This is a genomic window from Aquibium sp. ELW1220 (genome assembly GCF_030398385.1).
Classification (GTDB): Bacteria; Pseudomonadota; Alphaproteobacteria; order Rhizobiales; family Rhizobiaceae; genus Aquibium.
This window is the reverse complement of the sequence record NZ_JAOAOQ010000047.1, coordinates 1-43,258: the sequence shown is the minus strand read 5'-3', so window position 1 is coordinate 43,258 and position 43,258 is coordinate 1. Positions and strand designations below refer to the sequence as shown.

The window sequence follows — 43,258 nt, the reverse complement described above, 5'->3', positions numbered from 1 at the left end:
GACGAAAATCCGAACCTGAGACGGGAGCCCGCCGGCGCCAGCGCCCGTCTGGCCAGACGGGCGCTGGCGAACCAGCTTCCCCGACAGTTAAGCACATCGACGACAGACAATCCTGAGGTGCGAGCCCGCACAGCGCTTGCTACCCAGGGGTACTCGCTGGTGGGCGAGCCTCGAAGGACGCACCTCGGCGGAATCCCACCATGCCACCTCACCCCGCCCTTCAGATCGCCCAGGCCTCTGCCGCATAGGCGAGCGGTTCCGCCGGCCGAATCTCGGCACCCAGGCCATGCCGGAAGCGGCTGGCGTGGAAGGCGAGCGGGGCGCCGTCCCGGTGACGGCACCAGGCCACCTCGCCGATGAACAGCGTGTGGTCGGCCACCTCGACCGCCCGCACCACCTCGCAGGCGAACGCGGCCAGCGCCTGCGGCAGCACGAAAAACCGGTCCCGCTCGACGAAGTCCGGTGCGTCGCGCGCCGTAGGACGTCCGGCGAAATGGCCGCACAACGCCAGATCCTGCGCCGCCAGCACGCTGACGGCATAGCGCCCGGTCGCCGCCACCGCCTGGAAGGTGCGGCCGGGCATCAGCGAGACGAGCACCGTCGGCGGGCGGGTCGAGACGGTGGTGAAGCTGTTGGCCGTCATCGCGACGGGCGCGCCATCCGGCCCGCGGCTCGCGACAACCGTCACGCCGGTGGCAAAGCGCCCCGCGGCGGCGCGGAAGGCCGCCGGGTCGACATGGCCTTCCATCAGCCGGCATCCACGGGAAAGTGGCAGAGCGTGGCGCCGCGCGGAGAATAGTTCGGCACGTCGGCCGCCACCATCCGCCCCGCTTCGGAGCCGAGCGCGGCCGCCATCGCCGCGGCATCGGCGAAATAGGCCTGGAAGATGCAGAAGGGCGCCTCCCCCGGCCCCATCGGCTCGGGAAAGTCGTGGTGGTGGCGCACGAGGCCGGGCAGGCCGGCGGCCAGCGGCAGGTGCGTCCCTTCGTAATACGTCTTGAAGGCCTGCGGGTCGGCCGGTGCGGGGTAGAGGACGGTCAGGCAATGCATGGGCGCTTCCTCGGGATGCGGGATGGGCCGTCGCCAGGGGCGGCGGCCGCTGCGGTGCGCGACGGGTGTCGATTCAGGCGGCGATGCGGCTGCGCTCGTCGATCCAGGCGTGGATGCGCCGGTCGCTCGCCAGCCGGTCCCACTGCCGCTCCGGATAGTTGAAGTTGTCGGTGAACTCGTCGCAGAGCGCGCGGTCCTGCGCCATGGAGAAGATCAGCCGGCCCATCGCCTCGGAGGGCGGCCGCAGCATCAGGTTGGTCCAGCACGAGGCGGCGAGCACCCGGTTCTCGCGGGCGCGGTCCACCGCCTCCACGAAGCGGGCGTCGAAGGCCACCGCATCGACGATCGCGTTGCCGAGTTCGAAGGCGGCGAATGAGGCCATGTTGGCGCCCTGCCCCATCAGCGGGTCGACCACGGCGTGCACGTCGCCGAGCGCGATGGCGAAGCGGTCGCCGTCGAAGGCGACGGCGCTCTTCCGCACCGTCGGCACCACCGCGCCCTGCAGCAGGTCGAGCGGCTGCGCCAGCCCGAAGCGGTGCGTGTCGACACGGTCATAGGTGTGCGGATGGTGCCGTTCCAGCTTGTCGAGGATGGTCTGGCGGAAGGCGGCCGGGTCGGCGTCATGGTTCAGCGAGGCGAGGCCGGCCATGTCGCCGCCGGGGATGTTCTCCATCAGGAGCGCCGTCTTCATGCCGCCGAAGGAGAGCGTCGGGATGACGATCATCTCGCCATGGCCGGGCGAGACCGACAGCGTCACGCCGCGCGGGTCGCCGCCGTCCGGGCTGCCATGGTCGACGCCGTCGTAGAGCCCCACGCAGAGCAGCCGCTGCGGCTGGCTGTAGGGCGACATCTCCGGCCGGTGCTCGAACATCCGCCCGAGCGCGCCCTTGCCGGTCGAGACCACCGTGAGATCGAAGCGCGACACCAGCGCCGGCACGTCGTCGTCCTGGATGCTGACATACTCGATGCGGCCGCCACGATCCTCGAAATCCTTCATCAGCGCCGGCAGATAGAGGCGGTAGTCGACCGCACGGCTCGGCCGCTCGAAGGCGCCGCGAAACAAGAGCCCGCCGTCCGGAAAATTGAAGAAATGGTCGTGGTGGTGGTAGATCACCGCCGGGTCGTCCCAGTGGTTGACGCCGAGCTCGTCCTCGCGCGCGATGGTCACCGCATGGTGCGCCACCGTGTTCATCAACCGCGAAGCGGCATACTGCTCGGGCGCGCGGTCGGTCAGCACCGTGGCGTCAATGCCGTGCTGTTGCAGATACAGTGCCAAATGCAGGCCGCCGATGCCGGCGCCGACGATGCCGATCGATTTGTCCATGTCCGTTCCTCCTCCCAGAGCATGCGCAGGCTAGACCGGCCGCGGCAGCTCGTATACGGAATGAACGGAATATGACCCATTCCCGAGAGGAATGATGGACCGGATCGACGCGCTGCAGACCTTCATCCGCGTCATGGAGGCGGGCTCCTTCACCCAGGCCGCCGACGACATGGGGCTTGGCCAGCCGGCCATCAGCAAGCGTATCGCGCTGCTGGAGGCCGAGTTCGGCTGCCGCCTCTTCGTGCGCACCACGCGCAAGGTCCGCCCGACCGCCGATGCCGACCGCGTGCTGAAGCTCGCCAAGGAGGTCGTCGCCCTGTACCAGAGCGCCGGCGCCGGGCCGGACCGCGTCGGCAAGCCGTCCGGAACGCTGAAGATGTCGGTGCCCACTTCCTTCGGCCGCCACTTCTTCGCACCGATCTTCGCCGAATATGTCCGCCGTTATCCCGGCGTGCGGCTCGACGTGAGCTATACCGAGCAATACGCCGATCTCGTCGAGAGCGGCATGGAACTCGCCATCCGCATCGGCGTACTGAGCTCGAGCTCGCTGGTGGCGCGCCGCGTTGGTACCACGCGCCGGCTGCTCGTCGCCGCGCCGTCGCTTTTGTCGCGCCATGCGCCACCGCTCCTGCCCGACGACCTGCGCCGTCTGCCCTGCATCACCTATTCGCGCCTGTCGCAGAAGAACCAGTGGACATTCGAGGCCGAGACCGGCCGCCACGTCGTCGACCTTGTGCCGGCCATGACCTGCGACGACGCCGACGTCATGACGCTGGCGGCGCTGGAGGGCCTTGGCGCAGCCGTCCTGCCCGACTGGTGCGCCGCCGCTCCCCTGGCCGAGGGCCGTCTCGTACGCCTGCTGCCCGACCACCCGGTGCCGTCGCTGCCCATTCACGTGGTCTACCCCGACGCCCGCTGGCTCTCCTGGCGCGCCCAGCTCTTCCGCGATCTCCTCGTGGAGCGGGCCGACATCTTCGCCCTGCCCTGAGCGGTCGCTGTTGTCATCGGCGGCGTCATCCCGGGGCCGCGCAGCGGAACCCTGAAATCAGAGTGGCGCCAAGGCCGGGGGCCGGCGAACCGAAGCCCTGCAGCGTCATTCCCGACCGGATGCCGGGCGAAGCGGAGGCATTCGGATCCGGAATGACGCGGCGCGTGGAGCCAAACGCTGAGGCGGGATCTGGTCGAACGCCTCCCTCCGCCGGTCAGCGGGCCGGTGTCCGTGGCAAATACATCGCCGCCTGCGCGACGCCCCTCAGCCCAGCTTCGCCAGGAGCCGCATCAGCGTCGCCGCCTCGCGCGTGGTCAGCGGCGACAGCGTCTCCTCGGTCACCGCCCGTGCCTCCGGAACGAGCCGCGCAAGGGCGGTGCTGCCCGTCTGCGTCAGCGATACGACGATCCGGCGCCGGTCCTCCTCGTGATTGCGGACGTCGACCAGCCCCCGCCCCTTGAGCCGGTCGATCACGCCCTTGATCGTCGCGGCGTCCATGGCCACCAGCGAACCGAGCTGGTTCTGCGAGGTCTCGCCCACCTCGGCGAGCTTGGCGAGGGCCGCGAACTGCGGCGGCGTCAGGTCGCCGATATGGGCTGCGAAGATCGCCAGGTGCCGCTGGTTGGCCTTGCGCAGCAAGAAGCCGACCTGATCCTGCAGCCGGTATGCATCCGGGTCCGGCGCGACCAGTTTGAGGGGCTTTGCCATGGTCATCGCAGCCCGTCCTCGCCCTTGACCTCGAACGCCTCGAGCCCGCCCATCCGCGAATGCACCCGGCCGCCGCAGCTCATGGCGAGGCAGAACAGGATCTCGTCCGGGCGCGGCCCATCAGGCGCCGTCACCGTGATGGCGTCGAAATGGCTGCGCACATAGGCGGCGTTGACGTGGCCGAGCGGCACGTCGAGGCTCGCCCCGAAGGCGCCGACCTTCATCGCCGACGGCACGATCGCCTTCGACGGCTGGATGCGGCTGCGCATGGCATAGCCGCCCGGCACGTGCCAGAGCGCGCCGTGCTCGATCTCGCCGGCCGTGCCGACGATCGCGCCCTTGCCATAGGCGTCGATGCGACTCGCGTCGTCGCCGAAGGCGGCGATCAGCTTGTCCGTCAAGAGCAGGCCGAGCGGCTCCAGGTCCTTCATTGCCGGCTGCAGGTCCGGCTCGTGGCGGCCGGCGAAGGGGTTCTTCACCAGCGCCATCGCCGCCCCCCGCCGCCGCGGCTGCGGCGCTGCCGGCCCGCCGTCGTGGAAGACGTCCTCGATGGTGAGGATGATCTTGCGGATTGGGAATTCAGGCATGGTCGCTCCGAAAAAACACGCGCGATTGATGATCGCGTTTACTGCAGGTCAAGAGCTCCACGGCGCCCCCCCTCTGGCCTGCCGGCCATCTCCCCCACGGGGGGGGAGATCGGCAGCTTCGGCGCCACCGCGCTCCTTTCGACGTCGGCAAGCGGGCGAGGCGGCGGCGACAGCCGATCTCCCCACCCGTGGGGGAGATGGCCGGCAGGCCAGAGGGGGGCGCCACAGAGTGCCAAATTCGACGAACCGCGCCCGCACACCCGCCCTTCCCCCGTTAGAAACAGGGCCGCCGCCTCGATCCGCCCGCGCCGCATAAAATCCTCCGCCAGCGCCAGCCCCCGCCCTAGCGCCGCATCCACCTCGCCGGCCTCCAGCGCCCCGACGGCCACCGTCACCAGCCGATCGCCCAGATCGCTGTCCGGCGTAAGCTCCACCGCCGGCCTCCGCAGAACCGCCGGATGCCCCGGCAGGTCGACCGCATTGGCGATCAGCGTCGCCGCCACGTCGGCGCCGGCGGCATCGTGCGCCAGCACCGTCACGGCGTCGGCGATGCCGAGCGAATGGCTGCGGCCGCGCCAGCCGGATGTCGCGACACCGCGCACAGCATCTTCCGCGTGCACCGTCACGCGGTCGGCCATGGTCGCGTCCTTGCCGCCGATCGCCAGCCTGACCGACCGGCCCGGCGCAAGATGCAGCGCGATGTCGCCGCCGTCATTGACATAGGCGCGGCCGAGCGAGCGCCCGTTGACCATCGCCGCCAGCACCTCGTCGGCCACGGCGCCGGCCACCGCCGCCATCGGCGTCACGAAGACCGCGCCGTCCTCCGAGCAGCGGCAGGCTGCCGCCTCCATCCGCCGCGCGGTCGCGCCCACGAAGCTCCGCTCCTGCCCCCCCGCCGGCCGGCGCAAGGCGGGCAGTTCCGCCACCAGTTCCTCGAGGATCGTCGCGAACCGCGCCGCCGCCTGGAGATAGGCCGCCTGCCGCTCGGCCTCTTCCCCGAAGGCCTCGACGATCAGGTCGATCGGGCCGTGGTTCATGTGCAGCCGCCGGCCGTCAGGCAGCCAGGTGATGGCTGGTCCGGTCACGTCGTCACGTCCCGGCGCAGCTGCGCCAGCGGCGGCCAGGCATTGCCGGCGGGTGCGGCGGCCTGCTTGCGCGGGCTGCGGTATTCGCCGCCCTTCTCCAGCACGTCCGCGACAGTGCGGATCTCGTCCGCGTAGCCGCCGAGCCGCAGATAGTCGTCGCGGCGCAGCGTGAACTCGATCGGCGCGACCAGTGCCGGCGTCGGGACGGAGCCGAAGGCATTCTGCGGCGTGCGCGTCACGTCGACCATCAGCGTGATGCCGCCACCCGGCCAGACATAGACCGGCGCGCCGCCGCAGGTGACGTAGGTCGAAAGCCCCTGCACCGAACGTGTCAGGTTGACCGGGTTTTCCGTCACGCCGGCCCGCAGCGACCCGCCCGCCCCGGCCATGAAGAGCACGGTGCACAGCGCCGGTTCGCAATTTTCCTCAATCAGTTCGACGGATTTTCTCAACCGTTCCGGGAACGGTCTTTCCACCGGCTTCAGGCTTTCGTCCAGCTCGAAATAGGCGAACTGCTCGCCGGTGGTCGACACCATCAGCAGCGACAGTCCCGGCCGCGCGCCCTTCTTGGCGTTCCAGTCTCCGAGGATCTGCAGCGGGTCGGTGATCGTCGTCCCGCCCCAGCCGAGCCCGGGCTCCGACACCTTGAAGTAGCGTCCAGGCGTCGAGCGCCGGCCGATGATCCTGATGCCGGTGTCCTCCCAGCCCAGCACCTTGCCGGCCTGGTGCTCCGACACGACGCCGGTGATGTGGTCGTCGACCACCACCACCTCGTCGACCAGCCCGCGCCACTGCGTGGCGAACATGCCGATGGTGGCGGAGCCGCAGCCCACCCGCATGCGGTGCTCCGGCTTGCCGTCGATCACCGGCGCCTTGCCCGCCTCGACGATCACGGTCGCGCCGCCGTCGATGGTCAGTTCCACCGGCTTCCTGTTGCACAGGTCGAGCATGGCCTCGCAGGTCGCGCGCCCTTCCGCCTTGGAGCCGCCGGTCAGGTGGTGGACGCCGCCGAGCGACAGCATCTGCGAACCGTACTCCGCCGTCGTCACATGGCCGATCGCCTCGCCCCTGGCGCGCACGATCGCCGTCTCCGGTCCGACGTGACGGTCGGTGTCGATCTTCACCTTGACGCCGCAATAGGAGAAGATGCCCTCGGTCACGACCGTCACGAGATCGACGCCTTCGACCTCCTGGCTGACGATGAAGGGCGCCGGCTTGTAGTCGGGATAGGTGGTGCCCGCGCCGATCGCCGTCACGAAGGGCCGCGCGCCGTGGACGAGACTGCCGTCCCAGTCTTCCGCGTTCGCGGCGAAGGGAATCGCCCTGCCGCCGGTTTCCTCGGCATGGTGGAGGATCGTCACCGGATCGAGCCGCACGATATGGCCGTCGCGGTTGCCATAGCGGTCGCAGGCCCCGGTGCGACCATCGGCGATGTAGCACATCACCGGGCAGGCATCGCAGCGGATCTTCTCGCCGGCGGGCTTTGGCGTTTCGGCCGGGGTGAAGCGTTCCGAGAGCTCGTTCATGGCTGCGCTCCGCCGTCCGCAACGCCACGGCCGTGTCGCCATGCACGTCCACCAGGTCGGTGGGAGGTACCCCCACCCCTCACCCCTCCCCACAAGGGGGAGGGGGAGCGCCGCCGTCTCACGTCCCCCTCCCCCTTGTGGGGAGGGGTAAGGGGTGGGGGTAGCCTCGCGCCCACACCCGGCGGGAGCAGCCTCCTGCCGACATCTGCCAAGGTTTGCCTCGCACCAACCTCCGGCGGTGCCAGTCTCGCTCCACCATCTGCAGATACCAGCCTCGATCCAAGGCCAACGATCAACCGGTTCATCCCCGCCCCCTGATCGCCGCCAGCACCCGCGAGGGCGTCGCCGGCAGCCGCGTCACCAGCGCGCCGGTGGCGTCGCGGATGGCGTTGAGGATCGCCGGCGCGGTCGGGATCAGCACGTGCTCGCCAAGCCCCTTGGCGCCGAACGGGCCTTCCGGGTCCGGCACCTCGACCAGGATGGTGTCGATCGGCGGCACGTCGCCGATGGTCGGGATCAGGTAGTCGTGCAGGTTCTCGGTGCGGCCCGGCACGTAGTCCTCCATCAGCGCCATGCCGATCCCCTGGGCGATGCCGCCCTCGATCTGGCCCTCGGCGAGCAGCGGGTTGATGGCGCGGCCGACGTCGTGGGCGGCGGTGATGCGCACGAGCTTCACCGTCCCGAGCCTCGTGTCGACGTCGAGTTCGACGATCTGCGCGCCGTAGCCGTAGACCGCATAGGGCTTACCCTGTCCCCTGGGGCCCAGCGGCACGGTCGGCGGATCGTAGCTCTCCTCCGCCATCAGCACGTAGCCGTGCGCGTTTTCGGACAGCGTCGAAAGCTCGATGCGCCGCCGCGCCTCGCCCTCCGTCACCACGATGGCTCCGGCTTCGAGCGACAGGGTTGCGGCCTGCGAGACGTTGGCGGCGCGCAGGATCGTCTCGCGCAGCGCCCGGCCGGATTTCTCGGCCGCCTTGCCGGTGATGTAGGTCTGGCGCGAGCCGGACGTCTTGCCGGCGTCGGGCGTGACGCTCGTGTCGGCGCCTTCGATCCGGATCGCGGCCAGCGGCACGCCCAGCGCATCGGCGGCAATCTGCGTGATCACCGTGTTCGAGCCCTGGCCGATGTCGACCGCGCCCTGGTGCAGCACCAGTTCACCGGCCTGGGTGATGCCGAGCCTGATCGTCGAGGGATTGGGAATGCCGGTGTTGCCGCAGCCATACCAGCACGAGGCAACGCCGATCCCGCGCCGCACCGTGCGGTCATCGCGATTGATGCGGGCGGCCTCCGCCAGCGCCCGCTGCCAGACCGGCTTGAGCGCTTCCAGGCACGCGACGATGCCGACGCCGCTTTCCATTTCCTGGCCAGCGACCGTGGTCTGGCCGTCGCGCAGCGCGTTGACCAGCCGGAAGTCGAGCCGGTCCATGCCGAGCGTGACTGCCAGCTCGTCATAGAGCGTCTCCTGCATCACAGCCGCCTGCGGCACGCCGAAGCCACGGAAGGCGCCCGAGATCGGGCCGTTGCTGTGGATCGCGCGGCCCGTCGCCCGGTAATTCGGCGTGAAGTAGGGACCCGACGCATGGACGGGCACGCGCACCGCCACCGTCGGCCCCCAGCTCGCATAGGCGCCGGTGTTGAAATCGCCCTCGAACACCATGCCGGTGATGCGCCCGTCCGCATCCGCGCCGATCGACGCCCGCATCGAGCCCGGATGGCGCTTGGTGGTCGACATCATCGACTCGGCGCGGCTGTAGGTCAGCGCCGCCGGCCGGCCGGTCTTCAGCGCCACCAGCCCGATCAGCGGCTGCACCGACAGGTCGAGCTTCGAGCCGAAGCCGCCGCCGGTCGCCGTCGGCACGATCCGCACCTTCTCCGGCGCAAGTCCGAGCACCTTCGCCGTGTCGTCGCGGTCCATGAAGGGCGACTGCGTGCAGGCGGTGATCACCAGGGTGTCGCCGTCCATCGCCGCGAAACCCGCCTCGGGCTCGATATAGGCATGCTCGACATAGGCGGTCTCGATTTCGCCGGTGACGACCATGTGCGAGGCAGCGAGTGCTGCCTCCGCGTCGCCGCGCTCCACCACGCCCGCCACCAGCACGTTTCCGGGACGGCTGGCATGCACCGGCTTGGCTCCGAGCGCGGAGGCGACGTCCAGCGCATGCGACAGCTCGGTCCAGATGACGGGGAAATCGCGGATGTCGAGCGCCTCGACGGCCTGCCGCTCGCCCGCAACCACCGCCACCGCCTCGCCGCGGAAGCGCGCGATGCCGTCGGCGAGAGCCGGCTGGTCGGCATAGGCGGGGATCACGCCGAACCGGTTCTCGCCGGGGATGTCGCGTGACGTATAGACGGCGACGAGGCCCGGATGCGCGGCGACGTAGCCTTCGAGATCTCCGAAGGCGAAGGACGCATGCCAGTGCGGCGAGCGGATCACCGCGACCGACAGCGCATCGGCCGGCCGGACGTCGGCGCCGAAGCGCTCCTCGCCCGTCACCTTCGGCCTGCCGTCGAGCCGCGGCAGCGCCGCGCCGACAGCGTGGCCTGCGTCCGGCAGCAGCTGGTTGTGGTACCGGTCGGGCAGATGCGCGCTCATCACCGCCTCGACGATCTTCCTGTAGCCGGTGCAGCGGCACAGCACGCCGCCCAGCGCATCCTCCACCTCGGCCTCGCAGGGCGTCGGGTTTCGCTCCAGCAGCGCCGTCGCCGCCACCAGGAAGCCCGGCGTGCAGATGCCGCACTGCGCCGCGCCATGGCGCAGGAACGCTTCCTGCACGGCCGACAGCGAGCCGTTGGCGAGCCCCTCCACCGTCGTGATCTTCCGGCTGCCGACCTGGGCGACGGACATCAGGCAGGCGCAGACCGGCTCGCCGTCCACGAGCACGGTACAGGCGCCGCAGTCGCCGGCGTCGCAGCCCACCTTGGTGCCGGTCCAGCCGAGATCGTCGCGCAGCACGCTGGACAGCCGCGCCACCGGCGAGGTCGTCACCGAAACAGGCGCGCCATTGAGCTCGAAGGCGATCGGAACCGGCGTGAAGCTCATGCGGCTACTCCCTGCCCGGCCGTCGTCCCGAAGGCGTCGGCGAGCGCCCGGCCGACGATCTCGCGCGCCGCCTCCATCCGGTACACCGCGCTGGCGCGCACGTCGTCGATCGGCGCCAGCCCGTCGAAATGTCGCTCGCCGATGACACCGAGCGCAGCGGCATCGGCCGGCCGGCCGACGAGGTCGGCCTCCAGCCGCTCCAGCCGCCGCGCCACCGCCGAGCAGGCGCCGACGGCAATGGCGCAACGGGCGATCCGCCCCTGCAGGTCCGTCTCGACGCGAACCGCCGCCATGGCGATCGAGATCACCAGATAGCGCCGCGCGCCGAGCTTGAAGAAGCTCGAGCGTCCCGCCGCCGATGCCGTCGGCACGCGGATGGCGGTCACGAGTTCGTCGGCCGCACGTGCCGTCCTGCGGTTGCCGAGCACGAAATCCCGCAATGGCAGACGCCGGATGCCGCGCGTCGACGCGAGTTCCACCTCCGCGTCGAGCACCAGCAGCGCGGGGACGCCGTCGGCGGCCGGCGAAGCGTTGCAGAGGTTTCCGGCGATGGTCCCGGTGTTCTGGATCTGCACCGATCCGACTTCGCGTGCCGCCGCCTTCAGAGCGTCGAAGGCCATCGGTAAGCGCGCACGCACGATCTCGGTCCAACTCGTCGCGGCGCCGATGACGATGTCGCCCTTGTCCTCGCGGATGCCGCGCAGCGCCTCGATCGCTCCGATGTCGAGGATGTCGTCGCGAATCGGCCGCGCGCCCTGCGCCGGATAGAAATCCGTCCCGCCGGCCAGGATCGTCCAGCCACCTTCGGCCAGGAGGGCGATGGCTTCGTCAGGCGTCGAAGGCCTTGCGTAGCGTGGCATGCGTCGCTCCCCTCGCGCCGCCGGGTCGCGCCCGCCAGGATATCCCCGGCACGCGACCAGCCTCGCGAAATTCATTCGCATACAAATGATATCAGCATGTCGCCGCTTGTCAAAGCCGTGCCGCCTGCGCCACGATGGCAAATCAACCGGCTGCCGCGACGGGCGCAGCCCACCGCAGCGGAGTTCTCCCATGGCGCAGTCCGCCCTGATCGTCATCGACGTCCAGAACGATTTCTGTCCCGGCGGGGCGCTTGGCGTGGCCGATGGCGCCGCCATCCTGCCCGTCGTCAACCGCATGATCGCGCAGGCCGGGCACGTCGTGCTGACGCAGGACTGGCATCCATCCGGCCATTCCAGTTTCGCCTCCAGCCATGCCGGCAAGGCGCCCTTCGAGACCGTCGCCATGGCCTATGGCGACCAGACGCTGTGGCCCGACCACTGCATCCAGGGTACCCCCGGCGCCGCCTTCCACCCCGCGCTCGACTGGACCAGGGCCGAACTCGTCATCCGCAAGGGCTTCCGCCCGGCGATCGACAGCTACTCCGCCTTCTACGAAAACGACCATGCCACGCCGACCGGCCTTGCCGGCTACCTGCGCGAGCGCGGGATCACCGACCTGACGCTCTGCGGCCTCGCCACCGACTACTGCGTCGCCTTCTCCGCCCTCGACGCCGTCCGCGAAGGCTTCGCCGTCACGGTCGCGATGGACGCCTGCCGCGCCATCGACCTCGGCGGCTCCCTGGCGACGATGACGCAACGCATGCAGGACGCGGGGGTGCGGCTGGTGTGAAGGCAGGCTCCGGACGCGCCGCCCTCGACGCCCGTCCTCTCCCCCGGGCAGGGGGAGAGGTGTCGTCGCGCAGCGACGACGGAGAGGGGGTGCTGCCTCGCGCCGCGCAGCGGCGGGAGGATGCGACGCCGGTCATGGAACCCGACTTCGGACGAGCCGGCGGTGTCCGAAGCCCCCTCTTCATCCCGGGCTACGCTCGGTTCGCCGATCCCCGGCCCGGGGAAGAGGACGGGCGCCCGCCGCTCAATCCACCCCGACATAATGGCGCACGAGCGCCGGGTCGGCGCGCAGCTCGTCCACCGAGACGGTTCGGCGGTTCTGGCCGTTCTCGACGAAGGCGACGCGGTCTGCGACCGGCAGCACCGCGTCGACCCGCTGTTCCACGAGGATCGTCGAGACGCCGCGTGTCCGCAGCGCCGCCACCGTCTCGCGGATGCGGGCGATCATCGACGGCATCAGCCCCTCGGTCGGCTCGTCGAGCAGGAGTACCTGCGGCTCGATGCACAGTGCCCGCGCCATGGCCAGCATCTGCTGCTCGCCGCCCGACAGCGTGCCGGAGCGCTGCGACAGCCGCTCGCGCAGCACCGGGAACAGGTCGAGCACGGTCTCGCGCGTCGCCCGCCCCTTGCCGCGCGCCATCAGCCCGATCTCGAGGTTCTCGGCCACGGTGAGTTCGGCGAACAGCCGCCGGCCCTGCGGCACATAGGCGACGCCTGCCTTCGGCACCGCGTGCGCGGGCAGTTTGGACAGGTCGACGTCGCCCAGCATGATCGCGCCCGACCGCACCGGGACCAGCCCCATGATCGCCTTCAGCGCCGTCGTCTTACCTGCGCCGTTGCGGCCGAGAAGGCAGAGCACCTCGCCTGCCCGAAGGTCGAGCGAGAAGTCGCGCAGCACCTGAACGTCGCCATAGAAGCAGTTGATCGATTGGATCGCGAGCGCGTCAGACATCGGCAGTCGATCCCAGATAGGCCTGCTGCACTTCGGCATTGGCGCGGATTTCGGCGGGCGTTCCCTCTGCCAGCGGCGCACCGTTGCTCATCACCGTGATGCGGTCGGCGAGCGCCATCACCACCGGCATGTTGTGCTCGATCAGCAGCACGGTCGCCTCCCGCGCGATCTCGCGGACCAGCGCAATGAAGCTGTCGATCTCGGCATCCGACAGGCCTTGCGTCGGCTCGTCGAGGATCAGCAGCCTTGGCTTCAGCGCCAGGCCCATCGCCACCTCGAGCAGCCGCTGATGGCCGTAGGCGAGCTTGCCGGCCGTCATGTCGACGCGGTCGGTCAGGTGCACCCGCGCCAGAGCCTCGGCCACGCCGGCCTCCAGATCGCGCGCCGTCATCCGCCCGCCCTTGTCGATCAGCCTGCGCTGCACCGACAGCGCGACGTTGTCGAACACCGTCAGGTTCGGGAAGATCGAGGTGATCTGGAAGGTGTAGGCGATGCCGCGCTTCACCCGCTCGTGCGCCGGAAGCCCGGTGATATCGGCACCATCGAACAGGATCTGGCCCGACGACGGCTGGATGCGGCCGCAGACGAGGCTGACGAAGGTGGTCTTGCCGGCGCCGTTCGGGCCGATGATGGCGCGGATCTCGCCGGCGGGCAGCTCGAAGTCGACGTGGTCGACCGCGGTCAGGCCGCCGAACCGGCGCGTCAGATCCCTGGTGACGAGAAGCGGGCTCACGGCAGCCATTTCAGCCACCTCTCGCGGATCGTGCCGAACACGCCTTTCGGAAAGAACAGCACGAGCAGGATCAGGGCCACGCCGACGACCAGCAGCCAGGCCGAGGTGTAGCCCGAGGTCACGTCGACGACGTAGAACATGAACACCGTCCCGAACAGCGGACCGAGCGTCGTCGCCGCGCCGCCGAGCAGCACCCACAGGAGTGGCAGGATCGAGTACTGGATCGAGGCGAAGCTCGAGCCGACATAGCCGAACAGTAGCGCATAGGCCGCGCCGGCGGCGGCGCAGAACAGCCCCGACAGCACCATGGCCTTCAGCTTGGCCCGGTGGACGTCGTAGCCCAGCATTCGCATCCGCTCCTCGTTCTCGCGGATGGCGATCAGGATGCGGCCGAAGGGCGCCCGGGCGATCGCCATCGTGGCGAGGAAGACGACGGAGAACAGGCCGACCGCGACGAGGTAGCGCGTCGTCGGCTCCCACAGTTCGAGCGTGGCTGCGCCGAGCGAGACGGTGCGCAGGTCCGTGCCCAGCACCAGCCCCTCCTCGCCGCGCGTCCAGGTCGTGTAGTAGAGCGTCGTCAGGTAGAAGACCTGCGAGAACATCATGGTGACGATCATGAAGGCGACGCCCGTGGTCCTGAGCGCCAGGAATCCGACCACGAGCGCCAGCACGCCGCCGCAGGCGATGCCGAAGGCGAAGGACGGCAACACGCTCCAGCCGGGGTAGTAGGCCGCCAGCCCCGCCCCGTAGAGCCCGGCGGCGAAGAACATGGCATGGCCGAGGCTGAGCAGGCCGGCATAGCCGAAGGTCAGGTTGTAGCCCATGGCGAAGACCGAAAGCACCAGCACGCGGGCCATGACGCCGCGATGGTAGTCGGGCAGGATCCATAGCAGCGCCACCAGGACGGCGATGACGGCGAGATGCAGCGCGACGACGCGGCCGGTCGTGTCGGTCCTCATGCCTGCGTCCTCATCGCGGCGCGGTCCCGAACAGGCCCTGCGGCCGGAAGACCAGCACCATGGCAACCACCAGCGTGGCGATCATCTTGGCCAGCGTCGGGGAGAAGAAGACCGAGATGACGCCGTCGGACACGCCGATCAGCACGGCCGCGAGCACCGTTCCGCGCAGCGAGCCGAGGCCGCCGATGATGACGACGATGAAGGACAGGAGCAGCGGGTCGAGCCCCATCAGATAATGCGCCTGGCTGATCGGGACGACCAGCACCGCCGCCACCGCCGCGAGCATCGCGCCGAGCGCGAAGACCCCGGCATAGACCCTGTCGACCGGGATGCCGAAATTCTGCGCCGTCTCGCGGTCGTACTGCGTGGCGCGCATCACGAGGCCGGCCCGCGTGCGGGTGAGCACGAACCAGGTTGCGAGCATCATCGCCGCCGAGGCTGCGATGACGAAGAGCTTGTAGCCGGAGTAGCCGAACCAGGGCAGCGCGATGCGGATCGAGAACGGCGCCTGCACCGGCCGCGCCTCCGGGCCGTAGAAGGTGAGCGCCAGCTGCTGGATGATGTAGAGCAGGCCGATCGTCGCCACGATCGTCGCCTCCGGGTCGTAGTTCAGCCGCCGCAGCACCAGCCGCTCGGAGACCAGCGCCACCGCGCCCACGACCAGCGGCGACAGGACCAGCGCCAGCAGGAAGCCGATCGCCGGATGGCCGGTCACCAGCGTCGAGAAGAACCAGGCGAGCACGGCGCCGAGCATGAAGAACTCCCCATGCGCGACGTTGACGACGCGCATGACGCCGAACACCAGCGACAGCCCCAGCGCCATCAGCGCCAGCACCGCCGAGGTGACGAGGCCTTCCAGCGTGGCCAGCAGGAGATGAGGGCCAAAGCTCATTCAGGGGTCTCGTCGTCGTGAGGCGGCCACTGTCGCGCGGTGTGGACGAGCGCGAGGATGGTGAGGGCGTCCTCGCCGACCGCGTAGACCAGGCGGTAGCTCGGATGCGGCAGGAGTTCACGGGTGGCAGGCATCAGGCCCGGTCGGCCGGAGCGTGGAAACCGCGCCAGCCTCGTGGCAGCGCGATCGAACAATGCGTTCATCCGCCGCGCCGCTGTCGGACTATCGATCCAGATGTACCGCAGGATCGCCTCGCGATCCCTTGCGGCATCGGCGGACCAGCGAATCTCAAGCGGCGCCTCCACGCTCGGTCCGCCCCCATCTGTCGAACAGTTCTGTCATGGATTGGCGAACCTCCTCGTCGGTCCGGACCTCGCCCCGCTCGACCGAGGCGCGTGCTTTCTCGACCTTGCGCCTGAGAAACTCCCGATAGGCATCGTCCGGCTCGGCATGCTCCTCCACGAATTCACGCATCATCTCGCGCAACAGTTCCGATGCCGACCGGTCCGCCCGCTCAGCCGCCGCCGCGAAGGCGTCGCGCAGTTCAAGCTCCAGTTCCATCGTGAAAACGGCTTGCTTGGCCATGGCGCTGTCTCCGCACGCAATTTTGCCCGACTATATCCCGCCCCGCCCGCAAAGCCATATCCCGCCACACTCACGTCCCGTTCTCGCAGATCCCGACACGCGCACCGCCACGCCGTCCCCCTCCCCCTTGTGGGGAGGGGCTGGGGGTGGGGGTCGGCCCGCAAGGGCCCATCAAGAACTTCTCGCAACAAGCCGACACGACATCCCAGCGTCTCACGCAGGAACCCCCACCCTTACCCTACCCACAAGGGGGAGGGAGACGCCGGCGTTAGCGCCAGTCCTTCAATCGGGCAGCGGGCTCGGCTGCCCCGCCCCTCACAGCGGTTGCGTCGTATAGTCCGCCTCGACCTCGTAGAGCCCGTCATCGATCGAGGTCGTGTGCACGACCTTCAGCTTGCCGCCCTCGACGACAGAGATGTTCTGGTGGCCGTAGACCTGGTGGTTCTTGCCGTTGAACATCTTGTCGCCCTGCGGATGCTCGGCCCCGGCGGCAAAGGTCGTCAGGGCCTCCGTCGCTTCGACGAGCTTGCCGCGGTCCTGCGGCCCCTGGTAGCCTGCCGCTTCCATCGCCTGCTTGATGATGTAGAGCGTCTCCCAGCAGCCGAACATGTGCGCGGCGGTGGAGATGTCCTTCGGATCGGCCAGCGAGGCGCCGTTGTCGTCGACGCCGACGGCTGCGCGGTAGGCCTTGACGTAGTCCGGCGCGCCGTCCTGGAGATAGCGCGGCATGCCTTCCCAGAAATGCGTGCCGTCGAGGAATTCCAGGCCGGGGCTGGCGATGTCGACGGCTTCCAGCGAATCGATGAAGCCGAAGAGCTTCGGCCCCGAGCCGCCGTAGAACTCGCCGAGTTCCTTGACGAAGGTCAGCACGGCCGGCCCCACCATGACATGGTAGAGCACCTCTGTGTCGGACGGAATGTTGGGGAAGTAGCGGGTGAACGAACTCTCCATCGGCGGGATCGCCACCAGTCCGGCGATCTCGCCGCCGGCGTTCTTGATCGCGGCCGAGAAGTAGTCGCGGTGGTCGTGCCCGAAGGCATAGTCGGGGAACACCATCGTCACCTTCTTGCCGAGGTTCTGCGACACCCAGGGCGCCATCGCCGTCACCTGCGCGCGTACGTCGGTGATGCCGGGCTGGAAGACATAGCGGTTCATCTTGCCCGAGGCGACGTGGAAGCCCTCGCTGACCACGTAGTACGGGATCTTGAGCTCGCCCGCGACCGGCGCGGAGCCCGCCACGACATGGCTGAACAGCGTGCCGAACACCACATCGGTCTTGTGCTGGGTGGCGAATTTCTCCACCACCTCGGCGCCGCGCTTCGGGTCGGTGCCGTCGTCCTCGATGACGATCTCGACCGGGCGGCCATTGATTCCGCCGGCCTCGTTGATCAGCTTCACCGCCGCATTGGTGGTGCGCTCGTACCAGCGGCCATAGGCGGCGCCGATGCCGGTGCGATGGGCCTGGAAGCCGATGCGGATCGGCTCGGACGACTGCGCCTGCGCATAGCGGACGAAACCGGGAGCGGCGGCCATCCCTGCCGCCGCACCGATGCCGGCGAGGGCCGAACGGCGGTTGATCGACTTGCTCAAGAAGCTGTTCGGATTGCTCTTTCCAGTCATTCCAGTTCCCCGTTGTTGGCCGTCGTTGAACCCAAGGCGGCACGCGCAGCCGCGGTTAGGCGCCGCGGAAAATCGCATGTGTACAAATAACAACACCAATCCCGGCCCATGGCAACCGAAACTGCCCCAGCGGCAGGGCCGTGCAGGCGAGGCGCTGTCCGCGCCGCCTCAGTATCCGGTCGGCGTGGACATGAGCCACAGGCCGAACACGGTGTAGCCGACCATCAGCGCCGCCAGCGGCGCCTGGCTGATCACGCTGCGTCGCGCCGATCCGTGCAGCCGCCCCGCGATGGCGTGCGCTGCAAGCACCGCCATGACATGGCCGGCGACGATCGCCCCCGCCTGCAGGTTCCACAGGATCCAGGCCGATTCGGCGCCGAGCACCAGCCCGGCCGACACGTGCAGGCCGGCGGTGCCGAACAGGTTCCAGCCATCTGCCAGCGGGTCGGAGATCGCCGCCAGCGCATATTGGCCGTTGATCAGGAGCGCGGTCAAATAGTGCGAGAAGTGGTAGGCGAGCGCGATCGGCATCAGCGACCAGACGAGGGCGCCGGCCGCCGGCCAGACAGGACCCGACCTTCCGGCCAGCCGCTCGCCCGCCCACACCGCCAGGAGGAACGCTCCGCCAAGCAGGCCCGCCATGGCCGCGAGGCCGGCCGTGTTCTGCCAGACGACGGCGCTGCGGCCGGGAAACTCGAGCGGGTTGACGCCGGCGAGGCCGAGCCAGAAGAAGCTGCGCATCAGGCCGTCGAACGAAACCGAGGCCAGCGCCAGGATCAGGAACACGGTGCCGCCCGGAGGAAGCGGCTCCTGGTCGGCCAGCCGGCTCCCCGGCGAGGACAGGCCGATCCAGGCGTGCTCGTCCGCGCCCCGACTTTCGGCGTAGATCGCGCCGATCCGCCCCACCATCGTCAGGAAGACCGTCAGGAACTCGCCCTTGCGGCTCCAGTCGCGGTGGCCGAACAGCAGCATCATCGCGAAGGTGGCCAGCCAGTAGAGCCCGAGCACGACGGCAAGCCGCGCCGGATCTTCGGGCGCGTCGTAGACCAGTTCGAACCAGGCAAAACCCGCAAAGCCCGCAACCGCGGGCCAGTAGCCGAGCCAGGCCGGACAGGACAGAACCGCGCCCTCGCCTGTCCTCCCGGCCAGCCGGCGGGCGATCCGCACCGGGCCGTACCAGGGATCAAGCCAGTACCACGCATTGCCGGCCACGCCCTGCACGAGCACGAGCCCGATCCAGAACACCGTCCAGAACATCAGCGGCAGCGGATTGGAAAGCGGGTCACGGCTGCCGGACAGGCCGGCCGCAAGCAAAAGCGCCAGCGCCAGCCACGACAGCAGGCTTGTCGCCATGCGCACGCGCGGCAGGAACGGTGCCGTTGCAACCTTTCCGCCCTCCAACCGTTGCAGCGGGCTTGGATCGACGAAAGCCATCACGGCAAAGCTGGCTATGACCGCGAGGGCTCCACCGGCGAGGTAATGGCCTGTCGGGAGCAGCAGCACGTGCCCGCGCTCCGAGGCATGGCTCCATGCCACACCGGTACAACCAATGAGGCCAGCAACGAAGACAGGCGCGCCGATGACGACCAAAGGCCTAGAAGGCAGTTGCATAATCGAGACCTTCGCGCTCAAGATAGTGACAATCATGCATGTCCGAAGCACGAGCGAAAGCCCGGGCGTGATCCGTCTTTGATCCTGAGGGATGTCAATTGCCGCTTGCGAAAAGGCAGGTTCGTGGCTAACCTATTGATATAGAATGTTTTGAGGTGGCGATGTTGGTGAGTGAAGAGTCCGCGAACGCCGGTGCGCAGCCGCTCGACCAGGGCATCTTGCACGGGCTTCTCGGGAGACAGCTGCGCGTGACGCACCTCGCGGTGTTCCGCGCCATCGAGGATCAGCTGACTGGAATCGGCATCACGCCACAACAGTTCGGGCTGCTGGTCATCGTCGATCGCAACCCTGGCGCGCGGCAGACGCTCATCGCCAAGGCGCGCGGGCTGGACAAATCCACCCTGGTCCCGATGATCGACCGCCTCGAGCGCGACAATCTCCTCGAACGCCGGCCGCTCGCCACCGACCGCCGCATCCGGGCGATCTGGATCACCGACCGAGGACGCGAGGTGCTGCGCCAGGCCGAACCGATCGTCCAGAGGGGCGACGACCTGATCCGCGCGCAACTGAGCGACGATGAACTGTCCGAGCTGGTCCGGCTGATGGAGAAGGTCCGCAAGGGTCTCGGCGCCGCCGACTGACGCGCACGGCTTTGGCGCGCAAGCCTGTGGATAGTCGCCGCCGGCGAAGATGCGCGGTTGGCCGGCGACCGGCGCGGCGATAGGCTCGACCATGCTTCCCGCCAAGGACATTTCCCGCCTCATCGAGATCATGGCCGCCCTGCGCACCCCCGTCACGGGATGCCCCTGGGATCTCGAGCAGGATTTCGCCAGCATCGCGCCCTACACGCTGGAGGAGGCCTACGAGGTCGCCGACGCGATCGAGCGCGGCGACATGGACGATCTGCGTGACGAACTGGGCGACCTCCTGCTCCTGGTCGTCTACCATGCCCGCATGGCAGAGGAGGCCGGCGACTTCGCCTTCGGCGACGTCGTCGAGGCTATCACGAAGAAGATGATCCGCCGCCACCCGCACGTCTTCGGGGATGCCGAGGCGCGCGCCGCCGGTTCCGCGAAGGGCATGTGGGACGCGATCAAGGCCGAGGAGAAGGCGCAGAAGCGCGCTGCCCGCACCGCCCGCGGCCTGCCCGCCGAGGACCACGGCCACGGCTTCCTGGACAGCGTCCCCGTCGCCCTCCCCGCGCTCGTGCGCGCCCGCAAGCTGCAGGACCGGGCGGCCAAGGTCGGCTTCGACTGGAAGGAGGCAGCACCCATCCTCGACAAGATCGAGGAGGAGATCGCCGAACTGCGCCAGGCCATCGCCGAAGGCGACAAGGCGGCCATGTCCGACGAGTTCGGCGACGTCCTCTTCGCGCTCGTCAATTTCGGCCGCCACGTCGACGTCGAGGCGGAGACCGCGCTCCAGGGCACCAACGCCAAGTTCCGCAGGCGCTTCCACTTCATCGAACGGGAACTCGCGGCCAGCGGCAGGAGGCTCGGCGAGGTGACGCTGGAGGAGATGGAAGCGCTGTGGCAGCGGGCGAAGGGGGTGGAGGGATAGGGAGAGATCCCGGTGAAGCCACCAGAACCGGTTCTTTGCGCCGCGGCGGGACTTTGTGTGGGAACCGGAGTCGCGGGTTGGGTGGCTACCCTATCAAAGCGGCCTTCCATCTGCTTCACGAGCTTCGACGGCAACGCCCACCGGTCCGGACGTCTCCTCGTGATCGAAGATCGTCCAAAACCCGACGTTCGTGAAAGTTCAACTCATGTGTCTTGCGACGCCGTCGGACCGGGTATGCGAATGGTCGCCGTGAAGCCGTTCGGCGAGCGGGCAAAGCGGAGCGATCCGCCGTGGGCCCTTGCCACCTGATCGGCGATGGCGAGGCCGAGGCCGGCGCCGTCTCCGGTGCGGGCCGAATTTCCCCGCGCGAAAGGGCGCACCAGCGCTTCGGCATCCGCAGGATCCATGCCGGATCCGCCATCGCTCACCGCGAGGACGAGGTCACCACCGTCGATGTCCGCCGACACGCGGACCGGCAGTGCGCCGTGGACGAAAGCGTTGCCCAGGAGGTTTCCGATCGCCCGGACCAGCGCATCCTTCTTGACGGTGACCTCCAGATCCTCGCGGAACGATGTTTCCACGCGGCCCGTCGCACCGGCCATGTCCAGAGCGGACCGTAAGATTTCTCCGATGCGCGCGAGCCGCTCCGGCTCGTCCTCGAAGCCGCGCGCGTGATCGAAGAACTGCACGAGCATGGCTTCGATCCGGTCCACCTGCCGCCGGGCGCCCCCGACCAGATCCGGATCGACGTCGTCCAGCATGGCCAGCGACAGGCGAAGCTTGGTCAGGGGAGTCCGGAGGTCGTGGCTGACGCCTGCGAGCATGATTGCCCTGTCCGCTTCAGCCTGGCGGATGCGCTGCGTCATCCTGTTGAGCGCACGAGACACGGCGGCGATCTCCCGCGGCCCGGTTTCTTCGAGGACCGGAAGGTTTTCCACGTTCTCCATCCGGTCGACCTGCTGCTCGAGAAGTGTGAGGGGTCTCGCCACGCGACGCTGCAGCGCGATGCCACCCACGACAGCCGCCAGCACGGCGACCGCGAATATGGCCAGAAGGCCCCGGACCGGATCGGCGATACGACGCGTGCGGATCGAGACCCAGACGGGAGGATCGTTGGTGGGCAGCCGCATCCAGAAGCGATCCTGATCGTCCAGCCGCCATTCGGGGACGGCGGAGGCTCCGGGCTGCTGCATCAAAGCCTGCAGGAAGAAGCGGCCGAACAGGCTGGGCGCGCTGTCGACATTCTCGGGCGGGGTGCTGGCAACCTTGACGCTCAGATACTCCCGTTCGTCGAGGATCTGAAGGACCATCACCTGTTCGGTGGAATCGAGGCGATCGAGCGAGCGCGCAAGCGCGTTCAGGATGTCTGCGGTGATGTTGGCGCCGATCTCGGCAGCGGGCCGGAGGACGATGACGCTGACCAGCACGAGGGAAAGCAGAAGCGCGGCGATGTTGGTTCCCAGCATGACCGCCAGGGTCTGCATGTGGAAGGTCTTAATCATGACGGACCGCGAGGACATAGCCCACACCCCATACAGTCTTGATCAGCTCCGGATTGTCGCCTGGATCGCCGATGGCCTTGCGCAGCCGCGCGATCTGGACATCGATCGCCCGGTCATTGACGTCGGCATCCCGGCCAAAGGCCCTCTCGATGAGCTGCACGCGGCTGAGAGGGCGGCCGCCGCCCCGCGCGAGAGCCGCCAGCAGCGCGAACTCGCGGCTCGTCAGTCTCAGAGCCAGTCCGTCGCGCGTCACCGTCATGGCAGACAGGTCGATGTCGAGAGGTCCGGCGCGAACCATGTCGGCTGAGCCAGCCGGCCCGCCCGCTCGCATCCGCCGCAGCACGGCGGCCAGTCGCGCAACCAGTTCCCGCGGCTCGAACGGCTTCGGCAGATAGTCGTCCGCGCCGGTTTCGAGCCCGATGATCCTGTCGATCGGATCGCCGCGCGCCGTGAGCATGACGATCGGCGTCAGGTCGCCCGCCGCCCTCAGCCGGCGGCAGATGGCAAGGCCGTCCTCTCCCGGCATCATCAGATCCAGAACGATCGCGTCGGCGGGAGCGCGTGACAGCTCCCGGTCGAGGGCGCGGCCACCATCGGCCTCCCGCGTATCGAATCCATGCCCGGAGAGGTAGCGGCGCAGCAGCGCCCGCAGTTCTGGGTCGTCGTCGACGACGACAATTCGGCTCGGTCTGTCCTTCATGCCGGGCAAACTCGCATGGATCGTCAGCGGCTGGGCAAAAGAATTTGTATCAAACTGCTACAATTCGACCCCTTCGCAACAGGGCGACACGACTTGGGCCTTTTCGGCAATTCCGCCGAAACATAGGGCGCGCATGTTCCCCCCGGTTGGGAGACAGGACGTCGACCCACGGAACAGATCCAAAGAGGAACGTCAGATGTCGAAAACCTTCGCATTCCGCAATGTCGCCTTGTCTCTGGCTGCGGGACTGGCCGTCGTGACGGCGACGCACCATGCGCATGCCGCGGAGACCGATCAGGATAAGGCAGCCGCGAATTTCCAGCTGGCCGACGCGAATTCGGACAATGCGCTGAGCAAGAGCGAGTTCATTACATTCATCGACCTGAGCGCCGCGTCCAATCTGGGTCGCGCCGGCCTCATCAAGAAGAACCGTCGATACGATACCGCGTTCTCCCGCCTGGACGCGAACAAGGACGGGGCGGTGACGCCGGCTGAACTGTCTGAGGTCGGCTTTTGATTTCCTGCAAGGCGTACTTGTCGACAAAGGACGATGACAGGCGAGGCCGTGACGACATCAACGGAACCAGCTGCCGGGCAGCCAGAGACCGCAACGCTTCCGCTCCTTGAAAACGGAAAGGGGTCGGGAGCGGGCATACGCGCACGTTCCCCGGCTCTCCTTCTCCGCGTCGCGGTTGCGATCGCACTCGTCCTCGCCGGTGCGGTGGTCGGCCTGTATTTCCAGGGCCCCTGGGTGCGAGCCTTCTTCGACCTGACCGCCCTGGAACCCGGAGCAGGCGCCCGGCAACCGATAGCAGAGCCTGTCGACCGGACGCCGTCGCCCGAGCGGGTCGCCCGGATCGAGAGCGGCGACGTGCTGGCGCTCGGCGAATTGCGACCGCGTGGCGGGATCGTCATCGTCGGAGCCCCCTTCGGTTCCGGCGATGCGCGCGTCAGACAGCTCCTGGTTTCGGAGGGCGACACGGTCAAGGCAGGCGACCTGCTGGCCGTCCTCGACAGCATCATCCAGTTCGAGGCGGCAGCAATGACGGCGGAGAACAACGCCAGCTCCGCTCGTGCGATCCTGGCCCAGAAGAAGGTGCAGGTCGCTTCGGCGGAAGCCGAGACCCGCGCGAGCCTGGAGAGCGCGCGCGCCTCGCTCGCCCTCGCCGATTCGGCACTGGCACGCGTGAACAGCCTTCTGGGGCGGGGCACCGCGTCAGAAGCTTCCCGAGACGAAGCCCAGTCGCGCGCCGATGCCGCGCGAGCCGATGTGACGCGGCTGGAGGCATCGCTCATGCGCTACCGACCCGGACCGGATGGCGTGCCGGTGGATATCGGCGTTGCCGAAGCGGACCTGTCCTCCGCCGCAGCGGCTCTGGAACGTGCGCGCCGCGATCTCGACCGTGCCCGCATTCATGCTCCCCGCGACGGGGTGATCATCGACGTGGCGGTGCGCGAGGGGGAGCGGCTGCCGCAATCGGGACTGTTGCGGATGGGCGATATCGGGCGGATGGAAGCGGAACTCGAGGTGTTCCAGTCGAACGTCCCCCGTGTCGAGATTGGGCAGCCCGTATTCATCGTCTCCGATGTGACGGGCGATGCGCCGCTCCTTGGCTATGTCGCGAGAATCGGCACGATCGTCGGCCGGCAGAGCGTCACGGACGACGACCCGGCGGCGAACACGGATGCGCGGGTGGTCCGCGTGATCGTCGAGCTCGACGAACCCTCCAGCGTCCGTACCGCGCGCCTTGCCGGCCTGGAAGTCGTTGCCCGCATCGCCGTCGCCAGCGGCGACTCCAACGGTGGGGATGGCAAGTGACGACCATTCTCACGAAGCTTCTCGGCCGGCTGCCGATCGGTTTCCTGCAGCTGACCCACAATCCGGGACGCCTGATGGCGGCGCTCGCCGGTGTCGCCTTCGCGAACGTGCTGGTCTTCGTGCAGCTTGGCCTTGCCGGCTCGATGCTCGAATCCGTCGCCACGCCCTACAAACTCTTTCGCCCGGATCTCCTCATGATCTCGGCAAGCGGCGCGGAGACACTCTCTGATGCCTCGAAGATACCTCGCCAGTGGATGATCCGGGCGCTGGCGCACCCCGATGTGACGGGAGGCACGGCAATTCACCTCGGACAGGCGAAATGGCTGTCGGGCCAGCAGACGTCCTCGTCCATCCAGTTCATCGCGCTGAGCCCGGAGGACGAAGGCTTCGTCCGGCCGGATCTCTCGGAGCCGATGGCCAGCCTTGCACTGGAAGATACGGCCCTGGTGGATCTGAGAACGCGGTTCATCGATATGCGGATCTTCGAAAGCGTCAGCCCGGAGGCTCCCCTCACGTTCGAAATGCAGAACCGCCAGCTTCAGGCGATCGGATCGGTCTCGATCGGGGGCGGCTTCGGGGGCGACGGCGTGTTCCTGGTGTCCGACCAGACGTTCTTTCGCCTCTTCCCGCAGCGAAGCTCGGCTGCGCCCAACCACATCCTGCTGGAACTGCGCGCAGGAGCAAATGGCGAAAGGGTCGCCGCGGAGCTCGCCCAGCTCTTTCCCGACGATTCCGTGCGCGTTCGCCCGCTCGCCGCCGCGCTGGCCGAGGAACAGCGTTACCAGATGACCGAACGGCCGACGGGTCTGATCTTCGCTTTCGGCGTAGGCATCGGCCTCATCGTCGGCATCGTCATCGCCTATCAGGTGCTGGCAACCGATGTCGCTGACCACATCCGCGAATATGCCACGTTCAAGGCCATGGGCTACCGGATGCGCTTCTTCGTGGGGGTCATTCTCGAAGAGGCGTTGATCCTTGCCGCGATCGGCTTCTGGCCCGGCCTACTCTTCTCGCAGCTGTTCTACGTGACGCTCGCGCACCTGACCAACATCCCGATCTCCATGACCACCGAGCGCGCTCTCGCCGTCTTCGTCGGAACCGTCGTGGCCTGTTCCCTTTCCGGCCTGATGGCGATCCGCAAGCTCAGGGCCGCCGATCCCGCCGATCTCTTCTAGGGGCCATTCATGGATGCCGCGCCCATAACCATGTCGGGTCTCGAACACACGTTCGGTGAGGGCGAAGCCGGAAAGCAGGTGCTGTTCGGCATCGACCTCCAGGTGGAGCGGGGTTCGCTGACGGTGCTGATGGGCCCCTCCGGATCAGGCAAAACGACGCTTCTCACCCTGATGGGCTGTCTTCGCGACGTTCAGTCAGGAAGCGTGCGGTTGCTGGGTACCGAACTGAACGGTGCCGACGAGGAGACGCAGATCGCCTTGCGTCGCCGGCTCGGCTTCGTCTTCCAGGCCCACAATCTGCACGACAGCCTGACCGCCCGGCAGAACGTGTTGATGGGGCTGCAGGTGCATGGTCGCGGCGCGCCGGAACATCACCGGCGATCGGTCAGCCATCTCCTCGAGACACTCGGTCTGGGCAAGCGCATGGATTACCTGCCTGCCAATCTCTCGGGCGGACAGAAGCAGCGTGTCGCCATCGCACGCGCGCTCGTCTCCAATCCGGAGGTGGTCTTTGCTGACGAACCCACCGCCGCGCTGGACAAGGCGAGCGGCCATGCCGCCGTCACCCTGCTGAAGGATCTCGGCCGGTTTCGCGGCACGACCACGGTCATGGTCACCCACGATCCGCGCATTCTCGAACTCGCCGACAAGATCGTCACCCTCGAGGACGGAGCGATCGTGCGCAACGAGGCTCCCGCGCGTGCCGGATTAGCCCGGTAAGAGATGTTGTTGCCGCCCCGGGTTCCCTCGCAGCCCGACCGCTCAGGGAAAGACTGTCCGGTTTCCGTTTCGAAACGCTATAACTACCCTAACGGCAGTCGGCCCCGATCATGCCATGATCGGACGCGCTGGGAACGACGGCCTTTGAAAAGCCGTCCGAGACGCTGGAACGACAGAGTAAGGGTCGGGAGCCGACGTCCCTGCCCGGTCGACAGCCCCTCACCTTCCGCTCAACCGCTCCTCGACCTCGTCGCGCATCGCCCGCGTCACGCGCAGCCTGAGTTCCATGCCGCCGTCCTCGAGATCCTCGCGGGACAGCACGTCGGCGTTGCGGTAGAGCCAGTCGATCAGGTTCATGCGGTCCGGCGTCAGGTGGACGGTGAGTTCGGCGAGGTCGCCGGAGAGGCGGTTTTCGACCTGGCGCAGCAGGGCGTCGACGCCCTCGCCGGTGATCGCCGAGACGACGATGGGGGCCGGCGTGCCGTCGGCCGCGCCGCCGGAGAGCACCAGCCGCTCGCGCGTGTCGGCGTCGAGCCGGTCGACCTTGTTCCAGACCTCGATGACCTTGCCGCCCGGCGAGACCTCGACGCCGAGGTCGGCGAGAATCCGCTCGACGTCTTCCGCCTGGGCGGCCGTGTCGGGGTCGGAGATGTCGCGCAGGTGGATGACGAGGTCGGCTTCGACCACCTCCTCCAGCGTCGCCCGGAAGGCCGCGACCAGATGCGTCGGCAGGTCGGAGATGAAGCCCACCGTGTCGGAGAGGATGACGATGGTGCCGTGCGGCAGCTTCACGCGGCGCAGCGTCGGGTCGAGCGTGGCAAACAGCATGTTCTCGGCGAGGACGTCGGCGCCGGTCAGCCGGTTGAACAGGGTCGACTTGCCGGCATTGGTGTAGCCGACGATCGCCACCACCGGGAACGGCACCTTCTTTCGCTTCGAGCGGTGCAGCTCGCGGGTGCGCTTCACCGTCTCCAGCTCGCGCTTCAGCTTCGTGATCTTGTCCTGCAGGATGCGGCGGTCGGCCTCGATCTGCGTCTCGCCGGGGCCGCCGAGGAAGCCCGCCCCGCCGCGCTGGCGCTCGAGATGGGTCCAGCTGCGCACGAGCCGGCCCTTCTGGTAGTTGAGATGCGCAAGTTCGACCTGCAGCGTGCCTTCCTTGGTGCGGGCGCGCTCGCCGAAGATCTCGAGGATGATGCCGGTGCGGTCGAGCACCTTGGCGTTCAGGCCCTTTTCGAGGTTGCGCTGCTGCACCGGCGTCAGCGGATGGTCGACGACGACCAGCGCAGCCCCCGTCTCCTTGATCCGTTCGGCCAGTTCCTCGATCTTGCCTGTACCGATCAGGGTCGCCGGACGCGGGTCGTTGACGGTCACGATCTCGGTGTGGACCGGATCGAGGTCGATGGCGCGGGCGAGCCCGACGGCCTCGTCGTGGCGTGCCTCGGGAGACCGCGTCAGCCGCGGCCGACCGGTGTTCTCGTCATCGTCGCGATGGAAGCGCGGCAGGACCGGAACGATGATGATGGCGCGCGTGGCAACGGTTTTCGGCTGGCCGTCGGCCTGCCGATCCTTCGCCCCCTGCTGGCGCCCGCCCGGGCTCGTTGCGTCCAATCAGCTATCCCGGCCGGCATCTTCACCATCGAACATCTGAACCGGCTGGCTCGGCATGATGGTGGAGATGGCGTGCTTGTAGACGAGCTGCGAGTGCCCGTCGCGGCGCAGGAGGACGCAGAAATTGTCGAAAGAGGTGACAACTCCCGTCAGCTTGACGCCGTTGATCAGAAATATCGTGAGAGGATTCTTGCTCTTCCGGACCGAATTGAGAAACAAGTCCTGAAGGTTCTGCGACCGTTCCGCCATTTTTCTTATCTTCCGCCGTTCCCCGAAAACCGTGCACGACGGCGCCCAAACAACGACACGCGATCCAAGCGCACGGAAATGATCCGCCTCCGAAATGTGTGCGCTCACCTGCGCAACATTCCCCTAGTCACAAGCGGTTATCAGGCTTGGCATTTTTCCGCAATGTCAAAAAAAGCCGCCCGCAAGGAAAGCACCACGCTGCCGGGGTGGCCGTTGGCGACGGGTGCGCCGTCGATCTCCACCACCGGCATGGCGATGGTCGTCGCCGAGCTGATGAAGGCCTCGCGCGCCGCCTTCGCCTCCGCCACCGTGAAGCCGCGTTCCTCGACGGTCAGGCCGAGCGACGCCGCCACCTCGAACAGCGTCGTGCGGGTGATGCCGCGCAAGATGCCGTGCTCGGCCGGCCGGGTGACGAGGTAGCCGTCCCTGGTGACGATCCAGGCGTTCGACGACCCGCCCTCCTTCACGGTGCCGTCGACGTCTACGAACCAGGCCTCCTGCGCGCCCGCAGCCTTCGCCGCCTGCTTGGCCAGCACGTTGGGCAGGAGGCCGACGGTTTTGATGTCGACGCGGTCCCAGCGGTTCTCGGGCACGGTGATCACCTTGATGCCGGCCTCGGCGCGCTTCGTCGCCTGGGCGGGGTCGGCCTTGCGCGCCGTGATCACGAGCGCCGGCGCCACCGCCTGCGGGAACAGGAAGTCGCGCGGCGCCACGCCGCGCGTCACCTGGAGATAGACGAGGCCGTTGCGCACGCCGTTGCGGCGCACCACCTCGCGGATCACCAGTTCGAGCGCCTTGCGGTGCATCGGCCAGGAGATCGACAGTTCGCGCAGCGAACGGTCGAGGCGGTCGAGATGGCGCGTCATGTCGACCACGAAGCCCTGCTTCACCTCGCAGACCTCGTAGACGCCGTCGGCGAACTGGTAGCCGCGGTCCTCGACATGCACCGAGGCATCGGGGTGGCGCAGATAGCGGCCGTTGACATAGGTGATACGCGGCATCGGTTCCCCGCAAGGCTTCATGGCCGCCGCGCAGGCGCGGATCGGCCGGGTTGATCAGAAGAATTCGAGGCTGACCCGGAACATCTGCTCCACCTGGCGCACGGCCGAGTCCATGGCAAAGATGATGACGCGGTCCTTCGGGCGGATCAGCGTGGCGCCGTTCGGCTTGATGGCGGTGCCGTCGCGATAGATCATGCCGAGCCGCATGCCGTCGGGCAGGTTCAGGTCGCGCAGCGGCGAGCCGACCAGCGGCGAAGTCTCCAGCGCCTCGGCCTCGATGATCTCGGCGGTACCGCGCTGGACGCTGTGGACGGCGCGGATGCGGCCGCGGCGCACGTGCTGCAGCACGCGGCTGATGGTCACCGAACGCGGGTTCACATGGGCGTCGATGCCGAGCGTGCGGGTGAAGTCGTGATAGGTCGGGTTGTTGATCAGCGCCAGGTTCGACTTGCAGCCCAGCCGCTTGGCCATGACGCTCGACAGGATGTTCACCTGGTCGTTGTTGGTCAGCGCCACCATCAGGTCGGCGTCCTGGATGTCGGCCTCCAGCAGCAGCTTCTGGTCGAGCGCGCTGCCGTGCAGCACCACCGTCCGGCGCAGCTTGTCGGCGATGGCGATGGCGCGCTCGCGCGTATCCTCGATGATCTTGACTTTGGTGCGCGACTGCCGCGCCTCCAGCGCCTTGGCCACGTAGAGCCCGATATTGCCGCCGCCGCCGATGACAATGCGCAGCGCCTCCGTCTCCTCGTGGCCGAACAGGCCGAGCGTGCGCCGCACCTGGTCCTTGGTGGTGACCACGTAGGCCAGATCGCCCGCCACCAGCTGGTCGGCCGAATGCGGGATGAACAGGCGGTTGTTGCGCCACACGCCCACAACGGTCGACGGCAGGTCCGGGAACAGGTCGGAGAGCTGCGACAGCGGCGTGTTGATGACCGGGCACTCCTCCAGGCACTCGATCGCCACCATCGCCACCTTGTCGTCGGCAAAGCGCACGACATCGGTGGCGCCGGGAAGCGCGATGCGGCGCAGCACCATCTCGCCCACCTCGATCTCGGGCGAGATGATCACGTCGATCGGCAGGTTCTCGCGCGAGAACAGGTTCTGGTAGTGCGGCTGGAGATAGGACTGGGCGCGGATGCGCGCGATCTTGGTGGGGATGTTGAACAGCGAATGCGCCACCTGGCAGGCCGTCATGTTCACCTCGTCATAGAGGGTGACGGCGATGAACATGTCCGCCTGCTGCGCGCCCGCCAGTTCCAGCACGTCCGGATGGGCACCGTGGCCGACGAAGCCGCGCACGTCGAGCTGGTCGCGGATGGTGCGGATCAGTTCCGGCGACGTGTCGATGACGGAGACGTCGTTCTGCTCCGCCGCGAGGCGTTCGGCGATGCCGTAGCCGACCTGGCCGGCACCGCAAATGATGACACGCATGACTGGCTCCGATCCGCGCCGCTAAACGCCGAGCGACTTCAGCTTCCTGTGCAGGGCGGATCGTTCCATACCAATGAACTCGGCCGTGCGCGAGATGTTGCCGCCGAAGCGATTGATCTGCGCGATCAGATATTCCTTCTCGAAGAGTTCCCGGGCCTCGCGCAGCGGCAGCGCCATGATGTGCTGGTCGGACTGGCTGGGCGCGCGCGGCATCACGTCGCCGATCTCAGCCGGCAGGAGGTCGGCGGTGATCGGCGAATCGACATTGTCGCCGCGCGAGAGAATCATCAGCCGCTCGACATTGTTGCGAAGCTGCCGCACGTTGCCCGGCCAGTTGTGCGCCTGCAGCACCGCCAGCACGTCGTCGCCGATGCGCCGGTTCTTGATACCGGACTGCCGCACGATCTGCTTCATGAAGTGGTCGACGAGATAGGGAATGTCCTCGCGCCGTTCCGACAGCGGCGGCACCAGCACGGGCACCACGGCAAGGCGGTGGTAGAGGTCCTCGCGGAAGCGGCCCTCGGCGATCATCGCCTCGAGGTTCTGCGCGGTCGAGGAGATGATCCGGACGTCCACCTTGACGCGCTTGGCACCGCCCACCCGCTCGAACTGCTGGTCGACGAGCACGCGCATGATCTTGTTCTGGGTCTCGCGCGGCATGTCGGCCACCTCGTCGAGGTAGAGCGTGCCGCGATGGGCCTCCTCCAGCGCGCCGACCTTGCGCTCCGAGCCGTTGGGCTCGGTGCCGAAGAGCTCGATCTCCATCCGGTCGGGCGTGATCGAGGCGGCGTTGATCGACACGAAGGGACCCTCCTTTCGCGCCGAGATCGCGTGCATCGCACGCGCCGCCGATTCCTTGCCGGAGCCGGACGGCCCGATGATCATCACCCGGCTGTTGGTCGGCGCGATCCGCTCGATCGTCTGGCGCAGATGGTTCATCGCTCCCGAATTGCCGATGAGGTCGAAGGTGTCGGCGGTGCGCTTCTTGAGCTCCGTCACCTCGCGCTTCAGTTTCGAGGTCTCCAGCGCGCGGTCGCAGATCAGGAGCAGCCGGTCGGCCTTGAACGGCTTCTCGATGAAGTCGTAGGCGCCGCGCCGCAGCGCCGACACCGCGGTCTCGATCGTGCCGTGGCCCGAGATCATCACCACCGGCACGTGCGGGTGGATGGTCTTGATCTCGTCCAGCAGCGCCAGGCCGTCCATGCGCGAGCCCTGCAGCCAGATGTCGAGGAGGATCAGGCGGGGCACCCGATCTGCGATCGCCGCGAGCGCGCTGTCGCTGTCGAAGGCCGTGCGGGTCTCGTGGCCTTCGTCGCTCAGGATACCGGCGACGAGTTCGCGGATGTCCTCCTCATCGTCGACGACGAGAATGTCAGACGCCATGGTTCACCTGCTCTTCTTGCTTTTCTTGTCTTTCGTCGTCTCCGCCGGCACCAGCCAGCACGTCGTCGGCAGCCGTGGAGGGCAGCACAACGCGGATCATCGCGCCGCGGCCGCCATAGAACCCGGCGGGCGCGTCGTGGAGTTCGATGCGGCCGCCATGCTCCTCGACGATCTTCTTGACGATGGCGAGGCCGAGGCCGGTGCCCTTGGCGCGGGTGGTCATGTAGGGCTCGAGCAGCCGCTGGCGGTTCTCCGCCGGCAGGCCCTTGCCGTTGTCCTTGATGTCGACGGTGATCCAACCCCCGTCGCAATGCGCCTCGATCTCGATCACACCGCGGACATCGTCGGTCCGCTCGGCCGATTCGATCGCCTCGGCTGCGTTCTTGATCAGGTTGCCGAAGGCCTGGCTCATCAGCCGGCTGTCGAAGCGGCCCTTCAGCGGCATCGCGCCGAAGTCGCGGCGGAACTCGATCTCCGCCTTCGAGACCTCGACCAGGAACGAGGCCTCGCGCAGCGCCTCGCGCAGGTCCATCACCTCGAGCGTCGGCTTCGGCATGCGGGCGAAGGCCGAAAATTCGTCGACCATCCGGCCGATGTCGCCGACCTGCCGGATGATGGTCTCCGTGCACTGGTCGAAGACCTCGCGATCCTCGGTGATCACCTTGCCGTAGCGGCGGCGGATGCGCTCGGCCGACAGCTGGATCGGCGTCAGCGGGTTCTTGATCTCGTGCGCGATGCGGCGCGCGACGTCGGCCCAGGCCGACGAGCGCTGCGCCTGCACGAGGTCGGTGATGTCGTCGATCGTCACGACATAGGACGGCAGCTCCGATTCGCCCTTCCCCTCCTCGATCGTCACCTGCACGTTGAAGGTCCGCTCGACGCCGCGCCGCATGAAGACCACCTGCTCGCGGTAGACGGGGCGTTCCGACGACCGCGCGATCTCGAACACGCGGCCGAAATGCGGCAGCACGGCCGACAGCTTCTCGCCTTCTGACTGGTTGGCTTCGATCGACAGCATGGTCTCGGCCGAGCGGTTGACGATGGTGATCACGCCGTCCGCGTCGACGCCGACGATGCCGGCGCTGACGCTGGCCAGCACGGCCTCGGAGAAGCGGCGCCGCTCGTCGATCTGGTCCTTGGCCGACAGGATCTCGTTGCGCTGCGACTTCAGCTGCAGCAGCATCTTGTTGAAGGTGTCGGAGAGCGAGGCGACGTCGCCGTCCGAATTGCGCACCGGCACGGCGACGTCGAGATTGCCCGTCGCCACCTCGTCGGCCGCGCCGATCAGCCGCCGGATCGGCCGCACCAGCCGGTCGGCCACCGCAATGCCCGTCCAGATCGCCGACAGCACGATGATCAGCGTCAGGCCGAGATAAATCACCGCAAACGCGATCTGCACGGTGGTGCGGCTGGTCTCCAGGTCGGTGTAGTCGTCCGCGTTCACCTGGACGATCTGGCGCGCCCGGATCACCTCCGGATCGACCAGGCGCAGCGTGTAGAGATAGGCGTCCTCGATGTCGCGCAGCCGGATGATCGCGCCGACTATGTTGCGGGTGCGCGGCTCGATCAGCACCGGCGTGCCGTCGGCGGCATCGCGAAGCGCGCCTGCCGGGGGTGCCGGCAGCGGGAAGTCGGCGCGCGTTTCGGCCTGCATGATCACCGTGCCGTCGAGGCGCACCAGCGCGGCATGGGCGAGCGCCCGTCCGACGGCCTGCTGCGTCAGCACCTGCTGGAAGCCGGTCCGGTCGAGCCCGTAGAGCGTGCGGCGCTGGTCGAGGTCGATCGCCATGGAAAGGCTGGTGCCCTGCAGGTTGCGGGCGTTCTCCTGGACGTAGGCCTCCGCGATCGAGAGCGAGGAGCTGACGATCGCCTTGGTCTTCAGCTCGAACCAGCGGTCGAGGCCGATGTCGAGGGTGATCGACGCCACCACCGCGATGATGATCGCGGGAACGGCGGCGATGGCCGAGAAGAGGCCGACGATGCGCACATGCAGCCGCGAGGCCGCCTTGCCGCGCCGCCGCGCCTGGAAGATCTGGTGCACCTCGCGCCCGATCAGGAAGCACAGCAGCAGGATGAGCGCGACGTTGATCGCGATCAGCCCCAGCATCACCTCGTTCGTGGGCGAGATGGGACCAAGCCCGACCAGGATGACGAAGGAGACCGTCGCGCACACGAGCGCGGCAACGACCGCGACGACCCCCGGGAGAGCGGCGAGCCGCCGCCCCTCGTAGGGTGTCTCCGGCTCGCTCAGTCCGAGGCCATCGAGTAACTCGGTGCGTGCTGTCATTGCGCTGCGATTCGCCACCATTCCCGTTGCATACTTGCAACGCATTGTGGCTATTCTGCAACAAAATGGCGACGGCACAAGCGTGGCGCCGCCGCGTCGGACCTTTGGTCAGGAGCCGCGCGAGGTGCGGTAGACGTTTACGCCCAGTTCGCGGATCTTCTTGCGCAGCGTGTTGCGGTTCAGTCCGAGCAGCTCGGCGGCCCGGATCTGGTTGCCCCGCGTCGCCGTCATCGAGGCCAGCACCAGCGGGTATTCCACCTCGGCGAGGATGCGCTGGTAGAGCCCAGACGGCGGCAATTCCTCACCGAAGGAGGTGAAGTAGCGCTGCAGATAGTGCTCCACCGCCTGTCCGATGGTCAGGTTTTCCGGCACCAGCGAATTCTCGGGCGAAGACGGCGAGCGGCCGGCCGTCTGCAATTCGTTCTCGATCACCTCGGCCGAGATCTCGTCCTGCGGATAGAGCGCGGCCAGCCGGCGCACCAGGTTCTCCAGTTCGCGCACGTTGCCCGGCCAGGGATAGCGCTTCATCAGGTCGAGCCCGGCGGTGGAGATCCGCTTCGACTGCAGTCCCTCGGCCTCGCCCAGCTTGAAGAAGTGCCGCACCAGGTCCGGCACGTCCTCGGAGCGCTCGCGCAGCGCCGGCAGGCGCAGCGGCACGACGTTCAGCCGGTAGAACAGATCCTCGCGGAACATCCCCTGATTGATGAGCGTGCGCAGGTCCTTGTTGGTCGCCGCGACGATGCGCACGTCGGTGCGGATCGGCGTCCGGCCGCCGACGGTGGTGTATTCGCCCTGCTGCAGCACGCGCAGCAGCCGCGTCTGAGCCTCCATCGGCATGTCGCCGATCTCGTCGAGGAACAGCGTGCCGCCCTCTGCCTGCTCGAAGCGTCCGCTGGAGCGGTTCTGCGCCCCGGTGAAGGCGCCCTTCTCGTGGCCGAACAGTTCCGATTCGATCAGGTCGCGCGGGATCGCGGCCATGTTGATGGCCACGAAGGGACCGTTGCGGCGCCGGCCGTATTCGTGGAGCGCGCGCGCCACCAGTTCCTTGCCGGTGCCCGATTCGCCCGAGATCATCACCGTCAGGTCGGTCTGCATCATGCGCGCCAGCATGCGGTAGATGTCCTGCATGGCGGCCGAGCGGCCGACGAGCGGCATCGATTCCAGCTGCTCTTCCGTTCGATGCTCGACCGTGGGCTTCTTCGGCTCGGCCAGCGCCCGATTGACGATGTTGAGCAGTTCGGTGAGATCGAAGGGCTTGGGCAGATATTCATAGGCGCCCTTTTCCGACGCGCGGATCGCGGTCATGAAGGTGTTCTGCGCGCTCATCACGATGACGGGCAGGTTCGGCCGCGCCTTCTTGATGCGCGGCAGCATGTCGAAGGCGTTCTCGTCGGGCATCACCACGTCGGTGATGACGAGATCCCCCTCGCCCGCCGCCACCCAGCGCCACAGCGTGGCCGCGTTGGAGGTGACGCGTACGTCGTGGCCGACGCGCGACAGCGCCTGGTTGAGCACGGTGCGGATCGCGGCGTCGTCGTCCGCGACCAGAATGCTGCCACGGTTCATCGGTGGGCTCCTTCCAGTCCGCCGGCCGGCGCGGCGTAGTCTTCCTTCCAGGCCGGCATCAGGATGCGGAAGCTCGTGCCGCGCGGCGAGGATTCGCACTCGATGACACCGCCATGCTCGCCGACGATCTTGGCCACCAGCGCCAGGCCGAGGCCCGAACCGTTCGGCTTGGTGGTGATGAAGGGATCGAACAGGATCGGCCGGATGTCCTCGGGCACGCCGCCGCCATTGTCATGGACGATGAACTGCAGCGGCAGCGACACGCGATCCTGCGTTCCCGGCACCGAGAGCCGGATTCCCGGCCGGAATGCCGTCGACAGCGTGATCTCGCCCGACGGATCGCCGGCGATGGCTTCCGCCGCGTTCTTCACCAAGTTGAGGAAGACCTGCACCAGCTGGTCCCGGTTGGCATAGACCGGCGGCAGCGACGGGTCGTAGTCCTCGATGATGCGGATGCCGTGCGCGAAGCCGTTGCGCGCGATCGCCTTCACGTGGTCGAGCACGACGTGGATGTTGACCGGCGTGCGGTCGATCGGCCGCTCGTCGGAAAACACCTCCATGCGGTCGACCAGGGAGACGATGCGGTCGGTCTCGTCGGTGATCAGCCGGGTGAGCGATCTGTCCTCGTCGGAGACGACGCTCTCCAGCAGCTGGGCCGCGCCGCGGATGCCCGACAGCGGGTTCTTGATCTCGTGCGCCAGCATCGCGGCCAGCCCCGTCACGGAACGCGCAGCACCCCGGTGCGTCATCTGGCGGTCGATCTTGTCGGCCATCGAGCGCTCCTGAAGCATGATGACCACCGAACCCGGCAGCTCCGGCACCGGGGCGACGTAGATGTCCACCAGCTTGTCGGGGCCGAGCCGCGGCGAGGAGATGTCGACGCGGTATTCGTTGACCGGCGACTGCCGCTCCCGCACCTGGTCGATCAGTGTGAGCAGCGGGCTGCCGAAGGGCACGAAATGGCCGATCGTGTTGCGCGACAGGATGACGGCGCTGGAGCGGAAGAACACTTCCGCATCGGCATTGGCATAGGTCAGCCGGCCGTCATGGTCGACCATGATGACCGGGTGTCTGATCGTGTTGAGCACGATCTGCGCCGGGTCGAAGACCGGCGGCTTTGGCAGTGGACTGGCGCTCATGCGGCTTTCCTCATGGCGTGGGCGCCGGTCCCTTCGACCAGCGCCGCGCGCAGCTGTTGGATGACTGTCTTGGGATCGGTGGAGGTCATCACGGCGAGCCGGTGCTCGTCGGCGACCTCCGGGGCGTGCCGCTCCAGGTACCAGCCGAGATGCTTGCGCGAATGGCGCAGGCCCGGCCCGGTGCCGTAAAGCGAAAGCATGTCCTCGTAATGGGCGACGGCATAGTCGGCGACGGCCTCGGGCGTCCCCGGCACGCCCGGCGCCGTCAGCCCGGCCGCCTCCGCAGCGATGGTGCCCGCCGTCCACGGCGCGCCGCAATGGGCGCGGCCGATCATCACGGCGTCGGCACCGGACTGCGCCAGCGCCCCGACGGCGCCGGCCGCATCCCTGATGTCGCCATTGACGACGACGGGGATCGACACCGCCTGCTTCACCGCGGCAACGGCCCGCCAGTCGGCCTCGCCCTTGTAGAACTGGCAGCGCGTGCGGCCGTGCACCGTCACCATCGCCACGCCGGCCGCTTCGGCGCGGCGCGCGAGCTCGGGTGCGACCAGTTCCGTATCGTCCCAGCCGAGACGCATCTTGACCGTCACCGGCACGTCGACGGCTTCGACGACCGCCTCGATCAGCGACTGCGCCAGGTCGAGGTCGCGCATCAGCGCCGAGCCGCAATAGCCGCCCGTGACCTTCTTGGCGGGGCAGCCCATGTTGATGTCGACGACGTCGGCGCCTTCGCCAGCCGCAATCCGCGCGCCTTCCGCCATCCACCGCGCCTCGCGGCCAGCGAGCTGGACGATGTGGATCTGGTCGCCGGCGCGCTCGATGCGGCGCACCGAGTCCAGGCGTCCACGCGCCAGCTCGCCGCTCGCCACCATCTCCGACACGACCATGCCGGCGCCATGCGCGAAAGCACGGCTGCGGAACGCACTGTCGGTGATGCCCGAGAGCGGCGCCAGGAAGACCCGGTTGCGAAGGACGGCCCGGCCGATCGTCAAAGGTTCGGCTAGCCTACGAAGGTCACACATGCACAAAAACCGCGCAGATATCTGCTTTGCTTATTCACTAGACATGTCCGGTTGCGGTTGCAACGCATAATTCGGCGACTGGGCGCTGCTAGCACAAAAACGCTGGCAACGGTTAAGCCGTCTCGCTAGATCGGGACCGTCCCAGCGGAGCGATCGTCGGCTATGCCCACAAGCCACCCAATCCAGTGCGGAACGGCCGCCGTGATCGTCGCGGCGGGACGCGGCGAGCGTGCCGGCCAGGCCGAAGGGCCCAAGCAGTACCGGCCGATCGGCGGGCTGCCGGTCATCCGCCGCACGATAGACGCCTTCCTCGCCCACCCGGGCATCGGCACCATCGTCGTTGCGATCCACCGCGACGACGAGGCGCTGCTCGACGCCGCTCTCCCGGCGCGCGACCCGCGGCTGCGCATCGTCTTCGGCGGCGCCACGCGCCAGGCCTCCACCCGGCTCGCACTCGAGGCGCTGGCGCAGGATGCGCCGGGCAGCGTCCTGATCCATGACGGCGTGCGCCCCTTCGTCGACGCCGCGCTGGTCGACCGCGTGCTTGCCGGCCTCGTTACCGATCCCGGCGTCCTGCCGGCCCTGCCGGTATCCGACACGCTGAAGCGCGGCGCCGACGGCCACGTCGAAGACACGGTGCCGCGCGCCGGCCTGTTCGCCGCCCAGACCCCGCAAGGCTTCCGCTTCGCGCCGATCCTCGACGCGCACCGGCGCGCAGCCGCCGAGGGCCGCGAGGACTTCACCGACGATTCCGCCATCGCCGAATGGGCCGGCATTGCGGTGCGGCTGGTCGACGGCTCGCCCGACAATGTCAAGCTCACCTATGCCAGGGAGATCGCCATGGCCGACGACAAACTCTCGCGCACGGCGCCGTCCTTTCCCGACGTGCGCACCGGCAACGGCTACGACGTGCATTCCTTCGAGCCCGGCGACCACGTCACGCTCTGCGGCGTCGCCATCCCGCACGAGGCCCGGCTCAACGGCCATTCCGACGCCGATGTCGGCCTGCATGCCCTGACCGATGCCCTGCTCGCCACCTGCGGGGCGGGCGACATCGGTGTCCACTTCCCGCCGTCCGACCCGCAGTGGAAAGGCGCGGCCTCGCGGCTCTTCGTCGAGCACGCGGCCGGCATCGTGCGCGGGCGCGGCGGCCGCATCGCCAATGCCGACGTCACGCTGATCTGCGAGGCGCCGAAGGTCGGGCCGCACCGGCCCGCGATGGTCGCGGCGATGGCCGCCATGCTGGGGATCGCGCCGGACCGGATCTCCGTCAAGGCCACCACCAACGAGAAGCTCGGCTTCGTCGGCCGCCGCGAGGGCATCGCCGCCATCGCCACTGCCACCGTCGTCTTTCCCGGAGACCTGCCAGCATGAGCCCGTACACCGATCTCGCCCGTGCCCTGATCGAGGCCTGCGCTGCCGAAGGCGTGCTGATCGCCACCGCCGAATCCTGCACCGGCGGCCTCATCTCGGCCGCGCTGACCGACATCGCCGGCTCCTCCATCGTCGTCGACCGGGGCTTCGTCACCTATTCCAACGAGGCGAAGACGGAGATGCTCGGCGTTTCCGCTACCACCCTCGCCGCACACGGCGCCGTCTCGCCCGAAACCGCGCGCGAGATGGCGGCGGGCGCTCTCGAACGGTCGCGGGCCACGATCGCCATCGCCGTCACCGGCATCGCCGGGCCGGGCGGCGGCTCGGATGAAAAGCCGGTCGGGCTGGTCTGGTTCGGCCTCGCCGCCCGCGGTGCCGAGACGGTTGCGGTGCAGCGGCTGTTCGAAGCCCGCAGCCGCGATCACGTCCGCCAGCAGACGGTGCGCGTCGCGCTCGATCTCATGCTCGCGAAGCTGACGCATCCGTGAGGCCGCCCGCGGGCGCGCCGTAGACGGCGTCGGCCCGCTTCTCGAAGGCGCCGGCAAAGAGCCGGAAGGCGCGGTCGAACATTGCGCCCATCAGCGCGCCGAGCACGCGGCTCTTGAACTCGTACTCGATGAAGAAATGGATCTTCGTGCCGCCCGTCCCGTCAGGCTCGAAGCGCCAGCGGTTCTCGAGATAGCGGAACGGGCCGTCGAGATACTTCACGTCGATGGCAAGTTCGGCCTCGCGCGCCACGACCTGGCTGGTGAAGGTCTCGCGGATCGCCTTGTAGCCCACCGTCATGTCGGCCACGAGCACTTCGACACCCTCGCGCTCCTTGCGCGAGCGAACGCTCAGCGCCTCGCACATCGGCACGAACTGCGGATAGCGCTCGACGTCCATCACCAGGGCATACATGCGCTCCGGCGCGTGGCGGACGGGGTGGACGGTCTCGTATTTCGGCATGGGCTTCGATCAGCGGCGTTTCTGTCAGGCCGTGACGGCGAGCTTCCGGTCGCGCGCGGCCTTCAGCCGGGCGAAATCCTCGCCCGCGTGATGCGACGAGCGCGTCAGCGGCGAGGCCGACACCATCAGGAAGCCCTTGGTGTAGGCCACCGTCTCGTAGGACCGGAATTCGTCGGGCGTCACGAAGGCCTTCACCGGATGATGCTTCTTCGTCGGCTGCAGATATTGCCCGATGGTCAGGAAGTCGACGTCGGCGACGCGCAGGTCGTCCATCAGCTGCAGCACCTCGTTGCGCTCCTCGCCCAGCCCCACCATGATGCCGGACTTGGTGAACATGCCCGGATCGAGCTCCTTCACCCGCTGCAGCAGCCGGATCGAGTGGAAGTAGCGCGCACCGGGGCGCACCGTCAGATAGTTCGACGGCACGGTCTCCAGATTGTGGTTGAAGACGTCGGGCCTCGCCGCCACCACCACCTCCAGCGCGCCGTCCTTGCGCAGGAAATCGGGCGTCAGGATCTCGATGGTGGTGCCCGGCGACAGGGCGCGGATGGCACGGATGACGTCGGCGAAGTGCTGCGCGCCGCCATCGTCGAGGTCGTCGCGATCGACCGAGGTGATGACGACATGGTTCAGTCCCATCTGCCGCACGGCCTTGGCCACGCTCTCCGGTTCTGCGCGGTCCAGCGCCTCGGGGCGGCCGGTCGCGACGTTGCAGAAGGCGCAGGCGCGGGTGCAGATGTCGCCCATGATCATGAAGGTGGCGTGCTTCTTGTCCCAGCATTCGCCGATGTTGGGGCAGCCCGCCTCCTCGCACACGGTGACCAGCTTGTGCGAGCGCACGATCTCGCGCGTCTCGGAATAGCCTTTCGAGACCGGCGCCCGGACCCGGATCCACTCCGGCTTGCGCAGCACCTCCTGGTCGGGCCGGTGGGCCTTCTCGGGATGGCGGGCGCGCGGACGCGCGATCGTGTCGATGACGGTGACCATAGTGCTCCCGGTCGTCCTTCGGGCGACCGGTCCTGTCCGGCGCCAATGTTTATCTAGGCCTTCCGGGCACAAAACGAAAGGCCGCCGGGCGAATGCCACGGCGGCCAATCCTGCATAGGTGACTGGAGCGTCAGCGCCTGAACATGCGCGCGATGGCGATGAGGATGCAGGCGCCGATGAAGCCCGCGATCAGATAGCCGATCCAGGTGCCCCCGAGCGCGATGCCGAAGACACTGAGCAGGGCATTGGCGACGATGGCGCCGACGATGCCGAGGATGATGTTCATGAGCAGGCCCATGCTACTCTTCATGAACTTTTCGGCCAGCCAGCCGGCGATGCCGCCGATGATGATGGCTGCGATCCAGCCCACGCCCGCGTCTTCCATGTCTTTCTCTCCGTTGCCTGTTCGACTTGTTCGTGCCTGACAACGGCGCGGTCCGCGCGAGGTTCCGCCGGTCCGCGCAAAACTTGCCGGATCATGCGCAGCCATGCGGCTTGCATGGAATTTTGGAAAGCTGGGAAATGCGGGGACAGTTTACCGAATTCGGGCGACGGGCGCGGGTGTCCCGACGGGCGCGGCCCCGAATTCGGTGAATTGTCCCCGCATTTCCGCCAGCGCCGGCGCGCCGGGAGGCGGCTCTGCCGCCCGGCCAGTCGGACCCGGGAGATGTTCGGTGCAGCGGCGCGGCAACGTCAGGACGTGTCGTGGAACGGCGGCAGCGGGAAGCCTGACATGGCGCCGCCGGCCATGGCAAGACGCGCGCCGCCGCCGCAGGCAAGCCTGCCGTCTCGGCAGGCGGCCCGGTCGGGCGCATGGTCGCGGCCGGTAATCCGGCAGTCGATGCCGCCGAGCCGGCCGAGCAGCGCGACGAGCACGGTCGCATACCAGCGGAGGCGCCAGGCGAGCAGGACGGCATCGGCGGGGCTGGCGTCGCCGGGACCGGCGACGGGCGTGAGCTCGGCCACGATCTCCGCCAGCTCGACCTGCAGCCCCTTGGCGACATGGGCCTGCACGATGCGCTCGGCGATGCGCAGGAAGAAGAGCACCAACCAGCGCACCGGAAAGGCGCGGCCGGCGGCGATGTCGGCCTTGGCCGCCATCGAGCCGAGCACCGCAATCATGCTCCTCAGCTTCCGCCCGTTCCGTACCGCACCACCCACGTCGTCCGTCCTCCTTCAGCTGCGACCATTGTGCGGCAGCGTGGGAGGGGTGTGGACAGAGCGGGGTGAAATTCGTGCAAAGGGTTGATTTCCTTGGTGGTGGCAGACGCGGATCGGGCGCCGGAAATGCGGGGACAGTTTACTTAATTCGGCTCGAGAACGACTGCGGAAGGCGTCGAAGATTGCCGATATCAGTAATACCCCGACTCCCCGAACCCCCGAAGAAATGGCGTTGACGATCGTCCCGCGAGCGATTCTGCTGGGTGCATGATTCGCGGTGGTTTTCTGTCGAAGGACGGGCGTGCCCATCTCGA

At 68.1% G+C, this 43,258-nt stretch carries 41 protein-coding genes and 1 pseudogene; 10 read left to right on the top strand and 32 right to left on the bottom strand.

What is annotated here, in order from left to right; genetic code table 11:
- Positions 1-220: 220 nt before the first annotated feature.
- The 3 genes from N1F91_RS26750 to styA all read right to left on the bottom strand — a co-directional run bounded on the left by N1F91_RS26750 (position 221) and on the right by styA (position 2,374).
- Entirely contained in the window at positions 221-748 is a 528-nt protein-coding gene (locus N1F91_RS26750) for a flavin reductase family protein (RefSeq protein ID WP_289996701.1), read from the bottom strand.
- Positions 748-1,050, bottom strand: a complete 303-nt coding sequence (locus N1F91_RS26745; protein WP_289996699.1) for an EthD family reductase — start codon at positions 1,048-1,050, stop codon at positions 748-750. The genes N1F91_RS26750 and N1F91_RS26745 overlap by 1 nt, the downstream gene beginning before the upstream one ends.
- 73 nt (positions 1,051-1,123) lie before the next feature.
- Positions 1,124-2,374, bottom strand: a complete 1,251-nt coding sequence (gene styA / locus N1F91_RS26740; protein ID WP_289996696.1) for a styrene monooxygenase subunit StyA — start codon at positions 2,372-2,374, stop codon at positions 1,124-1,126.
- Positions 2,375-2,468: 94 nt separating this feature from the next.
- Here styA and N1F91_RS26735 point away from each other — a divergent pair, with 94 nt between their 5' ends.
- Positions 2,469-3,362 (top strand): LysR family transcriptional regulator, encoded by an 894-nt coding sequence (locus tag N1F91_RS26735; RefSeq protein WP_289996695.1) that lies wholly within the window; start codon positions 2,469-2,471, stop codon positions 3,360-3,362.
- Between the two features lie 264 nt (positions 3,363-3,626).
- On the opposite strand, the gene N1F91_RS26730 is transcribed toward N1F91_RS26735, so the two are convergent.
- From N1F91_RS26730 to N1F91_RS26705, 6 genes and pseudogenes are all read right to left on the bottom strand, one after another.
- Entirely contained in the window at positions 3,627-4,076 is a 450-nt protein-coding gene (locus N1F91_RS26730; protein WP_289996694.1) for a MarR family transcriptional regulator, read from the bottom strand.
- The gene (locus tag N1F91_RS26725) at positions 4,073-4,657 is read right to left on the bottom strand and encodes an amino acid synthesis family protein (protein WP_289996693.1); all 585 of its coding nucleotides are present in this window, start codon (positions 4,655-4,657) and stop codon (positions 4,073-4,075) included. Before N1F91_RS26725 ends, N1F91_RS26730 begins: the two co-directional genes overlap by 4 nt.
- A 251-nt stretch (positions 4,658-4,908) precedes the next feature.
- Positions 4,909-5,742: pseudogene (locus tag N1F91_RS26720) on the bottom strand (UPF0280 family protein); the annotation flags it as partial.
- Positions 5,739-7,268, bottom strand: a complete 1,530-nt coding sequence (locus tag N1F91_RS26715; RefSeq protein WP_289996691.1) for a 6-hydroxynicotinate reductase — start codon at positions 7,266-7,268, stop codon at positions 5,739-5,741. The gene N1F91_RS26715 and the pseudogene N1F91_RS26720, both read right to left, overlap by 4 nt.
- A gap of 301 nt (positions 7,269-7,569) precedes the next feature.
- Positions 7,570-10,308 (bottom strand): molybdopterin cofactor-binding domain-containing protein, encoded by a 2,739-nt coding sequence (locus tag N1F91_RS26710; RefSeq protein WP_289996688.1) that lies wholly within the window; start codon positions 10,306-10,308, stop codon positions 7,570-7,572.
- A complete protein-coding gene (locus N1F91_RS26705) occupies positions 10,305-11,168 on the bottom strand; it encodes a xanthine dehydrogenase family protein subunit M (RefSeq protein ID WP_289996687.1) in 864 nt (287 codons plus the stop codon). Before N1F91_RS26705 ends, N1F91_RS26710 begins: the two co-directional genes overlap by 4 nt.
- 190 nt (positions 11,169-11,358) lie before the next feature.
- Between N1F91_RS26705 and pncA the strand changes: the two genes are divergently transcribed.
- The gene (gene pncA, locus N1F91_RS26700) at positions 11,359-11,958 is read left to right on the top strand and encodes a bifunctional nicotinamidase/pyrazinamidase (protein WP_289996686.1); all 600 of its coding nucleotides are present in this window, start codon (positions 11,359-11,361) and stop codon (positions 11,956-11,958) included.
- 243 nt (positions 11,959-12,201) lie between these two features.
- On the opposite strand, the gene N1F91_RS26695 is transcribed toward pncA, so the two are convergent.
- The 8 genes from N1F91_RS26695 to N1F91_RS26660 all read right to left on the bottom strand — a co-directional run bounded on the left by N1F91_RS26695 (position 12,202) and on the right by N1F91_RS26660 (position 19,201).
- Entirely contained in the window at positions 12,202-12,909 is a 708-nt protein-coding gene (locus N1F91_RS26695; protein WP_289996685.1) for an ABC transporter ATP-binding protein, read from the bottom strand.
- Complete coding sequence (locus N1F91_RS26690; RefSeq protein WP_289996704.1) at positions 12,902-13,642, bottom strand: ABC transporter ATP-binding protein; 741 nt, start codon at positions 13,640-13,642, stop codon at positions 12,902-12,904. The genes N1F91_RS26695 and N1F91_RS26690 overlap by 8 nt, the downstream gene beginning before the upstream one ends.
- The gene (locus N1F91_RS26685; protein WP_289996683.1) at positions 13,639-14,601 is read right to left on the bottom strand and encodes a branched-chain amino acid ABC transporter permease; all 963 of its coding nucleotides are present in this window, start codon (positions 14,599-14,601) and stop codon (positions 13,639-13,641) included. Before N1F91_RS26685 ends, N1F91_RS26690 begins: the two co-directional genes overlap by 4 nt.
- 10 nt (positions 14,602-14,611) lie before the next feature.
- Positions 14,612-15,493 carry a branched-chain amino acid ABC transporter permease gene (locus tag N1F91_RS26680; protein WP_289996681.1) on the bottom strand — a complete coding sequence of 294 codons (882 nt, stop codon included), beginning with the start codon at positions 15,491-15,493 and terminating at the stop codon, positions 14,612-14,614.
- Entirely contained in the window at positions 15,490-15,798 is a 309-nt protein-coding gene (locus tag N1F91_RS26675; RefSeq protein ID WP_289996680.1) for a type II toxin-antitoxin system RelE/ParE family toxin, read from the bottom strand. The genes N1F91_RS26680 and N1F91_RS26675 overlap by 4 nt, the downstream gene beginning before the upstream one ends.
- Entirely contained in the window at positions 15,782-16,078 is a 297-nt protein-coding gene (locus tag N1F91_RS26670; RefSeq protein WP_289996679.1) for an antitoxin of toxin-antitoxin stability system, read from the bottom strand. Before N1F91_RS26670 ends, N1F91_RS26675 begins: the two co-directional genes overlap by 17 nt.
- 315 nt (positions 16,079-16,393) lie before the next feature.
- Positions 16,394-17,698: an ABC transporter substrate-binding protein gene (locus tag N1F91_RS26665; RefSeq protein ID WP_289996678.1), complete on the bottom strand. Its 1,305-nt coding sequence runs from the start codon at positions 17,696-17,698 to the stop codon at positions 16,394-16,396.
- Positions 17,699-17,866: 168 nt separating this feature from the next.
- Positions 17,867-19,201, bottom strand: a complete 1,335-nt coding sequence (locus tag N1F91_RS26660) for a hypothetical protein (protein WP_289996677.1) — start codon at positions 19,199-19,201, stop codon at positions 17,867-17,869.
- Between the two features lie 269 nt (positions 19,202-19,470).
- On the opposite strand from N1F91_RS26660, the gene N1F91_RS26655 reads away from it, so the two are divergent.
- Positions 19,471-19,950 (top strand): MarR family transcriptional regulator, encoded by a 480-nt coding sequence (locus N1F91_RS26655; protein WP_289996703.1) that lies wholly within the window; start codon positions 19,471-19,473, stop codon positions 19,948-19,950.
- A gap of 91 nt (positions 19,951-20,041) precedes the next feature.
- On the top strand, positions 20,042-20,869 hold the full coding sequence (mazG, locus tag N1F91_RS26650) for a nucleoside triphosphate pyrophosphohydrolase (RefSeq protein ID WP_289996676.1): 828 nt from the start codon (positions 20,042-20,044) through the stop codon (positions 20,867-20,869).
- A gap of 203 nt (positions 20,870-21,072) precedes the next feature.
- Here mazG and N1F91_RS26645 read toward each other — a convergent pair whose 3' ends face one another.
- Entirely contained in the window at positions 21,073-22,371 is a 1,299-nt protein-coding gene (locus N1F91_RS26645; RefSeq protein ID WP_289996675.1) for an ATP-binding protein, read from the bottom strand.
- Entirely contained in the window at positions 22,364-23,071 is a 708-nt protein-coding gene (locus tag N1F91_RS26640) for a response regulator (protein ID WP_289996672.1), read from the bottom strand. The genes N1F91_RS26645 and N1F91_RS26640 overlap by 8 nt, the downstream gene beginning before the upstream one ends.
- 196 nt (positions 23,072-23,267) lie before the next feature.
- Here N1F91_RS26640 and N1F91_RS26635 point away from each other — a divergent pair, with 196 nt between their 5' ends.
- The 4 genes from N1F91_RS26635 to N1F91_RS26620 are packed head-to-tail and all read left to right on the top strand — an operon-like array spanning position 23,268 to position 26,785.
- Positions 23,268-23,588 carry a hypothetical protein gene (locus N1F91_RS26635; RefSeq protein ID WP_289996671.1) on the top strand — a complete coding sequence of 107 codons (321 nt, stop codon included), beginning with the start codon at positions 23,268-23,270 and terminating at the stop codon, positions 23,586-23,588.
- Positions 23,589-23,621: 33 nt separating this feature from the next.
- Positions 23,622-24,890, top strand: a complete 1,269-nt coding sequence (locus N1F91_RS26630) for an efflux RND transporter periplasmic adaptor subunit (RefSeq protein ID WP_289996670.1) — start codon at positions 23,622-23,624, stop codon at positions 24,888-24,890.
- Positions 24,887-26,065 carry an FtsX-like permease family protein gene (locus N1F91_RS26625; RefSeq protein WP_289996668.1) on the top strand — a complete coding sequence of 393 codons (1,179 nt, stop codon included), beginning with the start codon at positions 24,887-24,889 and terminating at the stop codon, positions 26,063-26,065. The genes N1F91_RS26630 and N1F91_RS26625 overlap by 4 nt, the downstream gene beginning before the upstream one ends.
- Positions 26,066-26,074: 9 nt before the next feature.
- Positions 26,075-26,785 carry an ATP-binding cassette domain-containing protein gene (locus N1F91_RS26620; RefSeq protein WP_289996666.1) on the top strand — a complete coding sequence of 237 codons (711 nt, stop codon included), beginning with the start codon at positions 26,075-26,077 and terminating at the stop codon, positions 26,783-26,785.
- 219 nt (positions 26,786-27,004) lie between these two features.
- Here the strand turns inward: N1F91_RS26620 and hflX are convergent, their stop codons facing one another.
- The 9 genes from hflX to dusB form a co-directional block, all read right to left on the bottom strand.
- On the bottom strand, positions 27,005-28,288 hold the full coding sequence (gene hflX / locus N1F91_RS26615) for a GTPase HflX (RefSeq protein ID WP_289996702.1): 1,284 nt from the start codon (positions 28,286-28,288) through the stop codon (positions 27,005-27,007).
- A gap of 105 nt (positions 28,289-28,393) precedes the next feature.
- A complete protein-coding gene (hfq, locus tag N1F91_RS26610; protein ID WP_126700298.1) occupies positions 28,394-28,642 on the bottom strand; it encodes an RNA chaperone Hfq in 249 nt (82 codons plus the stop codon).
- Between the two features lie 140 nt (positions 28,643-28,782).
- Positions 28,783-29,643 carry a D-amino-acid transaminase gene (locus tag N1F91_RS26605; RefSeq protein ID WP_289996664.1) on the bottom strand — a complete coding sequence of 287 codons (861 nt, stop codon included), beginning with the start codon at positions 29,641-29,643 and terminating at the stop codon, positions 28,783-28,785.
- Between the two features lie 54 nt (positions 29,644-29,697).
- Positions 29,698-31,074: a Trk system potassium transporter TrkA gene (gene trkA / locus N1F91_RS26600; protein ID WP_289996661.1), complete on the bottom strand. Its 1,377-nt coding sequence runs from the start codon at positions 31,072-31,074 to the stop codon at positions 29,698-29,700.
- A 21-nt stretch (positions 31,075-31,095) separates the two neighbouring features.
- Positions 31,096-32,457, bottom strand: coding sequence for a sigma-54 dependent transcriptional regulator (locus N1F91_RS26595; protein WP_289996659.1), 1,362 nt, complete (start codon positions 32,455-32,457; stop codon positions 31,096-31,098).
- Entirely contained in the window at positions 32,447-34,744 is a 2,298-nt protein-coding gene (locus N1F91_RS26590) for a PAS domain-containing sensor histidine kinase (protein WP_289996658.1), read from the bottom strand. Before N1F91_RS26590 ends, N1F91_RS26595 begins: the two co-directional genes overlap by 11 nt.
- Before the next feature lie 108 nt (positions 34,745-34,852).
- Complete coding sequence (gene ntrC, locus N1F91_RS26585; protein WP_289996657.1) at positions 34,853-36,310, bottom strand: nitrogen regulation protein NR(I); 1,458 nt, start codon at positions 36,308-36,310, stop codon at positions 34,853-34,855.
- Positions 36,307-37,449 (bottom strand): nitrogen regulation protein NR(II), encoded by a 1,143-nt coding sequence (locus N1F91_RS26580; RefSeq protein ID WP_289996656.1) that lies wholly within the window; start codon positions 37,447-37,449, stop codon positions 36,307-36,309. The genes ntrC and N1F91_RS26580 overlap by 4 nt, the downstream gene beginning before the upstream one ends.
- A complete protein-coding gene (dusB, locus tag N1F91_RS26575) occupies positions 37,446-38,474 on the bottom strand; it encodes a tRNA dihydrouridine synthase DusB (protein ID WP_289996655.1) in 1,029 nt (342 codons plus the stop codon). Before dusB ends, N1F91_RS26580 begins: the two co-directional genes overlap by 4 nt.
- A 162-nt stretch (positions 38,475-38,636) precedes the next feature.
- Here dusB and N1F91_RS26570 point away from each other — a divergent pair, with 162 nt between their 5' ends.
- Together N1F91_RS26570 and N1F91_RS26565 are read left to right on the top strand one after the other, a co-directional pair.
- Entirely contained in the window at positions 38,637-39,848 is a 1,212-nt protein-coding gene (locus N1F91_RS26570; protein ID WP_289996653.1) for a bifunctional 2-C-methyl-D-erythritol 4-phosphate cytidylyltransferase/2-C-methyl-D-erythritol 2,4-cyclodiphosphate synthase, read from the top strand.
- Positions 39,845-40,336 (top strand): CinA family protein, encoded by a 492-nt coding sequence (locus tag N1F91_RS26565; RefSeq protein ID WP_289996651.1) that lies wholly within the window; start codon positions 39,845-39,847, stop codon positions 40,334-40,336. The genes N1F91_RS26570 and N1F91_RS26565 overlap by 4 nt, the downstream gene beginning before the upstream one ends.
- Here the strand turns inward: N1F91_RS26565 and N1F91_RS26560 are convergent.
- From N1F91_RS26560 to N1F91_RS26545, 4 genes are all read right to left on the bottom strand, one after another.
- The gene (locus N1F91_RS26560) at positions 40,308-40,796 is read right to left on the bottom strand and encodes a type II toxin-antitoxin system RatA family toxin (RefSeq protein WP_289996649.1); all 489 of its coding nucleotides are present in this window, start codon (positions 40,794-40,796) and stop codon (positions 40,308-40,310) included. The genes N1F91_RS26565 and N1F91_RS26560 overlap by 29 nt on opposite strands.
- A gap of 24 nt (positions 40,797-40,820) precedes the next feature.
- Positions 40,821-41,783 (bottom strand): lipoyl synthase, encoded by a 963-nt coding sequence (gene lipA / locus N1F91_RS26555; protein ID WP_289996647.1) that lies wholly within the window; start codon positions 41,781-41,783, stop codon positions 40,821-40,823.
- 130 nt (positions 41,784-41,913) lie between these two features.
- Entirely contained in the window at positions 41,914-42,168 is a 255-nt protein-coding gene (locus N1F91_RS26550) for a GlsB/YeaQ/YmgE family stress response membrane protein (RefSeq protein ID WP_289996646.1), read from the bottom strand.
- Between the two features lie 308 nt (positions 42,169-42,476).
- Positions 42,477-42,905 carry a hypothetical protein gene (locus tag N1F91_RS26545; RefSeq protein WP_289996643.1) on the bottom strand — a complete coding sequence of 143 codons (429 nt, stop codon included), beginning with the start codon at positions 42,903-42,905 and terminating at the stop codon, positions 42,477-42,479.
- Positions 42,906-43,258 lie beyond the last annotated feature (353 nt).

What these genes read in the sequence shown, in the direction of transcription:
- N1F91_RS26725 (WP_289996693.1), bottom strand. Translation starts at nt 4,657, where the DNA reads ATGCCTGAATTCCCAATCCGCAAGATCATCCTCACCATCGAGGACGTC.
- N1F91_RS26685 (WP_289996683.1), bottom strand. Translation starts at nt 14,601, where the DNA reads ATGAGGACCGACACGACCGGCCGCGTCGTCGCGCTGCATCTCGCCGTC.
- N1F91_RS26565 (WP_289996651.1), top strand. Translation starts at nt 39,845, where the DNA reads ATGAGCCCGTACACCGATCTCGCCCGTGCCCTGATCGAGGCCTGCGCT.
- N1F91_RS26595 (WP_289996659.1), bottom strand. Translation starts at nt 32,457, where the DNA reads ATGGCGTCTGACATTCTCGTCGTCGACGATGAGGAGGACATCCGCGAA.
- N1F91_RS26570 (WP_289996653.1), top strand. Translation starts at nt 38,637, where the DNA reads ATGCCCACAAGCCACCCAATCCAGTGCGGAACGGCCGCCGTGATCGTC.
- N1F91_RS26580 (WP_289996656.1), bottom strand. Translation starts at nt 37,449, where the DNA reads ATGAGCGCCAGTCCACTGCCAAAGCCGCCGGTCTTCGACCCGGCGCAG.
- N1F91_RS26605 (WP_289996664.1), bottom strand. Translation starts at nt 29,643, where the DNA reads ATGCCGCGTATCACCTATGTCAACGGCCGCTATCTGCGCCACCCCGAT.
- lipA (WP_289996647.1), bottom strand. Translation starts at nt 41,783, where the DNA reads ATGGTCACCGTCATCGACACGATCGCGCGTCCGCGCGCCCGCCATCCC.
- N1F91_RS26750 (WP_289996701.1), bottom strand. Translation starts at nt 748, where the DNA reads ATGGAAGGCCATGTCGACCCGGCGGCCTTCCGCGCCGCCGCGGGGCGC.
- N1F91_RS26645 (WP_289996675.1), bottom strand. Translation starts at nt 22,371, where the DNA reads ATGATTAAGACCTTCCACATGCAGACCCTGGCGGTCATGCTGGGAACC.
- N1F91_RS26680 (WP_289996681.1), bottom strand. Translation starts at nt 15,493, where the DNA reads ATGAGCTTTGGCCCTCATCTCCTGCTGGCCACGCTGGAAGGCCTCGTC.
- hfq (WP_126700298.1), bottom strand. Translation starts at nt 28,642, where the DNA reads ATGGCGGAACGGTCGCAGAACCTTCAGGACTTGTTTCTCAATTCGGTC.
- styA (WP_289996696.1), bottom strand. Translation starts at nt 2,374, where the DNA reads ATGGACAAATCGATCGGCATCGTCGGCGCCGGCATCGGCGGCCTGCAT.
- N1F91_RS26590 (WP_289996658.1), bottom strand. Translation starts at nt 34,744, where the DNA reads ATGACAGCACGCACCGAGTTACTCGATGGCCTCGGACTGAGCGAGCCG.
- N1F91_RS26620 (WP_289996666.1), top strand. Translation starts at nt 26,075, where the DNA reads ATGGATGCCGCGCCCATAACCATGTCGGGTCTCGAACACACGTTCGGT.
- N1F91_RS26635 (WP_289996671.1), top strand. Translation starts at nt 23,268, where the DNA reads ATGTCGAAAACCTTCGCATTCCGCAATGTCGCCTTGTCTCTGGCTGCG.
- N1F91_RS26745 (WP_289996699.1), bottom strand. Translation starts at nt 1,050, where the DNA reads ATGCATTGCCTGACCGTCCTCTACCCCGCACCGGCCGACCCGCAGGCC.
- N1F91_RS26630 (WP_289996670.1), top strand. Translation starts at nt 23,622, where the DNA reads ATGACAGGCGAGGCCGTGACGACATCAACGGAACCAGCTGCCGGGCAG.
- ntrC (WP_289996657.1), bottom strand. Translation starts at nt 36,310, where the DNA reads ATGAACCGTGGCAGCATTCTGGTCGCGGACGACGACGCCGCGATCCGC.
- pncA (WP_289996686.1), top strand. Translation starts at nt 11,359, where the DNA reads ATGGCGCAGTCCGCCCTGATCGTCATCGACGTCCAGAACGATTTCTGT.
- N1F91_RS26640 (WP_289996672.1), bottom strand. Translation starts at nt 23,071, where the DNA reads ATGAAGGACAGACCGAGCCGAATTGTCGTCGTCGACGACGACCCAGAA.
- mazG (WP_289996676.1), top strand. Translation starts at nt 20,042, where the DNA reads ATGCTTCCCGCCAAGGACATTTCCCGCCTCATCGAGATCATGGCCGCC.
- trkA (WP_289996661.1), bottom strand. Translation starts at nt 31,074, where the DNA reads ATGCGTGTCATCATTTGCGGTGCCGGCCAGGTCGGCTACGGCATCGCC.
- N1F91_RS26560 (WP_289996649.1), bottom strand. Translation starts at nt 40,796, where the DNA reads ATGCCGAAATACGAGACCGTCCACCCCGTCCGCCACGCGCCGGAGCGC.
- N1F91_RS26730 (WP_289996694.1), bottom strand. Translation starts at nt 4,076, where the DNA reads ATGACCATGGCAAAGCCCCTCAAACTGGTCGCGCCGGACCCGGATGCA.
- N1F91_RS26695 (WP_289996685.1), bottom strand. Translation starts at nt 12,909, where the DNA reads ATGTCTGACGCGCTCGCGATCCAATCGATCAACTGCTTCTATGGCGAC.
- dusB (WP_289996655.1), bottom strand. Translation starts at nt 38,474, where the DNA reads ATGTGTGACCTTCGTAGGCTAGCCGAACCTTTGACGATCGGCCGGGCC.
- N1F91_RS26665 (WP_289996678.1), bottom strand. Translation starts at nt 17,698, where the DNA reads ATGACTGGAAAGAGCAATCCGAACAGCTTCTTGAGCAAGTCGATCAAC.
- N1F91_RS26705 (WP_289996687.1), bottom strand. Translation starts at nt 11,168, where the DNA reads ATGCCACGCTACGCAAGGCCTTCGACGCCTGACGAAGCCATCGCCCTC.
- N1F91_RS26670 (WP_289996679.1), bottom strand. Translation starts at nt 16,078, where the DNA reads ATGGCCAAGCAAGCCGTTTTCACGATGGAACTGGAGCTTGAACTGCGC.
- N1F91_RS26710 (WP_289996688.1), bottom strand. Translation starts at nt 10,308, where the DNA reads ATGAGCTTCACGCCGGTTCCGATCGCCTTCGAGCTCAATGGCGCGCCT.
- N1F91_RS26735 (WP_289996695.1), top strand. Translation starts at nt 2,469, where the DNA reads ATGGACCGGATCGACGCGCTGCAGACCTTCATCCGCGTCATGGAGGCG.
- N1F91_RS26545 (WP_289996643.1), bottom strand. Translation starts at nt 42,905, where the DNA reads ATGATTGCGGTGCTCGGCTCGATGGCGGCCAAGGCCGACATCGCCGCC.
- N1F91_RS26550 (WP_289996646.1), bottom strand. Translation starts at nt 42,168, where the DNA reads ATGGAAGACGCGGGCGTGGGCTGGATCGCAGCCATCATCATCGGCGGC.
- N1F91_RS26655 (WP_289996703.1), top strand. Translation starts at nt 19,471, where the DNA reads ATGTTGGTGAGTGAAGAGTCCGCGAACGCCGGTGCGCAGCCGCTCGAC.
- N1F91_RS26715 (WP_289996691.1), bottom strand. Translation starts at nt 7,268, where the DNA reads ATGAACGAGCTCTCGGAACGCTTCACCCCGGCCGAAACGCCAAAGCCC.